Origin of the sequence: Micromonospora haikouensis, assembly GCF_000876225.1 — a bacterium.
GTDB lineage: Bacteria > Actinomycetota > Actinomycetes > Mycobacteriales > Micromonosporaceae > Micromonospora > Micromonospora haikouensis.
This window is the reverse complement of record NZ_JXSX01000001.1, coordinates 2761810-2819480: the sequence shown is the minus strand read 5'-3', so window position 1 is coordinate 2819480 and position 57671 is coordinate 2761810. Positions and strand designations below refer to the sequence as shown.

General features: G+C 75.3%; 47 protein-coding genes (2 of these 47 only partly in view). 28 read left to right on the top strand and 19 right to left on the bottom strand.

Annotated elements, in window-relative coordinates:
• The 10 genes from TK50_RS11675 to TK50_RS11630 all read left to right on the top strand — a co-directional run.
• Positions 1-484 carry the end of a polysaccharide pyruvyl transferase family protein gene (locus tag TK50_RS11675; RefSeq protein WP_043962759.1) on the top strand. The gene continues 839 nt to the left of window position 1, outside the view, so only the last 484 of its 1323 coding nucleotides appear in the window; its start codon lies beyond the left edge, outside the window; the stop codon is at positions 482-484.
• Between the two features lie 90 nt (positions 485-574).
• A complete protein-coding gene (locus tag TK50_RS11670) occupies positions 575-1714 on the top strand; it encodes a glycosyltransferase family 2 protein (RefSeq protein WP_063838597.1) in 1140 nt (379 codons plus the stop codon).
• Positions 1711-2253, top strand: a complete 543-nt coding sequence (locus TK50_RS11665) for a GNAT family N-acetyltransferase (protein ID WP_043962758.1) — start codon at positions 1711-1713, stop codon at positions 2251-2253. The genes TK50_RS11670 and TK50_RS11665 overlap by 4 nt, the downstream gene beginning before the upstream one ends.
• Positions 2250-3299 (top strand): pseudaminic acid synthase, encoded by a 1050-nt coding sequence (gene pseI, locus TK50_RS11660; protein ID WP_043962757.1) that lies wholly within the window; start codon positions 2250-2252, stop codon positions 3297-3299. Before TK50_RS11665 ends, pseI begins: the two co-directional genes overlap by 4 nt.
• Before the next feature lie 189 nt (positions 3300-3488).
• On the top strand, positions 3489-4472 hold the full coding sequence (gene pseB, locus TK50_RS11655; protein ID WP_082106258.1) for a UDP-N-acetylglucosamine 4,6-dehydratase (inverting): 984 nt from the start codon (positions 3489-3491) through the stop codon (positions 4470-4472).
• A gap of 5 nt (positions 4473-4477) precedes the next feature.
• Entirely contained in the window at positions 4478-5626 is a 1149-nt protein-coding gene (locus tag TK50_RS11650; RefSeq protein ID WP_052503833.1) for a DegT/DnrJ/EryC1/StrS family aminotransferase, read from the top strand.
• Positions 5627-5636: 10 nt separating this feature from the next.
• A complete protein-coding gene (locus tag TK50_RS11645; RefSeq protein ID WP_043962755.1) occupies positions 5637-6479 on the top strand; it encodes a hypothetical protein in 843 nt (280 codons plus the stop codon).
• Positions 6469-8379 (top strand): hypothetical protein, encoded by a 1911-nt coding sequence (locus TK50_RS11640; RefSeq protein ID WP_043962754.1) that lies wholly within the window; start codon positions 6469-6471, stop codon positions 8377-8379. The genes TK50_RS11645 and TK50_RS11640 overlap by 11 nt, the downstream gene beginning before the upstream one ends.
• Entirely contained in the window at positions 8376-9107 is a 732-nt protein-coding gene (locus TK50_RS11635) for a cytidylyltransferase domain-containing protein (RefSeq protein ID WP_043962753.1), read from the top strand. The genes TK50_RS11640 and TK50_RS11635 overlap by 4 nt, the downstream gene beginning before the upstream one ends.
• Positions 9104-10159: a PseG/SpsG family protein gene (locus TK50_RS11630; protein WP_043964312.1), complete on the top strand. Its 1056-nt coding sequence runs from the start codon at positions 9104-9106 to the stop codon at positions 10157-10159. The genes TK50_RS11635 and TK50_RS11630 overlap by 4 nt, the downstream gene beginning before the upstream one ends.
• A 42-nt stretch (positions 10160-10201) precedes the next feature.
• On the opposite strand, the gene TK50_RS11625 is transcribed toward TK50_RS11630, so the two are convergent.
• The gene (locus TK50_RS11625; RefSeq protein ID WP_043962752.1) at positions 10202-12181 is read right to left on the bottom strand and encodes a hypothetical protein; all 1980 of its coding nucleotides are present in this window, start codon (positions 12179-12181) and stop codon (positions 10202-10204) included.
• A 123-nt stretch (positions 12182-12304) separates the two neighbouring features.
• Here TK50_RS11625 and TK50_RS11620 point away from each other — a divergent pair, with 123 nt between their 5' ends.
• Together TK50_RS11620 and TK50_RS11615 are read left to right on the top strand one after the other, a co-directional pair.
• Positions 12305-12937, top strand: a complete 633-nt coding sequence (locus tag TK50_RS11620) for an alpha-ketoglutarate-dependent dioxygenase AlkB (RefSeq protein WP_043962751.1) — start codon at positions 12305-12307, stop codon at positions 12935-12937.
• Positions 12938-13017: 80 nt separating this feature from the next.
• On the top strand, positions 13018-14340 hold the full coding sequence (locus TK50_RS11615; RefSeq protein WP_043962750.1) for a uracil-xanthine permease family protein: 1323 nt from the start codon (positions 13018-13020) through the stop codon (positions 14338-14340).
• Positions 14341-14362: 22 nt separating this feature from the next.
• Here the strand turns inward: TK50_RS11615 and TK50_RS11610 are convergent, their stop codons facing one another.
• Both TK50_RS11610 and TK50_RS11605 read right to left on the bottom strand, forming a co-directional pair.
• Complete coding sequence (locus tag TK50_RS11610) at positions 14363-16852, bottom strand: DNA gyrase/topoisomerase IV subunit A (protein WP_043962749.1); 2490 nt, start codon at positions 16850-16852, stop codon at positions 14363-14365.
• Positions 16853-16935: 83 nt separating this feature from the next.
• A complete protein-coding gene (locus TK50_RS11605; RefSeq protein WP_199486003.1) occupies positions 16936-19035 on the bottom strand; it encodes a DNA gyrase/topoisomerase IV subunit B in 2100 nt (699 codons plus the stop codon).
• A gap of 318 nt (positions 19036-19353) precedes the next feature.
• On the opposite strand from TK50_RS11605, the gene TK50_RS11600 reads away from it, so the two are divergent.
• A complete protein-coding gene (locus TK50_RS11600) occupies positions 19354-20610 on the top strand; it encodes an SGNH/GDSL hydrolase family protein (protein ID WP_043962748.1) in 1257 nt (418 codons plus the stop codon).
• Between the two features lie 62 nt (positions 20611-20672).
• Here TK50_RS11600 and TK50_RS11595 read toward each other — a convergent pair whose 3' ends face one another.
• The gene (locus tag TK50_RS11595) at positions 20673-21311 is read right to left on the bottom strand and encodes a class I SAM-dependent methyltransferase (RefSeq protein ID WP_043962747.1); all 639 of its coding nucleotides are present in this window, start codon (positions 21309-21311) and stop codon (positions 20673-20675) included.
• 51 nt (positions 21312-21362) lie between these two features.
• On the bottom strand, positions 21363-21818 hold the full coding sequence (locus tag TK50_RS11590) for an RrF2 family transcriptional regulator (protein ID WP_043962746.1): 456 nt from the start codon (positions 21816-21818) through the stop codon (positions 21363-21365).
• Between the two features lie 176 nt (positions 21819-21994).
• On the opposite strand from TK50_RS11590, the gene TK50_RS11585 reads away from it, so the two are divergent.
• The 5 genes from TK50_RS11585 (at position 21995) to TK50_RS11565 (ending at position 26673) form a co-directional block, all read left to right on the top strand.
• Positions 21995-23218 carry a globin domain-containing protein gene (locus TK50_RS11585; protein WP_043962745.1) on the top strand — a complete coding sequence of 408 codons (1224 nt, stop codon included), beginning with the start codon at positions 21995-21997 and terminating at the stop codon, positions 23216-23218.
• Positions 23219-23276: 58 nt separating this feature from the next.
• Entirely contained in the window at positions 23277-24542 is a 1266-nt protein-coding gene (locus TK50_RS11580; RefSeq protein ID WP_043962744.1) for a glycosyltransferase, read from the top strand.
• A 59-nt stretch (positions 24543-24601) separates the two neighbouring features.
• Complete coding sequence (locus TK50_RS11575; RefSeq protein ID WP_043962743.1) at positions 24602-25465, top strand: alpha/beta hydrolase family protein; 864 nt, start codon at positions 24602-24604, stop codon at positions 25463-25465.
• 76 nt (positions 25466-25541) lie between these two features.
• Positions 25542-26171, top strand: a complete 630-nt coding sequence (locus tag TK50_RS11570; protein ID WP_043962742.1) for a hypothetical protein — start codon at positions 25542-25544, stop codon at positions 26169-26171.
• A 106-nt stretch (positions 26172-26277) separates the two neighbouring features.
• Positions 26278-26673, top strand: coding sequence for a hypothetical protein (locus TK50_RS11565; protein WP_043964310.1), 396 nt, complete (start codon positions 26278-26280; stop codon positions 26671-26673).
• Here TK50_RS11565 and TK50_RS11560 read toward each other — a convergent pair.
• Complete coding sequence (locus TK50_RS11560; protein WP_043962741.1) at positions 26657-27565, bottom strand: DUF72 domain-containing protein; 909 nt, start codon at positions 27563-27565, stop codon at positions 26657-26659. The genes TK50_RS11565 and TK50_RS11560 overlap by 17 nt on opposite strands.
• Positions 27566-27696: 131 nt before the next feature.
• Between TK50_RS11560 and TK50_RS11555 the strand changes: the two genes are divergently transcribed.
• A complete protein-coding gene (locus TK50_RS11555; RefSeq protein WP_043962739.1) occupies positions 27697-28200 on the top strand; it encodes a DinB family protein in 504 nt (167 codons plus the stop codon).
• A 60-nt stretch (positions 28201-28260) separates the two neighbouring features.
• Positions 28261-29175: a hypothetical protein gene (locus TK50_RS32145; protein ID WP_144420213.1), complete on the top strand. Its 915-nt coding sequence runs from the start codon at positions 28261-28263 to the stop codon at positions 29173-29175.
• A gap of 484 nt (positions 29176-29659) precedes the next feature.
• Here TK50_RS32145 and TK50_RS11545 read toward each other — a convergent pair whose 3' ends face one another.
• Together TK50_RS11545 and TK50_RS11540 are read right to left on the bottom strand one after the other, a co-directional pair.
• On the bottom strand, positions 29660-31726 hold the full coding sequence (locus tag TK50_RS11545) for an amylo-alpha-1,6-glucosidase (protein ID WP_043962738.1): 2067 nt from the start codon (positions 31724-31726) through the stop codon (positions 29660-29662).
• The gene (locus TK50_RS11540; RefSeq protein WP_043962736.1) at positions 31723-32133 is read right to left on the bottom strand and encodes an SCP2 sterol-binding domain-containing protein; all 411 of its coding nucleotides are present in this window, start codon (positions 32131-32133) and stop codon (positions 31723-31725) included. Before TK50_RS11540 ends, TK50_RS11545 begins: the two co-directional genes overlap by 4 nt.
• 187 nt (positions 32134-32320) lie before the next feature.
• Between TK50_RS11540 and TK50_RS11535 the strand changes: the two genes are divergently transcribed.
• Positions 32321-33370 carry an NAD(P)-dependent alcohol dehydrogenase gene (locus TK50_RS11535; protein ID WP_043962734.1) on the top strand — a complete coding sequence of 350 codons (1050 nt, stop codon included), beginning with the start codon at positions 32321-32323 and terminating at the stop codon, positions 33368-33370.
• Here TK50_RS11535 and TK50_RS11530 read toward each other — a convergent pair.
• Entirely contained in the window at positions 33357-33869 is a 513-nt protein-coding gene (locus TK50_RS11530; RefSeq protein ID WP_043962733.1) for a mycothiol transferase, read from the bottom strand. The two genes, TK50_RS11535 and TK50_RS11530, sit on opposite strands and share 14 nt — an antisense overlap.
• A gap of 105 nt (positions 33870-33974) precedes the next feature.
• On the opposite strand from TK50_RS11530, the gene TK50_RS11525 reads away from it, so the two are divergent.
• The 3 genes from TK50_RS11525 to recD2 all read left to right on the top strand — a co-directional run bounded on the left by TK50_RS11525 (position 33975) and on the right by recD2 (position 37923).
• Positions 33975-34490 carry a 2'-5' RNA ligase family protein gene (locus tag TK50_RS11525; RefSeq protein WP_043964308.1) on the top strand — a complete coding sequence of 172 codons (516 nt, stop codon included), beginning with the start codon at positions 33975-33977 and terminating at the stop codon, positions 34488-34490.
• Positions 34491-34717: 227 nt separating this feature from the next.
• Complete coding sequence (locus TK50_RS32140) at positions 34718-35551, top strand: glycosyltransferase family 8 protein (RefSeq protein WP_158229401.1); 834 nt, start codon at positions 34718-34720, stop codon at positions 35549-35551.
• Between the two features lie 83 nt (positions 35552-35634).
• On the top strand, positions 35635-37923 hold the full coding sequence (gene recD2, locus TK50_RS11515) for an SF1B family DNA helicase RecD2 (protein WP_043962732.1): 2289 nt from the start codon (positions 35635-35637) through the stop codon (positions 37921-37923).
• A gap of 60 nt (positions 37924-37983) precedes the next feature.
• On the opposite strand, the gene TK50_RS11510 is transcribed toward recD2, so the two are convergent.
• From TK50_RS11510 to TK50_RS11495, 4 genes are all read right to left on the bottom strand, one after another.
• The gene (locus TK50_RS11510; RefSeq protein ID WP_241773973.1) at positions 37984-38289 is read right to left on the bottom strand and encodes a DUF5988 family protein; all 306 of its coding nucleotides are present in this window, start codon (positions 38287-38289) and stop codon (positions 37984-37986) included.
• Between the two features lie 97 nt (positions 38290-38386).
• Positions 38387-39124: an ABC transporter permease gene (locus TK50_RS11505; RefSeq protein ID WP_043962731.1), complete on the bottom strand. Its 738-nt coding sequence runs from the start codon at positions 39122-39124 to the stop codon at positions 38387-38389.
• On the bottom strand, positions 39121-40062 hold the full coding sequence (locus tag TK50_RS11500; RefSeq protein ID WP_043962730.1) for an ABC transporter ATP-binding protein: 942 nt from the start codon (positions 40060-40062) through the stop codon (positions 39121-39123). The genes TK50_RS11505 and TK50_RS11500 overlap by 4 nt, the downstream gene beginning before the upstream one ends.
• A gap of 281 nt (positions 40063-40343) precedes the next feature.
• Positions 40344-41117 (bottom strand): HAD-IA family hydrolase, encoded by a 774-nt coding sequence (locus TK50_RS11495; RefSeq protein WP_199486002.1) that lies wholly within the window; start codon positions 41115-41117, stop codon positions 40344-40346.
• 173 nt (positions 41118-41290) lie between these two features.
• Here TK50_RS11495 and TK50_RS11490 point away from each other — a divergent pair, with 173 nt between their 5' ends.
• Positions 41291-42700, top strand: a complete 1410-nt coding sequence (locus TK50_RS11490; RefSeq protein ID WP_043962729.1) for an acyl-CoA synthetase — start codon at positions 41291-41293, stop codon at positions 42698-42700.
• Positions 42701-42740: 40 nt separating this feature from the next.
• Here the strand turns inward: TK50_RS11490 and TK50_RS11485 are convergent, their stop codons facing one another.
• On the bottom strand, positions 42741-43403 hold the full coding sequence (locus TK50_RS11485) for a 4'-phosphopantetheinyl transferase family protein (protein ID WP_043962728.1): 663 nt from the start codon (positions 43401-43403) through the stop codon (positions 42741-42743).
• A 175-nt stretch (positions 43404-43578) separates the two neighbouring features.
• Here TK50_RS11485 and TK50_RS11480 point away from each other — a divergent pair, with 175 nt between their 5' ends.
• The gene (locus tag TK50_RS11480; protein ID WP_043964304.1) at positions 43579-44031 is read left to right on the top strand and encodes a cold-shock protein; all 453 of its coding nucleotides are present in this window, start codon (positions 43579-43581) and stop codon (positions 44029-44031) included.
• Positions 44032-44161: 130 nt separating this feature from the next.
• Here the strand turns inward: TK50_RS11480 and TK50_RS11475 are convergent, their stop codons facing one another.
• Positions 44162-45565, bottom strand: coding sequence for an AMP-binding protein (locus tag TK50_RS11475; protein WP_043962727.1), 1404 nt, complete (start codon positions 45563-45565; stop codon positions 44162-44164).
• A 1497-nt stretch (positions 45566-47062) separates the two neighbouring features.
• Here TK50_RS11475 and TK50_RS11470 point away from each other — a divergent pair.
• Positions 47063-49903 carry an AAA family ATPase gene (locus TK50_RS11470; RefSeq protein WP_082106254.1) on the top strand — a complete coding sequence of 947 codons (2841 nt, stop codon included), beginning with the start codon at positions 47063-47065 and terminating at the stop codon, positions 49901-49903.
• A 505-nt stretch (positions 49904-50408) separates the two neighbouring features.
• Complete coding sequence (locus TK50_RS11465) at positions 50409-53255, top strand: helix-turn-helix transcriptional regulator (protein ID WP_241773972.1); 2847 nt, start codon at positions 50409-50411, stop codon at positions 53253-53255.
• Positions 53256-53324: 69 nt separating this feature from the next.
• Here TK50_RS11465 and TK50_RS11460 read toward each other — a convergent pair whose 3' ends face one another.
• From TK50_RS11460 to TK50_RS11445, 4 genes are all read right to left on the bottom strand, one after another.
• Complete coding sequence (locus tag TK50_RS11460) at positions 53325-54752, bottom strand: glycosyltransferase (RefSeq protein ID WP_082106253.1); 1428 nt, start codon at positions 54750-54752, stop codon at positions 53325-53327.
• A 13-nt stretch (positions 54753-54765) separates the two neighbouring features.
• Entirely contained in the window at positions 54766-55599 is an 834-nt protein-coding gene (locus TK50_RS11455; RefSeq protein WP_043962725.1) for an ABC transporter permease, read from the bottom strand.
• A complete protein-coding gene (locus TK50_RS11450; protein WP_043962724.1) occupies positions 55596-56633 on the bottom strand; it encodes an ABC transporter ATP-binding protein in 1038 nt (345 codons plus the stop codon). The genes TK50_RS11455 and TK50_RS11450 overlap by 4 nt, the downstream gene beginning before the upstream one ends.
• Before the next feature lie 84 nt (positions 56634-56717).
• Positions 56718-57671: the 3' portion of a type I polyketide synthase gene (locus tag TK50_RS11445; protein WP_043962723.1), read on the bottom strand. Its footprint extends 3030 nt past the window's final position; 954 of the gene's 3984 nt are visible here — the last part of the coding sequence; its start codon lies beyond the right edge, outside the window — the gene reads right to left on this strand; the stop codon is at positions 56718-56720.

Here is a 57671-nt window from a genome sequence, read left to right as displayed (position 1 = left end):
CACCCGCATCCACGGCACCATCACGGCGCTGGTGGCGGGGACGCCGGGCTACCTCTTCGCGCACGACTCGCGGACGCTGGAGCTGGCCCGGTACTTCGACATCCCGCACCGGCTGATGAAGGACGTCCCGCCGGACGTGGACGCCATAGAGCTCTACGACGAGGCCGACTACACCGCGCTCAACAACGGGCACAAGGCCCGGTACGCGACGATGACGGCGTTCCTGGCCAAGCACGACCTCGGGGTCTCCTTCGCCGACGGCGACAGCGCCGCCCGGTTCGACCGGCAGGTCGCCGAGACGACGTTCCCCCCGGCGGTACGCGCGCAGTCGGCCACCGACCCGGCCGAGCTGATCGCCCGCATCCAGTGGCTGCACGACCGCAACCAGGAGCTGAAGGAGACCGTCGCGGGGTTCGAGTCGCACCGGCTGCGGGCCCGGGTGCGGGCGGCCGGCGGCCGGGTGAAGCGGATGCTCAACCGTTAACCCTCCGTAGGGGGTCTGTTCAGCGAGCCCACCCCCGGCGGATACGTCAGGTTCCGGGGCCGTCCATCCGGGCGGTCGAAGGTGTCGGGCGTGGTCAATGAGCCGACGCGGAGCCCGCTGCTGAGCATCGTCGTCCCGGTGCACGGCGTCGAGGCGTACCTGTACCAGTGCCTGGAGTCGATCCTCGGCGGCCTGTCCGCCGCCGAGGCCGCCGAGGTCGAGCTGGTCGCCGTCGACGACGCCTCCCCGGACCGGTGCGGGGAGATGCTGCGCTCGTACGCGGCCGGGCGGCCCCAGGTGCGGGTGGTGTCCCTGACCCGCAACGTCGGGCTGGGGCTGGCCCGCAACGCGGGGCTGGCGGAGGCGACCGGCCGGTACGTGTGGTTCGTCGACAGCGACGACTGGCTGCCCCCGGGCGCCCTGGCCGTGGTGCTGGCGCGGCTGCGCCGCGACGAGCCGGACGTGCTGCTGGTGGACCACCTGCGGGTGCACGAGGGCGGCCGGCTGGAGGTCGACGCGAGCAGCCACCTGCTGCGCGGGGTCGACGGGTGCGTCCGGCTGGCCGACCGGCCCGAGCTGCTGCGGGTGCAGCACACCGCGTGGAACAAGGTGGTCCGGCGGGGCTTCCTCGACGAGTTGGAGCTGCGCTTCCACCCCGGCTGGTACGAGGACATCCCGTTCAGCCACCCGCTGCTCATCGCCGCGGACCGGATCGGGGTGCTGGACCACGTCTGCTACCACTACCGGCAGGGCCGGCTCGGCGCGATCACCTCGACCCGCAGCGGCCGGCACTTCGACGCGTTCGTGCAGTACGAGCGCCTCCAGCAGTGGGTGGCCGAGCACGTCACCGAGGACTGGATCCGCACGGACCTGTTCGGCCTGATGATCAACCACTATCTGGTGGTGGTGGGCAACGACGGCCGGGTGCACCCGAGGCTGCGGCGGGGGTTCTTCCGCCGGGTCGCCGAGCACTACCGCCGCTACCTGCCCTCCGGCGGGTACGCCCGGCCGGGCGGGGTGGCCGGGCTGAAGCACCGCCTCGTCGCCCGGGACAGCTACCTCGCGTACAAGACGTTGCGGCGGGCGCACCGGCTGGCCGGCTCGCTGCGGCCGGCGTCGCCCGCCGGGGCGGCGGCCCCCGACGCGGCGTCCGGCGGGAGCGGGCCGCTGGCCGCCGAGGGCACGCCGTCGGGGGCGGAACAGGGCAGCGCCATGGCGGGGCGGGGATGACCGGGACGGGGACGAGCGGGACGACCGCCACCCGGGCCGGCGGGGTGCTGCGGCCCGCCCGCGACGCCGACCTGGCGACGATCCTGCGCTGGCGCAACCACCCGCAGGTCCGCGAGGTCAGCCTCACCCGGCACGAGATCGGCGCGGCCGAGCACGCCGCCTGGTGGGCGGGCGTACGCGTCGACCCGGACCGGCGGGTGCTGGTGCACGAGCACCTCGGGCAGCCCTGCGGCGTGGTGACCTTCTCCGGCGTGACCAGCCCGGACAGGGCGCTGACCTGGGGCTTCTATCTCGACGTCGAGGGGCTGGACGCCCGGCGGGCGCTCATGCCGGCCTGGCTGTCGCTGGAGCAGGCGGCGATCGCGTACGCGTTCGACACCCTCGGCGCGCGCACGCTCGGCGGCGAGACGCTGGCCACCAACCGGCCGGTGCTGGCGCTGCACCGGCGCTTCGGTTTCACGATCGTCCGGCGCTACGAGCGGGACGTCGACGGCACGCCGCACCAGGTGGTGTGGACGCAACTGAGCAGGGGAACATGACGACAGTCAAGATCGGCCCGCACGCGGTGGGCACCGGCGAGCGGCCCTTCGTGGTCGCCGAGATGTCGGGCAACCACAACGGCAGCCTCGACCGGGCCCTGGCCATCGTGGACGCGGTGGCGGCCAGCGGCGCGCACGCGCTCAAGCTCCAGACGTACACCCCGGACACGTTGACCATCGACGTGGACGCGCCGGAGTTCCGCATCTCCGGCGGCCACGAGCTGTGGGGCGGCGAGCGGCTCTACCAGCTCTTCGAGCGGGCGCACACCCCGTACGAGTGGCACGGGCCGATCTTCGAGCGGGCCCGCCGGCACGGCCTGACGGTCTTCTCGTCGCCGTTCGACGCCACCGCCGTGGAGCTGCTGGAGGAGCTGGACGCCCCGGCGTACAAGATCGCCTCGTCGGAGCTGGTGGACCTGCCGCTGATCCGGCTGGTGGCCGCCACCGGCAAGCCGATGGTGATCTCCACCGGCATGGCCACGGTCGGCGAGATCGACGCCGCGGTGACCGCCGCCCGCGAGGGCGGGGCGGGCGGCATCGTGCTGCTGGCCTGCACCGCGTCCTACCCGGCCCCGCCGCAGGACAGCAACCTGCGCCGGCTGCCGGTGCTGGCCGACACGTTCGGCGTGCCGGTCGGGATCTCCGACCACACCCCCGGCATCGGGGTGCCGGTGGCGGCGGTGGCGCTGGGCGCCTGCCTGATCGAGAAGCACGTGACGCTGCGCCGCGCCGACGGCGGGGTGGACTCGGACTTCTCGCTGGAGCCGACGGAGCTGGCGGACCTGCGCGTCGAGTCCGAGCGGGCCTGGGCGGCGCTGGGCGTCACCACGATCGGCCCGACCCCCACCGAGCGGGAGGGGCTGCGGTTCCGCCGGTCGCTGTACGTGGTGGCCGACGTCCGCGCGGGCGAGCCGGTGACCCGGGACAACGTGCGCTCGATCCGCCCGGCCGGCGGGCTGCCCCCGGCCGACCTGGACCGGGTGCTCGGCCGCACGTTCCGCCGCGACGTGCCCCGGGGCACCGCGCTGGGCTGGGACCTGGTCTGACCGGCGGACACGTCCCGTTCACCTGGCGGCCCGCTGTCGACGCGGGGCGGGCATGACGCATTCACCGCCCGCGTCGCGCCCGTTCACCGTCCGGCGTGGGGCCGTTAACTCTGCCGGCTTAGCGTCACGAACCGTCCGCCGGCCGGCACCGTCCCCGGCCGAAAGATCAACCGACCTTGGGAGCACCAGTTGAGCGAGTTGAATGGGTCCTCCATTCTGATCACCGGGGGCACCGGGTCCTTCGGCCGCACCTTCCTGCGGCACGTCCTCGCCGAGGCCGACCCGGCCCGGGTGGTGGTGTTCTCCCGCGACGAGCTCAAGCAGTACGAGCTGCGCCAGCAGCTCGGCGACGACCCCCGGCTGCGCTGGTTCATCGGCGACATCCGGGACCGCCACCGGCTCACCCGGGCCATGCACGGCGTCGACCACGTCGTGCACGCCGCCGCGCTCAAGCAGGTGGACACCGCCGAGTACAACCCGTCGGAGTTCATCGCCACCAACATCACCGGCTCGCAGCACGTCGTCGACGCGGCCATCGAGGCCGGGGTGAAGAAGGTCATCGCGCTCTCCACCGACAAGGCGTCCAGCCCGATCAACCTGTACGGGGCGACGAAGCTGGTCGGCGACAAGCTGTTCGTCTCGGCGAACCACTACGCCGCCCACCACCCGACCCGGTTCGCCGTGGTGCGCTACGGCAACGTGGTGGGCAGCCGGGGCTCGGTGGTGCCGCTGTTCCGCCGGCTCGCCGCCGAGGGCAAGAGCCTGCCCGTCACCGACAAGCGGATGACCCGGTTCTGGATCACCCTGGACCAGGCCGTGCAGTTCGTCATGGACTCGTTCGACCAGATGCAGGGCGGGGAGCTGTTCGTGCCGCGCATCCCGAGCATGCGCATCCTCGACCTGGTGGAGGCCGTCGCCCCGGACGCCACCACCCACGAGATCGGCATCCGGCCCGGCGAGAAGCTGCACGAGGAGATGATCGCCCCGGACGACAGCCGGCGGACCCTGCGCACCCCGGACCGGTTCATCGTGCAGCCGACCATCGCCACCTGGGGCTACCAGCCGCCCGCGCACTGCGAGCCGGTGCCGGACGGCTTCGCCTACCAGTCGGACAGCAACGACGAGTGGCTCGGCGTGGAGCAGCTGCGCGACATGCTCGGCATCGCCGCGTGATGGCGATGCTCCCGTACGGGCGGCAGTCCGTCACCGAAGACGACGTCGCCGCCGTGGTCGCCGTGCTGCGCAGCGACTGGCTCACCACCGGCCCCCAGGTCGACGCGTTCGAGGCGGACCTGGCCGGCTGGACCGGCGGGGTCGGCTGCGCGGCCGTGTCCAACGGCACGGCCGCCCTGCACGTGGCGTACGCGGCGGCCGGCGTCGGCCCCGGCGACGAGGTGGTCGTGCCGCCGATGACGTTCGCGGCCACCGCCAGCACCGCCGTCGCGCTGGGCGCGCGGGTCGTCTTCGCCGACGTCGAGCCGGAGACGTACACCCTGGACCCGGCGGCGGTCGGCGCGGCGCTGACCGCCCGGACGAAGGTGGTGGCGGCGGTCGACTACGCCGGCCACCCCGCCGACTACGACGCGCTGCGCGCGGTGCTCGGCGGCGGCGGCCCGCTGCTGCTCGCCGACGCCGCCCACTCCATCGGCGCGGCCTACCACGGCCGGCCGGTCGGGTCGCTCGCCGACCTGACCACGTTCTCGTTCTTCCCGACGAAGAACCTCACCACCGCCGAGGGCGGCGCGGTCGCCGCCGTCAGCCCGGCCCTGCTGGAGCGGGCCCGCCGGTTCCGCAACCACGGCCTCGTGCGGGACCGCGCCGCGCAGCGCTGGCCGGACGAGGGCGGCTGGCACCAGGAGATCCACGAGTTCGGGCTCAACTACCGGCTGCCGGACGTGCTCTGCGCGCTGGGCCGCAGCCAGCTGCGCCGGCTGCCCCGGTTCCTGGCCCGCCGCGCCGAGCTGGTCGCCCGCTACGACGCGGCCCTGGCCGACCTGCCCGGTGTGTCGACGCCCGGCCGGCGGTCCTGGGCCGAGCCGGCCTGGCACCTGTACCCGATCCGGGTGCACGAGGGCCGCCGCCGCGCCGTCTACGACGCAATGCGGGCCGCCGGGATCGGCGTGCAGGTCAACTACGTCCCCGTGCACTGGCATCCGGCGTTCGCGGAGCTGGGCTACCGGCGCGGCTCCTGCCCGGTCGCCGAGGGGTTCTACGCCGAGCAGCTCTCCCTGCCGCTGTTCCCCGACCTCACCGACGCCGACCAGGACCGCGTCGTCGACGCCCTGGCCGCCGCCCTGCACGCCGCCCCGGCGCGCGCCGCCGCCTGAGGGGACCGGGATGCACCACGCGAACCACTTCTACGGCCACGCGCACGTGCTGGCCCGCTACTGCGGCCTCGGCGACGGGCACCCGCCCCGGATCAACGGGTACGTCCAGCACGGCTGGAACATCGGCGACGGCCTCGCCCCCGGCCACCCGTACGTCGAGGGCACGCCGAGCCTGCTGTGGTCGGAGCAGACCCGGCGGCGGGCCTGGTCGGTGGGGCGGCGCAACGTCGTGGTGACCGGCGCGCCGTTCGCGTACCTGCTGACGTTGCGCGCCGACGACCCGCCGGAGCCGCAGCGGGAGGGGACCATCTGGTATCCGTTCCACGGCTGGGAGGGCCAGCACGTGCGCGGCGACCACCGGGAGCTGATCGCCCGCATCCGCGCCACCGAGCCGGGCCCGGTCACCGTCTGCCTCTACTGGCACGAGTACGGCATGCGCCGGGTCCGCCGCCTCTACGAGCAGGCCGGGTTCCGGGTGATCTGCCACGGCTACCGGGGGCACTGGTGGAAGGACACGGACCCGCTCTTCCTCGACAAGCAGCTCACCGAGCTGCGCCGGCACCGCCGGGTGGCGTCCAACCGGCTGACCAGCGCCATCTTCTACGGCATCGCGGCCGGTTGCGAGCCCGCCGTCTACGGCGACCCGATGATCCTCGCCGACGAGGACCCGACGTTCGGCGGCACCGCCCGCATCCGCCGGCAGTGGCCGGACCTGCACGGCGAGTCGGTGCACCTGCCGACGGCGGTCGAGATCGCCCGCGCCGAGTTGGGCACCGACCACCGCTGCACGCCGGCCGAGCTGCGGGAGCTGCTGGGTTGGGCGACCCTCCAGGAGGAACACGTTGACCACTGACACCTCGACCCGGATCGCCCTGCCCGGCGGGGAGATGCTGGCCTGGTCGGACCTGACCGGCCGGCGGCTGCCCGGCGGCGGGCCCCTCGCGGCGCTCGCCGCCCGGGTCACCCCGGCCGGTGCGCGGGTGCTGCTGGCCGGGCCGCACGACCCCGAGCTGGTCGACCGGCTGGCCCACGCCGACGTCACCTGCCTGCTGCGCAGCTGGCCGGACGGGTCGGCGCTGGCCGAGGACCGGCCCGTGCGGGTGGTCGTCGGCGGCCCCGGCGGGCTGCCGGCCGACGAGACGTTCGACGTGGTGATCGCCGCCGCCGGCCTGGACGCGGTGGAGTCGGTGGAGGGGACCCCGGTCGGCTGGGACGGGCTGCTGCGCCGGCTCGCCGCCGTGCTCGCCCCCGGCGGGACGCTGCTGCTGCGGCTGGACAACCCGGTGGGGCTGACCCGGATGGTCGACACCGCGCCCTGGTACGCCGGCCGCGACGACGCCGACTGGGCGGTCGGCGGGGCGCTGGACGCCGGCCGTCCCGCCAACCTGGAGCAGGCGCGGGACCGGCTGGCCGGGGCGGGGCTGCGCCCCGGCGGCTGCTTCGCCGCGTACCCCGAGCCGGCCGCGCCGACCGCGCTGGTCGACGCCGGCGCGCTGGCCGCGCGCCCCGGCAGCGGGTTGTTGGACGCGGTGCTGCACGGCGCGTGCGCGCCGGGCCACGGCGACCGTCCCGTGCTCCAGGACCCGGCGAGGCTGGCGGTCGACGCGCTGCACGCGGGGCTGGGCACCGCGCTCGCCCCGGGCTGGCTGGTGCTGGCCCACCGCGCGGCCCCGGCCGTCCCCGCCGTGGGCGACCCGCCGAACCCGGCCGGCACCGAGGCGGGCGCGGCCCGGCCCGCGCCGGCCGAACCCGGCGGGCTGCCGGTGCTGTGGGTGCAGACCGGGCCGCCCGGGATCGGCGTGGTGGAGGTGACGGCGGCGGCGGACGGCTGGCGGTGGCGGGTGCCCGGCCCGGTCGCGGCGGCCACGGAGGCCCCGTTCGCCACCCGCGCGGCGGCCTGGCGGGACCCGGCCGTGCTCGCCGGAGCGGTGCCCGAGGGCCGGCTGCTGCGCACCGTGCTGCTCGACGCCTGCCTGCGCCGCGACCTGGCCGCCCTGCGCCGGCTGCTGCGCGGGTACGCGGCCTGGCTCGACGCGCACGCCGACGACGCCGGCCGGCTCACCGGCGCGACGGCCCTGGCCAGCCTCGACAACGTGGTGCTCGCCGACGGCGGGGCCTGCACGGCCCGCGACGCCACCGGTGCTCCCCCGGCGTTCGCGGTGCTCGACCCGAGCTGGCGGGCCAGCGACCCGTGGCCGGTGGACGTGACGCTGGCCCGGGGCCTGTGGCGGTTCGCCGCCGCCCTGGCCACCGGCGGTTACGCCCACCCCTGGTCGTCCACCCTCGACGTGGCGGGGCTGACCGTGGTGCTGGCCGGCACCGCCGGGCGCGACCTGGACCGGGCGACGGTGACGGCCGCCGTCGACGCGGAGGTCGCGGTCACCGCGGCGCTGCGCGGGTTGGACAACGCCGACCGCGTCGCCCTCGCCGACGAGCTGCGCGCGGTCGAGCCCACCGCGCCCCCGACCGGCCTGGACAGCCACCAGCAGCTCCGCGAGGCGTGGCTGCGGCAGAAGGCGGAGCTGACCCGGGTGACGGCCCTGCTGCGCTGGACGGAGGAGCTGCTCACCTCCCGGGAGCGGGCGCTGCGCCGGGCCGAGGCGACCATCAACCTGCTCAGCGGGTCGCTCAGCTACCGGGTCGGCCGGCTGGCGATCACCCCGGCCCGGCTGGCCAAGCGGGGCGCCCGCGCGGCGAAGCGGCGGGCCAAGGACGCCCTCGCGCCCCGGCGCGACGAACAGGAGCAGCAGTGACGCGGATCGTGGGGATCGTGCAGGCCCGGATGGGCTCGTCCCGGCTGCCCGGCAAGGTGCTGCGGCCACTGGCCGGGCGCTCGGTGCTCGGCCGGGTGGTCCGGGCCGCCGCCGACGGCGGGGTGCTCGCCGACCTGGTGGTCGCCACCAGCACCGAAGCCGCCGACGACGCGGTGGTCGCCGAGTGCGCCCGGCTCGGCGTGGCCTGCCACCGGGGCCCCGTCGACGACGTGCTCGACCGGTTCGTGGGCGCGCTCGACGCGCACCCCGGCGACGCGGTCATGCGGTTCACCGCCGACTGCCCGCTGCTCGACCCGGAGATCGTCCGGCTGGTCGCCGACGTGTACCGGGCCGTGCCGGGACTGGACTACGCGAGTACGTCGATCGCGCGTACGCTGCCGCGCGGGCTGGACGTGGAGATCATCCGGGCGGACACGCTGCGTACGCTGCACCGCATCGCCACCGACCACCACCGGGTGCACGTAACCTCCTACGCGTACACCCATCCGGAGTTGTTCCGGGTGCTCGGGGTGACGCTCACCCCCGACCGGTCGGCCCTGCGGCTCACCCTCGACACCGAGCAGGACTGGGCGCTGGTGCGGGCGGTGACCGACCACTTCGGCGACGTCAGCGTCCCGCTGGCCAAGCTCGCCGACTGGCTGGCGGGCCAGCCGGCCCTGCGCGCCCTGAACGCCTCGGTGCGGCAGAAGCGGCTGGAGGAGTCCTGAGCACCGTACGCGTCGGGGTCCGCTGCGACGCCGGGCCCACCCGGGGGGTGGGGCACCTGGTGCGCTGCCTCGCCCTGGCCGAGGAGTTCCTCGCCCGGGGCCACCGCGTCGAGTTCTTCGGCACCGTCGAGGGGGTCGGCTGGGCGGGCCGGCAGCTCGCCGCCCGGGGCATCCCGCTGCACCCCGGGCCGCAGCGCCCCGCCGACCTCGTGGCGGCGGCCCGCCGGCACGGCCTCGACGTGGTGGTGCTCGACTCGTACGAGCTGGACCCGGCCGGGGCGGGGGCGCTGCGCGCGGCGGGGGTGGTGACCCTCGCCGTCGTCGACGGCGACACCCGGGGGCAGGACGCCGACGTCTACCTGGACCAGAACCTGGGCGCGGCGCACGGGCCGCTGCCCGGCCGGCTGCTCGCCGGGACGGCGTACCCGCTGCTGCGCGACGCGGTGGTGGCCGCCCGGCCGGCGGCGCCCCGCCCCGCGACGCCGGCGGCCCGGCCCCGGGTGCTCGCCTTCTTCGGCGGCACCGACGCGTTCGGGGCCGCCCCCGTGCTGGCCCGGGTGCTGCTGGCCACCGGGCACCCGATGGACCTGACCGTGGTCGTCGGCCGCGCCGACGTCGAGGCGGAGCTGGCGGCGCTGGCCCCCGGCCGGGGGCAGGCCGTGCGGCCCGTGCCGCCCACCGACGACCTGCCCGCCCTGGTCACCGCCGCCGACCTGGTGGTCAGCGCCGCCGGCACGTCCACCTGGGAGCTGTGCTGCCTCGGCGCGCCGGCCGCGCTGGTGTGCGTGGTGGACAACCAGCGCGAGTCGTACGGCCGGGTGGTGGATGCGGGGCTCGTGGCCGGCCTCGGCGAGCTGCCCGCGCTGGCCGCCGCCGGGCTGCCCGGCCGGACGGCCCGCGCCGGGGCCGCGCGGACGCTGCGCGCCCTGCTCGACTCCCCCGAGCGCCGGGCCGCCCTGGCCGCCCGCGCCTGGGCCACGGTCGACGGGCGGGGCCGGGCCCGGGTCGCCGACGCGGTGCTCGCCCTCGTCGGCGCGCCCAGCCGCGGCTAGGGGAACGCCCCGCGCCGCCGCCTGCCGGGCAGCCGCTCCGGCTCAGGGCAGCCGCTCCACGCTGACCCGGGCGCGCAGCTCGGGGCGGGCGGCGAGCAGGTCCTCGACGACCCGGGCCGCCGCCGCGTCGGCGGCCAGGAAGCGGATCGGCCCCGGCACCGCCGCCACCACGGCGGCGCTGCGGGCCGGCTCGGCCAGCGGCAGCCGGTACACCGCCGGCCCCGACGCACCGGCGGTGCCCTGGAGGGTGGAGACGAACAGCGTGACCAGGTAGCCCTCGCGGCGGCGGTCGCTCACCACCACCGTGACAGTGCCCGGCGCGGCCGGCGGCCGGGCCAGCGCGCGGACCGTCAGCGCCGCCGGGCCCGGGCGGGCCAGCGACCCCGACCACCAGGCCGCCGCCCAGGTGGTGACCCGGTCGCCGAACGGCTGGGCGAAGAGCCCGGTGCCGCGCGGCAGCCCGGCCGCCCCGACGCAGGCCAGCACCACCGCGACCGCCACCGCCCACCGCGCGCCGGCCCGCCGGCCTTCGGCCCGCCGGCCCGCTCCACCGCCGGCCCGGGTGCCGGGCACGGTCCGCCCCGGTGGCGGCAGCAGCAGGGCCAGCGCGCCCGCGCCCACGAGCAGCACCGCCAGCAGCAGGTGCAGCGTCTTGCCGTAGTAGTAGCGCGGGTCGGTGCCCAGCGCCCGGAAATAGAGCAGGAACCCGGCCGCGAACACGCCCGCCGCGGCGAGCGCTCCCGCGTAGCGCCGCCACACCGGCAGCCGCCGGCCGACGACCAGGCCCGCGCCGACCAGGGCCGCGAGGGCCAGGAACGCGTCGTAGCGGGGGAACACGCCGCCGCCGGTGGCCACGTTGTCGACCTGGTCGGTGCGCAGCAGGCCGGCGACGGCCGGCAGCGGCGTCAGCACCGCCGCCACCAGCGCCACCACCGCCAACAGCCGCGGCCGGCGACGCAGCCGCCGACGGTCACGGACCAGCCACGCCGCCGCCAGCGCCGCGACCACCGGCAGGAACATCAGGTACGCGAAGCCGACCGTCACGCACAGCCCGCCGACCACGGCCACCTGGGTGCCGGTGCGGGCCACCGGACGGCAGGTCACCGCCACCAGCAGCACCGTCGCCGCCAGCCCGAGGCTCTCGCCCGGGTAGCCGTAGACGACGAAGCGGGCCAGCTCGGAGCCGAGGCAGGCGGCCGTGACCGCGCCGGTCAGGGCCAGCGCGCGGGGCGGGTCGAGCTGCGGGCCGGCGAGCCGGCGCGCCGCCCACGTCACGGCGAGCACCAGCAGCCCCCACGCCCCGACCGACCAGCCGAGGTAGTGGTCGAGGGCGTCGGCCGGCCCGGCGGGGGCCGTCGAGGAGCGCAGGAACGTGTCCAGCAGCGCCGCGGTGAGGTGGAAGCCCTGCGGATACCAGACCATCGGCTCCGGGGCGATCCGCGCCGCCGCCTGCGGGTCGGTGAACAGGTAGCCGCCGACGGCCCGGATGCCCTCCACCGTGGCCAGGTGCCGGCTGTTGTCCTCGCCGGTCATCGCGTACGCGAGGCGGCCGGCGAGGTCACCGGCGCGCAGGTACGGCCACGCCATGGCGACGGCGGCCAGCGACGCCGCCCCCACCGGCAGCAGATCGGCGGCGACCGGACGGGGCAGCCTCGGCCGGCGACCGGTGGCCGCCGCGATCCCGAGCAGGACCGTCAGCGCGGTCCCCGCCACCGGCACCGGGTGCAGCCCCCACGGCCAGGCCGAGAAGAGCAGCCCGGCGGCGCACGTCGCGCCGGCCAGCAGCGCGCCGGCCAGCACCAGCCGGTCCAGCAGGCTCCGGCCGCCCCGCAGCAGCCCTGCCGTCAGCCCGAGCAGCACCAGCGGCAGCAGCCCGGCCAGCCCCGCCGCGTACGCCAGCAGGGGCCCGACCCACGCGGCGGCGAGCCAGCCGACCAGCCGGCGGGCGTGGCGGGCCGGGTGGCCCGGCGGCGGCTGCGGCGGACCGGCCGGCGCGACGACGGTGGCGGACTGGCTCTGCACCCGGTCACGCTAGGCCCGGCCCGGCGACGGGCGGCGACGTCCACGTGTGCGGCAGGTGACCGGCGGGTGACGGACCGGACCACGGTCGCACACGCGTACGAAAGGCCAGGTAGGCTGCGCGGCATGTCCGGTGCCGCCTACCAGCCGTCGATGCTCGACCTCGCCGCCGACGGGCCGTCGCTGGGCCCGCTCGCCGGGCTGCGCCGGCACCCGCTGACCCGGGGCGCCTGGGTCGACCACCTGCCCGGCTGGGTGCGCGGCTCCGACGCGGTCCTCGACGTGCTGCTCGCCGACGTGCCCTGGCGGGCCGAGCGCCGCACGATGTACGACGCGCGGGTCGACGTCCCCCGGCTGCTCTGCTGGTATTCCGGCCACCGGGAGCTGCCCCACCCGGTGCTCACCCGGGCGCGAGCGGCCCTGACCGCGCACTACGCCCCCGAGCTGGGCGAGCCGTTCGTCACCGCCGGCATGTGCCTCTACCGCGACGGGCGCGACAGCGTCGCCTGGCACGGCGACACCCTGGGCCGCTCCGCGCACACCGACACCATGGTCGCCATCGTCTCGTTCGGCGCGCCCCGGCCGCTGCTGCTGCGCCCACGCGGCGGCGGCCCCGGCCTGCGCTTCCCCCTCGGCCACGGCGACCTGGTGGTGATGGGAGGCTCCTGCCAGCGCACCTGGGAGCACGCGATCCCGAAGACCGCGCGCCCGGTCGGCCCCCGGGTCAGCGTCCAGTTCCGCCCCGCCGGGGTCGCCTGAGCGCTGGACACGGCTCCTCTGCTAGAAACGACTTCCAGGGTCTCCGCCCCGCACCGCCGTCGACGCGAAAGGGCACCGCGATGACCGAGACCCCCACCGAACCGCGCTCCCGCTGGTCGCCCTGGTCCCTGCACGGCGACGGCCGCTCCGTCACCCCCGGCGACGTCGTCCACCCCGGCGAACGGCTCTCCTGGCCGCGCACCCTCGGCATCGGCGTACAGCACGTCGTGGCGATGTTCGGCGCCACCTTCACCGTGCCGCTGATCACCGGCTTCCCGCCGGCCACCACGCTGTTCTTCTCCGGCGTCGGCACCCTGCTCTTCCTGGTGATCACCGGCAACCGGCTGCCGTCGTACCTCGGGTCGTCGTTCGCGTTCATCGCCCCCGTGCTGGCCGCGAAGGCCGGCGGCGACATCGGCCCCGCGCTCGGCGGCATCGTCGTGGCCGGCGCCGCCCTGGCCGCCGTCGGCCTCGTCGTCCAGCTCGCCGGGGCACGCTGGATCGACGCGCTGATGCCACCCGTGGTCACCGGCGCCATCGTGGCGCTGATCGGGCTCAACCTCGCCCCCGTCGCCTGGGACGGCGGCGGCAGCGGCACCGGCGTCAAGGCCCAACCGCTGATCGCCGTGTTCACCCTGGTCGCGATCCTGCTCGCCACCGTCGCGTTCCGGGGCTTCGCGGCCCGGCTGTCCATCCTGCTCGGCGTCGTCGCCGGCTGGCTGTTCGCCGCCGCCCTCGGCGGCCTCGACCCGAAGGCCGTCGACGGGCTGCGCAAGGCGGCGTGGGTCGGCCTGCCCGAGTTCCACGCGCCCAGCTTCAGCCTGCGCGCGACCGTGCTGGTGATCCCCGTGATCCTCGTGCTGATCGCCGAGAACGCCGGGCACGTCAAGGCCGTCGCCGCGATGACCGGCCGCAACCTCGACCGGGACATGGGCCGGGCGTTCCTCGGCGACGGCCTGGCCACGATGCTCGCCGGCTCCGGCGGCGGCTCCGGCACCACCACCTACGCGGAGAACATCGGCGTGATGGCGGCGACCCGCGTCTATTCCACCGCCGCGTACTGGATGGCCGGGCTGGCCGCCGTGCTGCTCGGGCTCAGCCCCAAGTTCGGCGCGCTGATCCTCACCGTGCCGGCCGGGGTGCTCGGCGGCGCGACCACCGCCCTGTACGGCCTCATCGCCGTCCTCGGCGCCCGGATCTGGATCGAGAACCGGGTCGACTTCCACGACCCGGTCAACCTGATGACCGCCGCCGTCGCCCTGATCGTCGGCGCGGCCAACTACACCCTGACCACCGGCGACCTCTCGTTCAACGGCATCGCCCTCGGCACCGCCGCCGCCCTGGCCACCTACCACGGCATGCGCCTCGTCGCCCGCCTGCGCACCCCCACCCCGGCACGCTGACCGGGGCGGGGGCGCGGACGGCTCAGTCGCGTTCGATCTGGTGGCCGACCACCGTGGGGCCCAGCATCACGGCGAAGCCGCTGCCGTCGCGGCGCGGATCCGCCGGAGGCAGCTCCACGGGGTCGCCGGTCGCCGTCGCGCCGACCGGCCGGGGGCCGACCCACGCCACCACCAGATCCGTCTCGCCCTTGAGGAACCGCTGCGCGCGCACCCCGCCGGTCGCCCGCCCCTTCGCCGGGTACGCCCCGAACGGCGTCACCTTCACCGTCGCCCCGGTGGACGTCACCACCATCGGCTCGCCGTGGGCCGGATCGTCCTCCCGGACCGCGCCGAAGAAGACCACCCGCGCCCCCGCCGGCAGGTTGATGCCGGCCATGCCGCCGCCCTTCGTCCCCTGCGGACGCACCGCCGACGCCGGGAAACGCAGCAGCGACGCCTCGGAGGAGACGAACGCCAACGTCTCCGCCCCGTCGGCCAGCCAGGTCGCCCCGACCACCTCGTCGCCCTCGCGCAGCCCGATCACCTCGAACTCGTCGGAGCGGACCGGCCAGTCCGGGGCGCACACCTTCACCACGCCCTGCCGCGTGCCCAGCGCCAGCCCCGGCGAGCCCTCCCCGGTCGCGCCCAACGGCGCCAGCCCCACCACCGACTCCCCCGGCTCCAGCGGCACCAGCTCGGCGGCGGACATGCCGCCGCGCAGCGACACCGTGCCGGCCTGCTCCGGCAGCACCGGCAGCGGCAGAACGTCGATCTTGAACGCCCGGCCGGCGCTGGTCACCAGCAGCACCCGGCCCCGGGCCGTGGAGTGCACCAGCGCGCGTACGGCGTCGTGCTTGACCCGACCGCTGCGCCGACGCCCCTCGGATGCCTCCTCCGACTCGGCCGCGGTGCGGGCCACGAGCCCGGTGGCCGAGAGGATCACCTGGCACGGGTCGTCGGCCACCTCGAGGGGACCGGCCGGCGCGGACGCGGCCAGCACCTCCTTCAGGTCCCCGTCGACCAGGGTGGTGCGCCGCTCGGTGCCGAACTTCTTCACCACGGCGGCCAGCTCGTCGGAGACGACCTTCCGCAGCACCTTCTCGTCGTCGAGGATCGTGGAGAGCTGCGCGATCTCCTTGCGCAGCTGCTCCTGCTCGGCCTCCAGCTCGATCCGGTCGAACTTCGTCAGCCGGCGCAGCGGGGTGTCCAGGATGTAACTGGCCTGGATGTCCGAGAGCTTGAACTGGCGCATCAGGCCGTCCTTGGCGGCCTGGGCGTCGTCGCTGCCCCGGATCAGCCGGACCACCTTGTCGATGTCGAGCAGGGCGATCAGCAGGCCGTCGACCAGGTGCAGCCGCTCCTGCCGCTTGCGCCGCCGGTAGGCGCTGCGCCGGGTCACCACGTCGTAGCGGTGCCGCAGGAAGACCTCCAGCAGCGCCTTCAGCCCCAGCGTCTGCGGCTGCCCGTCGACCAGGACCAGGTTGTTGACGCCGAACGACTGCTCCAGCGGGGTCAGCCGGTAGAGGTCGGCCAGCAACGCCTGCGGGTTGACCCCCACCTTGCACTCGATGACCAGGCGGGTGCCGTTCTCGCGGTCGGTGAGGTCCTTGACGTCGGCGATGCCCGTGAGCCGCTTGGTCTTGTTGACCTCGTTGGTGATCGCGGCGATGACCTTCTCGGCGCCCACGCCGTAGGGCAGCTCGACCACGGTGATCGCCTGCCGGCCCCGGCTGCCCTCCAGCGGGCCGATCTCCACCCGCCCGCGCATCCGCACCACGCCGCGCCCCGTCTCGTACGCCCGGCGCACCTCGTCGAGGCCGAGCAGCACGCCGCCGGTGGGCAGGTCGGGGCCGGGGACGAACTCCATCAGCTTGTCCAGGTCGGCGTCCGGGTGGTTGATCAGCCACCGGGCGGCGGAGACGACCTCGGCCAGGTTGTGCGGGATCATGTTGGTGGCCATCCCGACCGCGATCCCGGACGCGCCGTTGACCAGCAGGTTGGGGAACGCCGCCGGCAGCACCGTCGGCTGCGTGAGCGAGCCGTCGTAGTTGGGCTCGACGTCGACCGTGTCCTCGCCCAGCTCGCCGACCAGCAGCATCGCCTCGTGCGACATCCGCGCTTCCGTGTAGCGCGCCGCTGCCGGGCCGTCGTCTGGGCTCCCAAAATTTCCATGCCCGTCGATGAGCGGGACGTTCAGCGAGAAGTCCTGGGCGAGCCGGACCATCGCGTCGTAGATCGCGGTGTCGCCGTGCGGGTGGTAGCGGCCCATCACGTCGCCGACCACCCGGGCCGACTTCACGTGCGCCCGGTCGGGCCGGTGCCCCGCCTCGTGCATCGAGTAGAGGATGCGCCGGTGCACCGGCTTGAGGCCGTCGCGGGCGTCCGGCAGGGCGCGGGAGTGGATGACCGAGAACGCGTACTCCAGGTAGGAGTCGGAGACCTCGGTGACCAGCGGGTTGTCGAAGACCCGCGCGCCGGCCTGGTCGAAGGCGGCCAGGTCCGCCCGGGGACCGGTGTTCTTACGGCGTGCCATGGTTCAGCTCTCTCCTCGGCGGGCCCCGGTCGGGCGGCGGTCGTCCCGGCGGGCCGGGCCGGGGCGGGGGCGGGTGGTGGTCGTCATGCGTCGATCGCGTCCCGGTCGACCCGGTCGGCGGACTCGATCAGCCAGTTGCGGCGCGGCTCGACCTTCTCCCCCATCAGCAGCTCCAGGATCCGCTCGGCGGCGTCGACGTCGTCGAGGGTGATCCGGCGCACCGCCCGGGTCGCCGGGTTCATCGTGGTGTCCCACAGCTCGTCGGCGTCCATCTCGCCGAGGCCCTTGAACCGGGGGATCGGGGTGACGATCTGCTTGCCGGCCTTCTCCAGCTTGCGGACCGTCGCCTCCATCTCCGCCTGGGTGTACGTGTAGATCGTCTGCGGGTTGCGCCCCTTGGTGGTGATCTTGTGCAGGGGCGGCATCGCGGCGTAGAGCCGGCCGGCCTCGATCAGCGGGCGCATGTACCTGGCGAACAGGGTGATCAGCAGGGTGCGGATGTGCGCACCGTCCACGTCGGCGTCGGCCATAATCAGCACCCGGCCGTACCGCATGGACGACAGGTCGAAGGTGCGGCCGGAGCCGGCGCCGAGCACCTGGACGATCGCGGCGCACTCGGCGTTGTCCAGCACCTGCTGGAGGTTGGCCTTCTGCACGTTGAGGATCTTGCCGCGGATCGGGAGAAGCGCCTGGTATTCGGCAGATCGGGCAAGTCGCCCCGTCCCCAAGGCGCTGTCGCCCTCCACGATGAACAACTCACTCCTGTCGATGCCTGCGGCGCGGCAGTCGACCAGTTTCGGCGGCATCGACGCGCCCTCCAGGGCGGTCTTGCGGCGGGCCGCGTCCTTCTGCTGCTTCTGGGTGAGCCGGACCCGGGCCGCGTCGACGATCTTCTGGAGCACCGTGCGGGCCTCGGCCTTGGTGCGGCGGTCCTCCAGCCACGCCTTGACGTGCGCCTCCACCAGGCCCTGGAGCACCTTCGTGATGCCGGCGGTGGACAGCTCGTCCTTGGTCTGCGAGGTGAACTGCGGCTCGGGGATGCGCACGTGCACCACGGCCGTCATGCCCTCCAGGACGTCGTCCAGGGTGGGCGCGTCCTCCTTGGGCCGCAGCAGACCCCGGGCGGAGCGGGCCGCCTCGGCGAGGGTGCGGGCCAGGGCCCGCTCGAAGCCCTTGCGGTGGGTGCCGCCGTGGGCGTTGCGGATGGTGTTGGTGAAGCACTCGACGGTGCGGTCGTAGCCGGTGCCCCAGCGGAACGCGATCTCGACCTCGGCCCGGCGCTGCACGTTGGACTGCATGACGCCGTTGGCGTCGGCGGCGTTCTCCCGGTAGGTGCCCTCACCGGCGACCAGCAGCGTGCCGGAGACCGGCCGGTCGCCCGCCGGGGCGAGGAACTCGACCATGTCGGTGAGGCCGTTGGGGAAGTGGAAGGTCTCCTCGGCCGGCTCCTCGCCGGTCTCGTCGCGCAGCAGGTAACTCACGCCGGGGACCAGGAACGCGGTGTTGCGCACCTTGAGCCGGACGGCCTCGACGTCGAGCGTGGCGCCGGTCTCGAAGTAGCGGGCGTCGTGCCAGTAGCGGATCGAGGTGCCGGTGCGCTGGCCGCGCTTCATCGCGCCGAGGACCTGGAGGCCGGGGCCGGGGGTGAAGGCGGCGTCGGGGCCGGGGCCGGCGAAGACGCCGGGCACGCCGTGCCGGAACGACATGGCGTGCACCTTGCCGCCGCGGCGCACGGTGACGTCGAAGCGCCGGGAGAGGGCGTTGACGGCGGACGCGCCGACGCCGTGCAGGCCGCCGGAGGTCTTGTAGCCGGAGCCGCCGAACTTGCCGCCGGCGTGCAGCCGGGTGAGCACCAGCTCGACGCCGGAGATGCCGGACTTGGCGTGCACGTCGGTGGGGATGCCCCGGCCGTCGTCGTCGACCTGCACCGAGCCGTCGGCGTGCAGGATCACCTCGACGCGCGTGGCGTGACCGGCGACACCCTCGTCGGTGGAGTTGTCGAGGATCTCGTTGACGAGGTGACCCACGCCACGGCTGTCGGTCGAGCCGATGTACATGCCGGGGCGCTTGCGGACGGCGTCCAGCCCCTCGAGGTGCGTCAGGTCGTCGGCCCCGTAGAGCGTCTCAGGCTGTGCGGTCAACTGGTCGTACTCCCAGGTCTCGGCGGTGGTGGTGCCGCTCACCGGCTCGATCACCTCGCGCGGCGCGCCGCAGCGAGCCTAACGGGCAGGTGGGACAGGACGCCGGCACCCCGCACCTCGGGCCGCGCCGCCTGCGGCGCGGACGCTCGGGCGGCGGGCCCGTGAGCGCCCCGACACCGGGGGTCAACGCCGTCGGGTCCGCGGTTCATCCCGCTCCCCGACGGTACGCCGGCCGCCCGTCGGCCCTCGGCCGGCGAACCCCTGATCCGGTCACCGGTCGTTGACGCCCGTCACGCGCCCGTGATGTGATCACCGTCTCGTAGAAACTTTCATATTTCCATGGATGGATGGAGGACGCGCATGTCCGTGTTCCGTCGTACCGCGCTCGCGGCGGTGCTGACCGTCGCGGCGGCGGCGCTGTCGACCGCCGTCGCGCCAGCCGCACCGGCGGCGGCCGGCCTCCCCACCGCGGCCGTGGCGCTCGGCGACAGCTTCATCAGCGGCGAGGGGGCCGGGTCGTACTCCCCGGTCGTGGACGTCAACGGCGTCAGCCAGGGCTTCCCCGGCTGGGACGCGCCGAACAGCAACGCGTACTTCTGCCACCGCTCGCCCAACGCGTCGCTGTTCCAGGCCGACCTGCCGGGCATCACCGACCGGTTCAACCTGGCCTGCTCGGGCGGCCAGCCGTACGACATCGCCGGGGCCTCGGTCAACCGGGCCAAGGGCCGGTCGGTCGCCTCGCAGCTCGACCAGCTCCGCGCGGTCGCCCGGACCCACGACATCGACCTGGTGCTGGTCGGCCTCGGCTCGAACAACAGCTCGTTCACCTTCGGCAGCGTGGCGGAGAAGTGCGCCAACCGGTTCATCGCCGACGCGTGGACGGGCTGGTGGGAGTTCTGGGCGTACCTGGGCGGGCCGGTGCCGCAGGAGCCGTGCAGCGACGCCGACCTGGCCACCTCGGCGCAGTTCAGCGCGGCCACGGCGGAGACCACGGCCGCCGTACGGCAGCTGCTGGCCACCCTCGACCAGGTCGACGCCGACGGCCAGCACCGGGTCGTGTTCCAGGACTACACCAACCCGCTGCCGTTCGACCTGGCCTCGAACTACTGGGAGGAGGACGGCCGGGAAGACGACCGGGACAAGTTCCGTGACCTGGGCGCGGAGCGGTACGCGGCCGGCTGCCCGATCCACCGCGCGAGCCTGGCGCCCGGGCACCGCTTCTCCACCGGCCTGGGCACGCTGGTCCGGTCGGTGCGCGACAGCCTGGCCGCCGAGTTCCCGGCCGACGACCTGGTCTACCTGAACGTGCAGCGGGCGTTCGACGGCGCCCGGCTGTGCGAGCAGCCGACCAGCCCGTCGGGTGCGCTCGCCACGCCGATCCGGCTGATGGACGGCCCGAGCGGCAGCTTCGTGACCAGCCTCTCGGGCAAGGACAAGATCGACATTCAGCGGATCGCCAACACCTGCGTTTCGTACTTCCAGACCTGCCAGGAGTCGTGGCACCCGAACGTGGCCGGGCACAAGGCGCTGGGGCGCTGCCTGACCGGCGCGGCCGTCGCCGCCAACCGGGCGGTCGCCTGCGTCCGCGCGGCCGACGGCACGATCACCGTCAGCTGAGGCGTTAGGAAGGGCCCCTTGTTGACGCTTTCTGGTGCACAGGGGGCCCTTCCTAGCCGTCGCTAACCACGGCGGGCGGCGCCGAGGACGTGCGGGGAGGCCGGCATCGGCACCGGCGTGTCGGGGAAGTGGAACCGGTGCAGGTCGGTCAGCGTGAAGCCGGCCGCCTCGATCGCGGCGACGGTGTCCCGCCCCGTGTGGCAGCCGCCGCAGACCAGCGGCCAGCAGGTGGCATCGACGAGGCGCTGCGCCCGCCGCAGCGGGCCGGGCCGTTCGGCGCGTACGTGCTCGAAGAAGCGCAGCTGCCCACCGGGGCGCAGCACCCGGTGGGCCTCGCGCAGCGCGGCGGCCTGGTCCGGCACCGAGCAGAGCACCAGGGAGAACACGACGGCGTCGGCGTGGCCGTCGGCGACGGGCAGCGCATCGGCCAGCCCGGCCGCCACGGTGACCGGCACCGGCGCGGTGGTGGCGGCGTCCCGCGCGGCCCGGCGCAGCCGGGGTTCCGGCTCGACGGCGAGCACGGCGGCGACCGTCGGCGGGTAGTGCGCGAAGGCGCGCCCGTTGCCGGCGCCCACCTCGACCACCCGGCCGTGCAGGCCGGCCGCGGTCCGGCTGCGGTGCGCGCCGACCCCGGCCCGGTCCATCACGTCGGTGGCCCGGCGGTAGAGCCGGGCGAAGACCGGACGGGAGACCCCGGACATCGCATCCCCCTCTCGCTCGTTCGAGCCTAGCCCGGGTCGCGGGCGGGCCGCTCAGAGCGGCACGGCGGCCGGCGGCGGGGTCGGCCGGGGGCCGAGGGTGAGCAGCAGCGGGCCCGCCGGTCCGTCGACCAGGTCGGCCAGCCGCGTCTCGTCGAGTACGGCGAGGAACGCGGCCTGCGCGCGGCGCAACTGCCCGCGCAGCCGGCAGTCCACCGCCAGCGGGCAGGCCGGCTGCTCGCAGGAGACCACCTCGTCGTCGCCCTCGAACGCGCGGACGACGGCGCCCACGGTGAGCTGACCGGCCGCCTCGGCGATGGCCACCCCACCCGAGCGGCCCCGGATGGTCACCAGCACCCCGAGGCGTTGCAACCGCTGGACGACCTTGGCGACGTGGCTGCGGGGCAGCTCGAGCCGCTCGGCGAGCTCGTCCACCGTCGTGCGCGCCGGCGTGACGGCGGCCAGCATGGCGATGCGCAGCGCCATGTCGGTGGACCGGTTGAGCTTCACGCACCGACCCTAGCCAGCGGATCCGTCTTGCGGCACGGGCCGGAAGGCCGGTGCCCGCTGTGATCCGGACGACCCCCGACCCGGGACCTTCGACCCTGAAGAGGAATCTCCGATTCCTGTTTATTGGGCACATCGGGAGCCCGGCGGACGAGGCCGGCCCAACCGCAGGAGGAAGCGTGCTCACGGAATCTTCGGCAGCAGTGGTACGGGCGACCCTGCCCGCGGTGCAGGCGCACGGCGCGGCGATCACCGGCCGGTTCTACCAGCGGATGTTCGCCGCCCATCCGGAGCTGCTGGACCTGTTCAACCGGGGCAACCAGGCCACCGGGGCGCAGCAGGCCGCGCTGGCCGCCGCCGTCGTCGCGTACGCGGAGCACCTGGTCGGCCTCAGCGACGTGCCGTGGGGGCCGATCCTGGACCGGATCGCGCACAAGCACGCCTCGCTCGGCATCACCCCGGCCCAGTACACCATCGTGGGGCGGCACCTGCTCGCCGCCGTCGGCGAGGTGCTCGGGGACGCGGTCACCCCGGAGGTCGTCGCGGCGTGGGACGAGACGTACTGGCTGCTGGCCTGCGAGCTGGTGGCCCGGGAGGCGCGGCTCTACCAGGGCGCGGGGGTCGCCGAGGGCGGGTCGGTCTGGCGGGCCTGGCGGGTGGTCGAACGGATCCGGGAGACCGCGGACGTGGTCTCCTTCGGCCTGGCGCCGGCCGACGGCGGCGACGTGCCCGGCTTCGTCCCCGGCCAGTACGTCTCCGTCGCGGTCGACCTCGACGGCGGCCGGGGTCAGCAGATCCGGCAGTACAGCCTCTCCGGCCGCCCGGGGGCGGCGCGCTGGCGGATCACCGTCAAGCGGGTACGCGGCGTGGCCGGCGCGCCCGACGGGATGGTCTCCACCTTCCTGCACGACCGGGTCGCCGTGGGCGACACACTGCGGCTGAGCCCACCGTTCGGTGAGGTCAGCGCGGTGGCCGGGGACGGGCCGCTGGTGCTGGTCAGCGCCGGCATCGGGCTCACCCCGGCGATGTCCGCGCTGGAGCACCTGGCGGTCACCGCGCCGCAGCGGCCGGTGACGCTGGTGCACGCCGACCGGGCCGGCACCGCGCACGCGCTGCGCGACGAGCTGCCCCGGCTGCACCACGCCCTGCCCAACCTGCGGACCGCGCTCTGGTACGAGGACCCGGACGGGGCCGACGGCTTGCTCACCGAGCTGCCCGTGCGGGTCACCCCGGGGCGGGTCGACCCGGAGCTGATCCCGCTCGCCGCCGACGCCCACGTGCACCTGTGCGGGCCGCTGCCGTTCATGAACCAGGTCCGGGGCGGCCTGCTGCGCCGGGGCTTCCCGAGCGACCGGATCGCCTACGAGGTGTTCGGCCCCGGCATGCTCCGCGACGCGGAGTAGGGCGGAGAAGTCGGCGGTCCGCCGGTTAGGCGCCGGGGGCGAGGGTAGGGACTCTGCCATGCGCATCGCGATGATCTCGGAGCACGCCAGCCCGCTCGCCGTGCTCGGGGAGCAGGGCGCCGGAGGGCAGGGCGCCGGAGACGGGGCCACCGGCGGGGAGGGCGCCGGCGGGCAGCACGTCCACGTGGCGGAGCTGGCCGCCGAGCTGGTCGGCCAGGGCCACGACGTGCGCGTCTACACCCGCCGCGACTCCCCCGCCCTGCCCGACGCGGTGCCCACCGGCGACGGCTACCAGGTGTGGCACGTGCCGGCGGGCCCGGCCCGCCGGCTGCCCTCGGCCGAGCTGCTGCCGCACCTGGGCGAGTTCGGCCGGTGGCTGGCCGGCCAGTGGCGCGACGGCGGCTGGCTGCCCGACGTCGCGCACGCCCACTTCTGGACGAGCGGGCTGGCCACCGTGCACGCGGGACGTCGCGCCGGGGTTCCGGTGGTGCTGACGTACCACGCGCTGGGCGCGGCGGCGGCCCGGCGGCAGCGGGACCCCCGGCACGCCGGCCCACCGGGGCGGCTCGGCTACGAGCGCGCCCTCGGCCGGGCGGTGGACCGGGTGGTCGTGCAGTCCCAGGAGGAGGTCGGCGAGCTGGTCCGCCTCGGCGTTCCCCGGTCCCGGATGGCGCTGGTCCCGGCCGGGGTCAACGAGCGGATCTTCCGCCCGGACGGCCCGGTCGCCCCGCGCGACCCGGCCCGCCCGCGCGTGCTCACCGTCGGGCGGCTGGCGGAGCGCATGGGCCTCCAGGAGGTCGTCCGGGCGATGCCGGCCGTGCCGGACGCCGAGTGCGTGATCGTCGGCGGCCCGCCGGTGGGGCTGCTGCCCGCCGACGGCTTCGCCCGCCGGCTGACCGCGCTCGCCGAGTCGTGCGGGGTGGCCGACCGGGTCCGGCTGGTCGGTGCGGTCCCCCGCGCGGAGCTGGCCGCCTGGTACCGCTCGGCGGACGTGCTGGTCGCCGCACCCTGGCACGAGCCGTTCGGGCTGACCCCGCTGGAGGGCATGGCCTGCGGGGTGCCGGTGGTCGGCACCGACGTGGGCGGCATCGCCGACACCGTCGTCGACGGGCTCACCGGCGACCTGGTGCCGCCGCGCGACCCGCGCGCGCTGGGCGTGGCGATCCGCCGGCTGCTCGCCGACAACGTGCGCCGCTTCGCGTACGCGACGGCGGCGCTGGACCGGATCCGCAGCCGGTACTCCTGGCGGCGCTGCGCCGAGCAGCTCAGCGCCGTGTACGCGTCGGTGGGCGCCGCCGCCCGGCCGGCACCGGCGATGGCCTGACGGGACCGCACCACCCACCCTGGCTACCCGCCGGTAGCTTACGGCCGTAGGCTGGGCCGGTGAGCGCGCCCGGGGAGTACACGCAGGAGTACGTCGACGTCGACGGGGCCCGGCTCGGGGTGCAGGTGTACCCCGAGCCCGACGGGGCCCCCGGCGCCCCGGTCGTGGTGATCTGGCCCGCCATGGGGGTGCGCGCCCGCTACTACCGCCCCTTCGCCGCGCACCTGCGGGCCGCCGGCCTCGCCGTGGTCGTCGCCGACCTGCGCGGGAGCGGGGAGAGCACGCCCGCGCCGAGCCGCGCCTGCCGGTACGGCTACGCCGAGCTGGCCGCCGACGTGGGCGCGGTGCTGGCGGCGCTGAAGCCGCGGCTGGACGGCCGGCCCACGATCCTGCTCGGGCACTCCCTCGGCGGCCAGGCCGCCCTGCTGCACCTGGCCCTGCACGGCACCGGCGCGGTGGACGGGCTGGCCCTGGTCGCCGTCGGCGTCCCCTACTGGCGCACCTATCCGGGCCCACGCCGGTTCGGGGTCCTGCCGTACACCCAGGGGATCGCCGCCACCGCCCGGCTGCTCGGCGTCTGGCCCGGCTGGGGGTTCGGCGGCCGGCAGGCGCGCGGGGTGATCCGGGACTGGGCGCACACCGCGCGCACCGGCCGCTTCCCCGCCCTGGACGGGGTGGACGTCGAGGCGGCGCTGCGCACGCTGGACGTCCCGGTCCTCGCGGTGAGCGTCGACGACGACCAGTACACCCCGCACGGCACGGTGGACCACCTCTGCGGCAAGCTCACCGCGGCCACCGTCGTGCGCGAGCGCCTCACGGCGGCGCGGGCGGGCGCCCCGCTGGACCACTTCACCTGGGTACGCGCCAGCGGGCCGGTCGCCGTCCGGGTGGCGGCGTGGGCGGCCGACCTGCCGGGGGCGTGACATCGGGTTCCGCCCCGGTGCGTACTCGCGCGATCGGCGGGTATGCCGCTGCGCCCGTACGGTGGAAGGGGATCAGATGTCCGAACGACACACCGCCCTGCGCTCGATGCACGACCTCGGCCTCGCCGCCTGGTTCGGCGGCTCGCTGATGGGGGCGCTCGGCGTCAACGGCGCGGCGGCACAGATCGACGACTCGACCCAGCGGCTCCCGGTGGCCTCCGCCGGATGGTCCCGGTGGACGCCGGTCAACGCGGCGGCGATCGGGGCCCACCTGGCCGGCGCGGTCGGCGAACTGGCGACCGAGAGCCCCCGCATGCTCGCCCAGTCCGGGGTGGGCCGGATGAGCGCCGTGAAGACGGCCCTCACGGTCGGCGCGCTGGCGGTCACCGGCTACAGCCGGCTGCTCGGCATGCGGCTGCAACGGGCCGGCGGCCCCTCGGTCGAGGGGATCACCGAACCGAACCCGCAGACGCCGGCCGACGTGGCCTCCTACCAGCGGCAGATGCGGCTGCTCCAGTGGACCATTCCCGCGCTCACCGGCGCGCTGGTGGTGGTCACCGCCTACATGAGCGAGCAGCAGAAGCCCGGCCAGGTGTTCCGCGGGATGATCGGCCGGGTCGGCGGGCTGGCGAGCGCGCCGAAGACGATCGGCAAGGTGGCCGCGATGGGCGCGGCCAAGCGCCAGATGGCCATGTCCGGCCGCTGACCGTCCGCCGCGCGCCGCTCCTGCCCCGCCGCAGCACGGGCGAGGCATGGGCGGCGCGCGGGCGGGCAACCGGTGCCCGTACCGCACACAGACCAGCGAGGTGGCCATGGCCAGCAGGGACGCATCGACGCCCGGCGGGGACCGGGGCGGACCCGGGTCCGCCGGCCCGTGGGGCAGCACCGACGGCTTCGACGCCGACCCGCCCTGGGGCGCCGGGGAGGACTCCCCGACGAACGAGGGCAGCGAGGAGACCGCCGTGCCGCGCGGAGGGCTCGGCGAGCGGCGGGCCGGCGAGCCGGCCGCACCCACGCCACCGGCGGGCCGGCACGGGTTCGGCCCGGTCGAGGAGCGGCCGGCGGTCCCGGCGGGCCCGGGCGCACCGCCCGACCCCGCGCCGTCGGGGCGCACCTTCCCCGACGACAGCGCCGACGGTGACCTCCCGGACAACGCCCTGGAGGAGACGACCGGCATGCACCCGGAGGGGATCAGCCGCCGCGGCTGACCCCGGTGGGCGCGAGGGCCGCCCGGCCGAGGAGTTCGGCCAGCCGGGCGGCGTCGCGCTGGGCCTGGTCGCCGCAGCAGTTGTTGAACAACACGTGCAGCTCGTCGACGCCGTCGGCCAGCCCGGTCAGCAGCTCCGCCCAGGTGCGCAGCTCCCGCTCGCCGTAGGCGTACCGGAACTTGTCCTGCTTGTCGCCGCTCTCCCACGCCGCGCTGTGGCCGTGGAACCGGACCACGGCCGGGTTCGCGGTGGCGACCAGGATCGGCGGCACCGACGAGGCGAACCCCTGCGGCATGTCCACGCAGACGAAGGAGAGGTCGTGCTCGCGCAGGAGGGTCAACGTGCGCAGCGCGGTGGCCTCGTCGGCGAACCAGGAGCCGTGCCGCAGCTCGACGCTCACCCGCCAGGGGCGCAGCCGCCCGGCGGTCTCGACGATGCGCCGCTCGGCGGCGGCGCTGCGCGCCAGCCACGGTGGAAACTGCAACAGCACCGCGCCGAGCCGGTCGGCCGCCGCGATCGGCTCCAGCGCCGCGCGGAACCGGCTCCACAGCTCGTCGTACGCCCCGGCGGGCAGGTCCCGGCGGCGCACGCGCGACGGGCCGCCGGCCGGGCGCAGGTCCCGGGGCAGCACCGAGACCGGCGTCGGGTGGCCGGTGAAGAGGCTGAACGCCTTGACGTCGAAGGTGAAGCCGGGCGGGGTGGCGGCCACCCAGCCGGCGGTGGTCTCCGGCACGGGCACCGCGTAGTACGAGGTGTCCACCTCGACCAGCCCGAACCGTTCGGCATAGAAGCCGAGGCGGCCGGCGGGGGTGTTGACGGCACGCGGATACCACCCGGAGCGCAGCAGCATCTGGTCGGCCCACGAGGACGTGCCCACCCTGATCTCACCCATGTGGATCAGTGGACCGCGCCCCGGGCGGATCGGCAACCGGAGCGGCGGCCGCCGCCCGGAGGGCCGGGCGCGGCGGAAGTGTCGGTGGGTCTGCATAGGTTGGTCGGGACGTGACCAGGAAGGACGGTGGCATGACCAGTCCCGAGCAGCTCCGCACCGGCGAGCGGGCCGACCTGTTGCAGGCCCTGCGCCAGCAGCGCGCGTTCCTGCGCAGGACCGTGGACGGCCTCACCGACGAGCAGGCCGCGCTGCGCAGCACCGTCAGCGAGCTCTGCCTCGGCGGCCTGATCAAACACGTCGCCCTCACCGAGCAGACGTGGCTGCGGTTCGCCGTGCACGGCGCCGAGGCGATGCGGGCCGGCCAGGATGACTGGGCCGACGGCTTCCGGATGGGCGACGACAGCCTGGCCACCCTGCTCGACCGCTACGCCCGGGTGGCCTCGGCGACCGACGAGCTGGTCGCCACGCTCGACCTGGACGCGGCCCACCCGTTGCCCGCCGCCCCCTGGTTCGAGCCCGGGGCGAGCTGGTCGGTGCGCCGGGTGCTGCTGCACGTGATCGCCGAGACGTCCCAGCACGCCGGGCACGCCGACATCCTCCGTGAGGCCATCGACGGCGCGAAGACGATGGGCTGAGCTGGTCCGTTCCGGTGGCGATGTGACACCCGCGCGCCCGATGGCGCTGAGGGACACGAGATGAACGCACACCGGATGGACCAGGAGACCGTCGAGCGTCTGCTCGCCAGCTCCGTCGGCGGCCCCGTCGCCGGCTCCGTCGGCAGCCCCCGGGGCGGCCCGGAGCCGCTGGTCCGGCTCCTGGCGGCGGTCCGCACCGCCCCCCGCCCCGACGAGCTACGCGGCGAGGGAGCGGCCCTGCACGCCTACCGCCTGGCCCGCGCCGGTGCGACCGCGCCGGTCCCCGCGGCCCGCACCCGGCCCTCGCTCCTCGCCGGCCTGTTGAGCGCGAAGGCCGCGCTCGCGGCCCTGGCCATCGCCGCGACCGGCGGGGTCGCGCTCGCCGCCACCCACGGCGCGCTGCCCCAGCCGCTGGGTGGGGCGGGCGAGCCGGCAGGGGCACCGGCGAACGGGCAGGCCGCGCCGAGCGGGTCGGCGGGGCGGACGGCCGGCTCGCCCGGGGGGATCCGCGATCCCCGGGTCCCGCCGGCCCCACTGGTCGTGCTCTGCCACCGGCTGCGCGCCGAGGCCACGGCGGACCACGCCCTGGCCGAGCCCCGCTACGCGGACCTGGTCTCCGCCGCCGGCGGCCGGGACCGCGTGCTGAGCTGGTGCGCCGAGGCGCTCGCGGCGTCCGGCCCGGCCGCCCCGACGCCGACCCCGATGCCCACGCCCACGCCCACGCCGACGGGCCGGTCGGGCGGCGACGGCGGGCCGGACAGGCGGCCCGGCCGGTCCCCGGCCACCCCCTCGCTGCCGGTGGGGCCGCCGCCGGGGATCCCGGCGTCGCCGGGGAACCCGTCACTGCCGACAGCCCCGTCGGTCCCGGTGACCCCGTCGGGTCCGGCGATCCCGCCGGCACCGGGAGCCCCGTCGGCACCGGCAGGCCGACCGGTCCCGGCCGACCCGTCCGCGTCCTTGCCCACCGCCCGCTGACCGCGGCTGGGCTAGGGCCGGGGGCGGGCCAGGGATGGGCCAGGGCCGGGGGCGGGCCGGGGCGAGGCCGGGGATGGGCCAGGGCCGGACAGCTGCCTCCCAGGTGATCGCTGACACGGTCGGCCGTGCTGCCTCCGCGCCCGGCACCCGTCATTCACCCGTTACGTAGAGCGACGCGCCAGCCAGGCAAGCCCACCATCGCAGCCGACCCCTTTGCTCTGCACCCACATACGCATCGGTCACACAGCGCAAAGATCGAGCAGACCCCCAAACATCCATTCACCTTAATTTGAGCAGCTTATTGCAGGTGTCGCGTATATGGGTGCAGAGCAAAGGGAGCGTCAGGTTGTCAGGCGGGCCGGAGCGGCGTGACGGAGGGTCAGGCGGCCGGCAACGTCGCAGCCAACTCGGGGATATCACCGAGAGTGGTCGACGCGGGTGGGCGGCTCTCGGCACGGCACGGCACAACGCGGCGCGGCGCGGCTCAGCGGAGGCGGGGGCGGGGGCCCCGGTCTCCCGGCGCGCGGTCCCGGCCGTACGCGTCGGCGTGCCCCCAGCGGCCCGGGATGTCGAGCAGCTCGATCCGCCCGAAGCCCTTCGGCAGCGCCGGGTCGACCAGCAGGTTCTCCCCGCAGGGCGACAGCCCGAGGATGGTGCCGAGCAGCATCAGCAGCGCCCCCGACGACCACGACTGGGGCCGCCCGGCGTGCGGGAGCTGGACCGGGTACCGGGTGAGGTCGCGGTGGTAGCCGGCGATGACCTCCGGCACCGGGCTGCCCAGCGTGAACACCACGTCGAAGATGCCGGCGGCGATCCGGGCCGCCTCCTCGTCGTAGCCGTACCGGCGCAGCCCGGCCGCGATGATCGCGTTGTCCGACGGCCACACCGAGCCGAGGTGCGCGCCGACCGGGTTGTACACCCGTTGCCCGTCGGCCAGGGTGCGCACCCCCCAGCCGGAGAACATCCGTGGCCCGAGGAGGTGCTGGGCCACCGCCTCGGCGCGCTTCTCGTCGACGATGCCGCTCCACAGCAGGTGCCCCATGTTGGAGGCGAGCGCGTCGACCGGCTCGCCGTCCGGCCCCAGGGCCAGCGCGTAGTAGTCCCGGTGGGACAGCCAGAAGTCCCGGTTGAACCGCTCCTTCAGCTCCGCCGCCTCCCGTTCCAGCCGGTCGGCGTACGCCGGGTCGTCCCAGAACTCGCGGGCCAGGCGGGCGGCGCGCCGCTTCGCGTCGTACGCGTACCCCTGCACCTCGCAGGTGGCGCGGGGCAGACCCGGCTCCCGGCCGTCGGCGTCGACGATCGCGTCGGGCGAGTTCTTCCAGCACTGGTTGATCAGCCCGGTGCGGGTGTTGCGCCGCTGGTAGCGCACGTAACCGTCACCGAGGATGTCGCCGTACTCGTCGATCCAGTCCAGCGCCATCCGGGCGGGATGACGCAGCTCGCGGACCAGGTCGGCGTCGCCGGACCAGCGCTCGTACTCGTCGAGCAGGATCACGAACAGCGGCGTGGTGTCGGCCGCGCTGTAGTGCAGGTAGGTGGGTGACTCGCCGAAGACCGCGTTCTCGCCGTAGCGGTACTCGGCCACGATCTTGCCGGGCTCCTCCTCGCGGTGGTCGTCGAGCCGGCCGCCCTGACCGAGGGCGAGCAGCCGCAACGTGGGCGGGGCCAACTCCGGGGTGAACGGCAGCGTCTCCAGGCAGGTGATCAGGGCGTCGCGGCCGTACAGCGCCATCGCCCACGGGAGGCCGCCCACCGGCAGCCTGCCCCGGATCGACAGCGGCGTGTAGCGCAGCGCGGCGAGGTCGGCGAGGCTACCGTCGTACGCCTCGCGGAGCCCGTCGCGCTCGGCGACCAGCTCCGGGGCGCGCTCCCGCCAGCGGCGCAGGTCCTCCCGCATGTCCCGGCGGATCTGCTCGCGGTGGGCCTCCAGGCTGGCCCGCAGGTCCCGGGCTGCCGCCCCCCGCATGATCATGCCGATGTGCAGGTCGGTCGTCCACGAGCCGTTCGGGGGGACCCGGATCCGGAAGGTCATCCCGCCGGGGTCCACCTCCACGGGCGCGGTGGACGACACGACGGTCTCGCGGGCGAACCGCTCCCGCTGGTAGGACAGCCGCAGCTCCCCTTCGGCCGGCATCGGGGTGGCGGCGATCCGCCGCGCCCTCGGCTCCTTGATCTCGGCGGTGTCGGCGAAGTCCGAGGCGATCTCCATCCGCACCGTGAACTCGGCCGGCTCCGCCGAGTGGTTGAGCACGACGAGCCGCTCGTTGAAGCTGTCGTCGAGCGACCGGTGCCGGATCACCGAGACGTCGGCGTCGACGTAGTGGCTCGCCGCGCCGGGAACCAGCACGAACCTGGTCTCGAAGTACGTCATCTCGTCGCGGGACAGCGCCTTCAGCCGCTTTCCGTCGATGGTGAGCACCCAGCGGGACAGGAACCGGGTGTCGAACGAGAAGAGGCCGATGGGCGCGCGCGGGTCGGGCGTCATGTCGCCCTGCGCGTCGCTGACCGCGAAGGAGTTGCCGGTCAGCACGTTGACCAGTTCCTGCTTCACTGCCGCTCACCCCGCTGCGGCAGCGACGTACGGTGCGCGGCGGCCGCCCTGACCGCCACCTCCCGGGGGTGGCGGGCGTCGGGCGGGCCGGGGAACAGCCGGCGCAGCAACATCAGCAACCGCAGGTCCCCCTGGGCGGTGACGTCGTTGCGGACCAGTGCCGCCCCGATGTGGGTGCCCTCGGCGACGATCCGGTCGAACACCTCCCGGTCCCCCGCGACGACAAGGTCCGCCTCCTCCGCCGACCGGCTCACCCCGACCTGCTGGTCACCGATCGTGAGGAACCAATGGTCGGTGCTGCCGTCGTCGCGGATGTCGAGGCGCACCGTGCCGCTGACGTTCTCCGGCAGGTCCTCGTGGCGACCCCCGACCCAGCAGGCCAGGTAGTCCGCGGCGGACGCGGTCATCAGCCCTCCCCTCCCGGACGACACAGGTCGTTTCCGGAGCATCCCCGCCGACCGGGTGACCCCGGCTCACCCGGTCCGGGTGAATCCCGGCCGGGGCGGTCCGGGCCGGGCGCGGCGGCGACCGTTTGTCCGGACGCCGAACGGGCACGCCGGCAACAAGAGCCGAGCGACGGAACAGGAGAGAACCATGCGCGCGCTGCGGTTGCCAGGCTGGAAGTCCGAACCCGAGCTGGTCGAGGTGGCCGAACCCACCGCCGGCCCCGGTCAGGTGGTGGTGCGGATCGGCGGGGCGGGGGCCTGCCACTCCGATCTGCACCTGATGCACGACTTCGAGGCCGGGGCGGTGCCCTGGAACCCGCCGTTCACCCTCGGCCACGAGAACGCCGGCTGGGTGCACGACCTCGGTGCGGGGGTGACCGGCCTGGAGGTCGGCCAGCCCGTGGCGGTCTACGGCGCGTGGGGCTGCGGCACCTGCGACCGCTGCCGGGTGGGCGTCGACCCGTACTGCGAGAATCCCGCCGCCGCGCCGGTGCCCGGCGGGGGCGGCGGCCTCGGCCTGGACGGCGGCATGGCCGAGTACGAGCTGGTTCCCGACGCCCGGCACATCGTGCCGCTGCCCGAGGGGCTCGACCCGGTGCAGGCCGCGCCGCTGACCGACGCGGGCCTCACCCCGTACCACGCGATCCGCCGGTCGTGGCACAAGCTCGCGCCAGGCAGCACCGCGGTGGTGATCGGCGTCGGCGGCCTCGGTCACGTCGGGGTGCAGATCCTCAAGGCCACGACGGCGGCCCGGGTCATCGCCGTGGACACCCGCCCCGAGGCGCTGAAGCTGGCCGAGGAGTGCGGGGCCGACCTGACGCTGCGTTCCGGCGAGGGGACCGCGCAGGAGATCCGTGCGGCCACCCCCGGCGGGCGGGGTGCGGACGTGGTCCTCGACTTCGTCGGCGCCGACGCCACGCTGCGGCTCGGCGCGGCGGCCGCCCGTACGCTCGGGGACCTCACCATCGTCGGCATCGCCGGCGGCACGCTGCCGGTGTCGTTCTTCTCCGTGCCGTACGAGGTGAGCATCCAGACCACCTACTGGGGCAGCCGGCCGGAGCTGATCGAGGTGCTCGACCTGGGCGCCCGGGGTCTGGTGCGGCCGAAGACGACCACGTTCCCGCTGGACCGGGCGGTCGACGCCTACCGGAGGCTGCAGGACGGCTCGGTGGAGGGCCGCGCGGTCATCGTCCCGTGAGCAGCAGCCCGCGCACGTAGGCGGCCTGGCCGACGTGCTGGAGGTCGTCCTCGGCGATGCTGACCAGCCGGACCCCGAGGGTCACCGGCGGGTCCCACGCCTCGTCGACCACCCGGTCCAGGTCCGCCGGCCGCAGCCCGGCCAGGAATCCCCGGGTCCGTTCCGCGACCGCGTCGTGGTAGTCGACGAGGACCCGGGGGCTCTCCGGCGCGACGGCGGCGACCTGGTCCGGGGTGTGCGCGTAGCCGGTGTCGTCCGGGTCGGCGGACAGCCCGAACCGGGCCGCCCAGTCGCCGGTGGCCCAGAGCTGCCCGGTGTCGAGCAGGTCGGCGACGTGGTGGTCCTGCACCCGGGTCAGGTGCCACACCAGCCAGCCCACCGGGTTCGCGCCGGGCGCGGGCGCGCGCCGCAGCTGCTCCGGGGACAGGCCGTCGACCGCGGCGCGGACCAGCGCGGGCAGTCGGCCGTAGGTCTCGGTCAGTACGTCGCTGATCTCCACGCGCTCCTCCTCGGCCGGGGCCTGCGGTCTCCTCGCCAGTACCGCACGGGCGGGCGACCAAACCTGGTCGCGGCAACGGCGCGGCCCCACCCTAGGGTGGGGCGGGTGGTCGCCGCGCTGGAGCTGTATCTCGACACCGACGCCACCCGGCGGATCCGGGTGCTGTGGGACGCGTTGGAGTCCGAGGGCGTGCAGAGCATGCGCAGCCTGCTGGAGCGGCGGCACCGGCCGCACGTGTCGCTCGCGGTGGCCCCGCGACTGGACCCGGACCAGGTGGCCGGCGCCCTGGCCGGGACGACGGTGGCGGTGCCGCTGCGGCTGTCGTTCCAGCACGCCGGGCAGTTCGTCGGCCGGGTGCTCTGGCTGGGGCCGTCGCCCACGGCCGATTTGCTGGCCCACCAGGCGCTCGTGCACGACCGGCTCGCCGCCGCCGGGGTCGGGTTGGCCGAGCACTACCGTCCGGGGCGCTGGGTGCCGCACTGCACGCTGTCGATGCGCGTGCCCAACGCCCTGATGGCCGCCGCGGTGCGGCGCTGCCTGGAGGTGCTGCCGCTGGAGGCGACGGTGGTCGGCGCGGCGGTCACCGACCACGCCCGGGGCATCTGCCGGCCGCTGCCCTGACCCGTGGCGCAACGACGCCGGGCTATGCGAGGAATCCTCACGGACCGTGCGCGGCCGACCAAGTCCAGCACTTAAGGATGATTCAGGGGTCAATTCTGGGGTCGATTGATCCCACCTCGCACGGAACCCAAATTACGGGTTATCTAATGTGTAGTTTCCTTGCCTAAAGCGCAATTCGCTACTTACATTTCACGGAGTTTACGCTCAGCCTGTGCGGAGGAGAGCACGTGGAACTCACATTGACCTTCGACGCCGCGTACGCGGCCCACGCGGCGGTCGTCATGGCGTCCGTCGCCGAATCGAACCCGGGCCAGGCGGTCCGCTACTGGCTCATCGCGGCCGACGACGTCAGCCCCTCGGCGCGCGCCGCCCTGACCCGGGCGGCCGGGCCGGACGCCACCGTGGAGTACCTGCGGGTGGACACCTCCGTGGTGAACCTGCCGAAGGGCAGCGACCCGGTGATGGCGTACCTGTCCCCGGCGATGTACCTGCGACTGCTGGTCCCCGCCGCGCTTCCCGACGAGGTGCGGCGGGTGCTCTACCTGGACTGCGACACGATGTGCACGAACAGCCTCGCACCGCTGTTCGACGTGGACATGGGCGGCGCCCCGCTGGGCGCGGTCCGGGACCCGTTCAACCGGCGGCTGCTCGACATGGGCGGCATCCCCGGCCTGGCCGAATACCGCGACCTGGACCCGTACGCCCTCTACTTCAACTCCGGGGTGCTGCTCATCGACGTGGCCCGGTGGAAGGAGTGCGAGGTGACCGAGAAATCGCTGGCGTACCTCGCCCGGCACGCCCACGAGTCGCGGTACCCGGACCAGGACGCCCTCAACTACGCCGTGTACGGCAACTGGCTGCGGCTGCCCCGGCAGTGGAACGACCTGATGGCCTGGCGGCTGGAGCCCGAGTTCGGCGGAAAGCTCTCCGACTCGGCGGTCATCCACCCGGCCGGGCCGATCAAGCCGTGGCAGCCCGGCTTCCCGAAGGGGGCCCGCCGGGACCTGTACTGGCGGCACCGCCGCCGCAACGGCGGGCTGGTCGCCACCACGCGCCGCTGACCCCGGGAACCGGGCCGCCGGACCGGACCGCAACCCGGCCCGGCGGGGCGGGGCACGGCGGGCGTTCTGCCATCATCGTCACGATGTCCGCCACCCCACCCGCGCCGACCGCCACCCCGGTCGCCGCCCGCGCAGCCGCACCCACGGCCGGCCCCGGCGCCCCCGCGCGCGGCGCCGTGCTCGAAGCGGTGCTGGAACGCGTCACGTACGTCAACGAGGAGACCGGGTACACCATCGCCCGCGTCGCCACCGACCGCTCCGGCGACGACCTGCTCACCGTCGTCGGCACGCTGCCCGGCGCGCAGCCCGGCGAGCGGCTGCGGCTGGTCGGCCGGTGGGGTTCGCACCCGAAGTACGGGCGGCAGTTCGAGGTGCACCAGTGCACCACCGTCCTGCCGGCGACCGTGCAGGGCATCGAGCGCTACCTGGGGTCGGGCCTGATCAAGGGCATCGGTCCGAAGATGGCGGCCCGCATCGTGGCCGCCTTCGGCGTGGACACGCTGCGGATCATCGAGGAGGAGCCGGGCCGGCTGGTCGAGGTGCACGGCCTCGGCCGCAAGCGCACCGCCGCGATCGGCGCGGCCTGGCAGGAGCAGAAGGCCATCAAGGAGGTCATGGTCTTCCTCCAGGGTGTCGGCGTCTCCACCTCGCACGCCGTGCGCATCTTCAAGCAGTACGGCGACGAGTCCATCGCCGTCGTGCGCGACGACCCGTACCGGCTCGCCGCCGACGTGTGGGGCATCGGTTTCCGCACCGCCGACAGCATCGCCAAGGCGGTGGGCATCCCGCACGACAGCCCGCAGCGGGTGCGCGCCGGCATCCGGTACACCCTTTCCGAGGCCGCCGACGGCGGGCACTGCTACCTGCCCGAGCCGAACCTGGTCGCCGACGCCGCGACGATCCTGGAGGTCCCGGCGGACCTGGTCGCCGCCTGCCTGGCCGACCTCGTGGCGACCGAGGACGGTGTGGTCGGCGAGGCGGTGCCGAACCCGAGCAACGAGGGGGCGGTCATCCCGGCCGTCTACCTGGTGCCGTTCCACCGGGCCGAGTCGGCCCTCGCGGCGAGCCTGGTCCGGCTGCTGACCGACCGGGTGGACCGGATGCCGGCCTTCGCGGACGTGGACTGGGGCCGGGCGCTGTCCTGGCTGAAGGCCCGCACCGGGGCGGAGCTGGCCCCCGAGCAGGAGCAGGCCGTACGGCTGGCGCTGACCTCGAAGGTCGCCGTGCTGACCGGCGGCCCCGGCTGCGGCAAGTCGTTCACCGTCCGGTCGATCATCGAGCTGGCGGCGGCGAAGAAGGCGAAGATCGTGCTGGCCGCGCCGACCGGCCGCGCGGCGAAGCGGCTCACCGAGCTGACCGGCCACCCGGCGACCACCGTGCACCGGCTGCTCCAGCTGCGCCCCGGCGGGGACGCCACCTTCGACCGGGACAACCCGGTCGACGCCGACCTGATGGTGGTCGACGAGGCGTCCATGCTGGACCTGATCCTCGCCAACAAGCTGGTCAAGGCGGTACCGCCCGGCGCGCACCTGCTGCTGGTCGGCGACGTCGACCAGTTGCCCTCGGTCGGCGCGGGCGAGGTGCTGCGCGACGTGCTCGCCGCCGAGACGGTGCCCCGGGTCCGGCTGACCCGCATCTTCCGGCAGGCGCAGGAGTCGGGCGTGGTGGTCAACGCGCACCGGATCAACGCCGGCCAGGCCCCGGTGTTCGGCGAGCACCCCGACTTCTTCCTCTTTCCCAGCGACGAACCGGAGGTCACCGCCGAGCAGGTGGTCGACATCGTGACCCGGCGGATCCCGCGCCGGTTCGGGCTGCGCCCCCGCGACGTGCAGGTGCTCACCCCGATGCTGCGCGGGCCGGCCGGCGCCGGCAACCTGAACACCCTGCTCCAGCAGGCGATCGCCCCGCACCGCGAGAACGCGCCGGAGCGGCGGCACGGCGGGCGGGTCTTCCGGGTCGGCGACAAGGTCATCCAGGTCCGCAACAACTACGACAAGGGCGCGGCCGGGGTGTTCAACGGCACCGTCGGCGTGGTCACGGCCCTGGACCCCGACGAGCAGACCCTGACCGTGCGCACCGACGAGGACGAGGACATCGGGTACGAGTTCCACGAGCTCGACGAGCTGCAGCACGCGTACGCCATCACGGTGCACCGGTCGCAGGGCAGCGAGTATCCGGCGGTGGTGATGCCGGTGACCATGGGCGCGTACACGATGTTGCAGCGCAACCTGCTCTACACCGCCGTCACCCGGGCCCGGAAGCTGGTCGTGCTGGCCGGTTCGCGCAAGGCGCTGGCCATCGCGGTGCGTACGGCCGGCACGGGTCGCCGGCACACGGCGCTGACCCACCGGCTCTCCCCCGACCGGCCCTGACTCGCCGGTGGTCGGCGCGGTCCCCGGCGGACCGCGCCGACCGCCGCGCCGCTGCCTGGCCTACTCGGCGATCCGGGTCCGGCCGGTCCAGCGGAAGACGACCGGCGCCTCGCCGCCGCCGGAGTCCCGCTCGAAGTGCTCGTAGCCCCCGTAGTGGCGTACCTTGATCTTGTGTTCCACGGGGGAGACCCGGTGGCTGCGCAGCTCGGTCGGCAGGTTGGCGGGCCCGCCCTCCAGCACGACGTCGATGATGCCGGCGGCCTCGCCGCTGATGGTCATGGCCGGCACCGACCAGGCGATCCGGTCGTCGTCGTTGACGATGGGGCTCGCCGTCCGGGCGGTGGGGGCGGATTCGGAAACTGTCATCGCACGACCTCCGTCGTTCGTCGCTCCGCCACGAACGTAATCCAGGTCACACTCGGCGGGCACCCCTTAGCGACCCCCTAACGGCCTGCCCCTCGGCTCACTCCCAGCGGAAGAAGCGGGTGGCCAGGACGCTGCCGACGACGGCGGTGACGGCCAGGGCGAGCAGCTGCGGCCACGCCGGGCTGTCGCCGGCCCAGGCCGCCGCGAGGGTGTCCACGGTGGCCCCGAGCGGCGAGTAGTCGCCGATGCGGGCCAGCACGGTCGGCATCTGGTCGCGCGGCAGCCAGGCGCCGGCGAGGAAGAGCAGCGGGAAGAACAGCGCCGGCCCGATGGACTGGGCCGCCCGCGCCGACGGGGCGAGCGCGGCGATGAGCAGGCCGACGGCGAAGAGGCAGGCCACGCCGAGCAGGAACGCCAGCACGAAGGCGGGCACGTTGGCCGGGGCCGGCTGGTCCAGCAGGAACCGTACGCCGATCGCGGTGACCACCGCGCCGGCCACGCCCATCACCAGGTTGACCACCACCTGCGCCACGAGCAGCAGGGCCGGGTTGACCGGGGTGGTGGCCAGGCGGCGCAGCACCCGCCGCTCCCGGTAGATGCCCAGCGCCATCGGCAGGGTGAACAGCGCGAGCATGCCGATGGTGAGGGCCAGCGCGAGGGCCGGCAGGAAGGTCAGCTCGCCGTGCTGCCCGGCGTCCGCGCCGGAGGCGCCGCGCTGCGGCAGCCCGAAGACCAGCATGAGGCCGAGCGGCAGGGCGAAGACGAAGAACAGCGACACCGGCTCGCGCAGGAACAGCTTCGCCTCGACGGCGATCAGCTTGGACAGGGCGTTCACGAGGACCTCTCGTCGGTCGACGGCGGGGTGGTGGCCCGGGCGGCGCGGCCGGTCAGCGAGACGAAGGCGTCGTCCAGGGTGGGCTGCTCGACGCGCAGGCCGGCGTAGCGGACCTTCTGCTCGGCCAGGGCCGACAGCACCGTCTGCAGGACCTGCTCCGGGCCGGTGACGGTGACCTCGTCGCCGGAGCGGCGCACCCCGGTCACCTCGGGCAGCGCGGCGAGCAGCGCGTCGTCCACCGGGTCGAGCGGCCGGAAGTGCACACGGTGCTCGGTGCCGACCCGGGAGAGCAGGCCGGACGGGGTGTCGATGGCCACGACCCGGCCGGTGTCGATGATGGCCAGCCGGTCGCAGAGCCGCTCGGCCTCCTCCATGAAGTGGGTGACCAGCACGACCGTCACCCCCCGGTCGCGGATGCGCTCGACCAGGTCCCAGGTGTCCCGCCGGCCCTGCGGGTCCAGCCCGGTGGTCAGCTCGTCGAGGATGGCGATCTCGGGGCGGCCGACCAGGGCGAGGGCCACCGAGAGCCGCTGCTTCTGCCCGCCGGACAGCTTGTGGAAGGCGGTGTCGCGCTGCGCGGTCAGGCCGAGGTCGTCGAGCAACTCGTCGATGTCGGCCCGGTTGCGGTAGAAGGACCGGTAGAGGTCCAGCGCCTCACGCACGCGCAGCTTGTCGGGCAGCTGGCTCTCCTGCAACTGGGCGCCGACGCGCTGCCGCACCTCGGTGCGGTCGCGGACCGGGTCGAGCCCGAGGACGCGGACGGTGCCCCCGTCGGCGCGGCGCAGCCCCTGCACGCACTCGACCGTGGTGGTCTTGCCCGCCCCGTTGGGGCCGAGCACGCCGAAGATCTCGCCCTGCTCGACGGTGAAGGAGACGTCGTCGACGGCGATCTTGTCGCCGTACCGCTTGTGCAGGTGCTCGACCTCGATGACCGGCATGGGCGTGGTCCTCCGTCAGGTGCGGACTGCCGCCGGCGAGGGCGGGCCCTCGGGGGAATCGCGGCGTCTGGGTGCTGGGTGGTGTCGCGGTGCTGGGGATGGGAGTGCGGTGCTGGGGTATGTGGTGCTGCGGGTGCGTCGTGGCCACGGTCGGACGACGACCGGCGCACGGGCGGTCGACGCCGGATATCATCCGGCCAACCGAGGCACGAATCAACTCATCGGCTGACGAACCGGGGTGCCGACCGGGATCGGGGCCGGCCGGCAGGGGTGCGGGGCGGTCACCCGGCGTGTCCGTCCACCCCGTCCGGTCCCCGGCCGGGGGCCGCAGGCCCGTCGCCGCCGGCCGGGGGCCGGTCACCGGGCGGCGTGGCGCCGGGGGCGGGGCACGGGTCGCAGAGCGGCAGCAGCTCCCCCAGCCCGGTCAGGGCGACGTCCGGGCCGGCGGCGAGCAGGGTCGCCGGGTCGGACTCCCCCCACAGCGCCGCGACCGCGAGGACCCCGGCCGCGCGGGCGCTGGCCAGGTCGCTGGGCGCGTCGCCGACCATCAGCGCGTCGGCGGGCGCGACGTCGAGCAGCTCCAGCGCGCGGCGCACGATGTCCGGGGCCGGCTTCGGGCGGGCCACCTCGTCGGAGCCCACCACGTGGTCGACCAGGCGTAGCAGATCCAGCCGGCGCAGCAGGTCGCGGGCGCGCACCCCGCTGCGGCCGGTCGCCACGGCCAGCCCGATCCCCCGCCCGCGCAGCACGCCGAGCAGGTCGGCCGCCCCGGGCACCGGCGTGACCAGGTGGGCCAGCCGGTAGCTCTCCCGCACGAAGGGGTCGGCCATGGCCGCCGGGAGGCCCATCAGCCGCAGCACGTCGGGCAGGTAGCGGCCCGGGTGGCGGCAGTATTCGTCGACGGGCGCGACGCCGCCGCCGACCACCTCGGCGTACGCGAGGGCGAACGCCTCGCGGGCCACGGCCAGGCTGTCGACCAGCACACCGTCGAGGTCCAGGACGACCGCCCGGACTCCCCCGGGCGCCCCGGACCGGCGCACCGCCGCACCGGCCACCGGCGTCACCTCCCCACCCACGCGCACGACACGCCGACGCCGGGCCGTAGGGGTGGCCCGCCCCGGGCACCCCGACTAGCGTCGGGTCGCCGGGACCCGCCGGGCCGGGTCGACCGCGACGACCCGACCGGCCGGCGTCCCCGCGAACCCTACCGGTGGAGAGGTGCGTCCACATGCCGCTGCTGAGCTGGCTGTCCGAGTCCGCCGACGACCGCCCGGACGCGGTCCGGGTCGACGACCGGGCCGTGTCCTGGGTGGAGCTGCGCCGGCTCGCCACGGCGGTCGCCGACGACCTGGGCGGCGTGGACCGGGTCGCCGTCGAGGCGACGCCCACCCTGGAGACGGTGGTCGGGGTGGTCGGGGCGCTGCTGGCCGGCGCGGCGGTCGTGCCGGTGCCGCCGGACGCCGGGCCGATGGAGCGGGAGCACATCCTGCGCGACTCCGGCGCGACGGCGCTGCTGGCCCCGGCGGGCGGCACCGGTCCGGCCGGCGACGGGGGCCCGCCGGTGATCCCGGTCGACCTGGCGCGGCGGTCGGACACCGTCCACCCCGAGCCGGACCCGGCCGCCACCGCGCTGATCCTCTACACCAGCGGCACGACCGGGGCGCCGAAGGGCGCGGTGATCGGCCGGCGGGCGGTCGCCGCCTGCCTCGACGGGCTCGCCGACGCCTGGGCGTGGACGCCCGAGGACCTGCTGGTGCACGGGCTGCCGCTGTTCCACGTGCACGGCCTCGTGCTGGGGGTGCTGGGGCCGCTGCGGCTGGGCAGCCGGCTGCACCACGTGGGCCGGCCGCGCCCCGAGCGGTACGCGGCGGCCGGCGGCACGGTCTACTTCGGCGTACCCACGGTGTGGTCCCGGATCGCGGCGGACCCGGACTCGGCACGGGCGCTGCGCCCGGCGCGGCTGCTCGTCTCGGGCAGCGCGGCCCTGCCGGCGGCAGTCTTCGCGGACCTGGCCGCCCTCACCGGCCACGAGGTCGTCGAGCGGTACGGGATGACGGAGACCCTGATCACGGTGAGCGCGCGGGCGGACGGGCCGCGCCGGCCGGGGACGGTCGGCGTGCCGCTGCCCGGGGTGCGGACCCGGCTGGTCGACGAGCACGGCGCGGCGCTGCCCGCCGACGGGGAGGCGATGGGCGAGCTCCAGGTCGCCGGCCCGACCCTCTTCGAGGGCTACCTCGGCCGACCGGACGCCGACGCGGCCACCCGCGCCCCGGACGGCTGGTTCCGCACCGGCGACGTCGCCACGATCGGCCCGGACGGGTGGCACCGGATCGTCGGCCGCGCCGCCACGGATCTGATCAAGAGCGGCGGGTACCGGATCGGGGCCGGCGAGGTGGAGGACGCCCTGCTGGCCCACCCGGGGGTCCGGGAGGCCGCCGTGGTCGGCACCCCGCACCCGGACCTCGGCCAGCAGGTCACCGCGTACGTGGTGGGCGACGGGGTGGACGGCCCGGAGCTGATCGACTTCGTGGCCCGCCAACTGTCGGCGCACAAGCGGCCCCGCGAGGTGCGGCTGGTCGAGGCGCTGCCCCGCAACGCCCTCGGCAAGGTGCAGAAGACCAGGCTGGCGGCGGACTGAGCCGGGGCCGCGCCGGGGGTGGACGCCAGGCCCGCCCCGGTCAGCCGGTGACCGCCGGGATGCCGATGGCGGTGAGCACCAGGCCCCGCTCGACCAGGAACCGGCCGCGGAAGGCGGTCACCGGGGCGCCGCCGAGGACCGGGCCGGGCACCAGCAGGTGCGCGACGAACGTCCCGCCGGCGTCGACGACGATGTCCGCCTCGGCGAAGTCCAGCCACCGGCCGGTCAGCGGGAACCACGCCTTGTAGACCGACTCCTTGGCGCAGAACAGCAGGCGGTCCCAGCAGACCGTGGGGTGGGCGGCGGCCAGCGCGGCGGTGCGGGTCCGCTCGGCCGGCAGCGCGATCGCGTCGAGCACCCCCTCGGGCAGCGGCGCGTGCGGCTCGGCGTCGATGCCGAGGGTGGCCAGCGCGGTGGCGCGGCCGAGGACGGCCGCCCGGTAGCCCTCGCAGTGCGTCATGCTGCCGACCACCCCGGCGGGCCAGACGGGGGCGCCGCGCGCGCCGGAGACGATCGGCGTCTCGGCGATGCCCAGCTCGCGCAGCGCGCGGCGGGCGCAGTGCCGCACGGTGGTGAACTCCCGGCGGCGTTTGTCGACGGCGTTGGCGACGAGCCGCTCCTCCTCGGGGAACAGGGTCAGGCCGGCGGGGTCGGTGAACGCTTCGGCCACCACCGCGGCCGCAGGGAGGATCTGCTCGATCACAGCCGCCGATGCTAGGCCGCCCCGGCGGCCCGCGCCGTCCCTCGATCGGGCGCGACGCGCCGATAGGGGTGGGTACGGGTGGAGGGCGGCGGGGGCGGATGTCACCCTGAGGGGTGCCCCGGCCTGGTCGGTCGGGGGTGTGTAGTGGTCTTTGGTCTGAGGAATGCGGGTGGCGATGCTGACTGGCAGGGTGGTCCGGTTCGACGAGGTGCGGGGTTACGGCTTCATCGCTCCGGACGGCGGCGGGGACGACGTGTTCGTGCACGCCAACACGGTCGACGGCGACAAGTGGGCGCTGGGGCCGGGCGTCCCGGTGGAGTACGAGGCGGTGGAGAACGAGCGCGGCCCGAAGGCGCTGACCGTACGCGTGCTCGGGCCCGCCGTGGCGGGCGAGCGCACCGCCCCGGTCCGGACGGTCGCGCCGTCGACGGGGCGCGGCCACGAGTCGGGCCAGGGCGGGCTCGAGGACGAGGAGGGGCTCTGCGACGTGCTGTCCGAGCGGTCCTTCGTCACCGAGACCACCGAGGCGCTGCTGATCTCCGTGCCGGACCTGACCGGGGCGCAGATCGTGGCGGTGCGCGCCCGGATGCTGGCGCTGGCGCGGCGGCACGGCTGGGTGGAGGGCTGAGGCTGCCGCCTCCCCCGCTATATGCGGGGTCGGGCCGGCCGGCGCGGCCCCGTCGCGCGGCGGGTTCGGCACGGTCGGCCGGTGCGGCGGGTGCTGCTCGGCGACGCCCACCTGGTCGACCGGTTCGCGGTCAGCCGGCCGCGATGAGCAACGACTTCCTGATCCGGCCCTGCGCGCTGCGGGGCAGTTCGTCGACGAAGTGCACCCGGCGGGGCCGCTGGCCGGCCGACAGGTGGCGGCCCACGTGGTCGATGAGCACCTGGGCGGTGAGCCCCTCGGCGGCGACGACGTATGCGGTGACCTGCTCGCCCTGCCCGGCGTGCGGGGTGCCGACCACGGCGGCGTCGCGGACCCCGGGATAGCTGAGAAGCACCTCCTCGACCTGCCCGGCGTGGACCCGGCGGGTGCGGCCGTGCACCACGTCGGTCCGTCGCCGCCCGATGATCCGGTGCGAGCCGTCGGCCGCCACGGTGGCGAGGTCGCCGGTGGCGTGCCAGCCGGCGGCGTCGGCGCACCGCCCGCGCCCGTCGACGTAGCCGCTGGACAGCGTGGGGCCCCGGATGCTCAGCTCCCCGACGGACTCGCCGTCGGCCGGCACCGGCCGGTCGTCGCGGTCGAGGATCCGGGTCTGCACGCCGGGCAGGGGCGTCCCGGCGGTGCCGGCGGCGCAGGGCGCGTCGACCCGCCCGGTCACCGCGATCAGGGTCTCGGTGGTGCCGTAACCCTGGATGAGGGAGTGCGAGGTGAGCAGGCGAAGCCGTTCGGTCACGGCGGGGGCCAGCGGGGCGTCGGCGGAGACCAGGATCCGGGCCCCGGACAGCGACCGGGCCCAGGGGTGGTCCCGCGAGATGCGCGCCCATTGGCCGGGGACGGCCAGGTACATGGTGCCGACCGGGCCGGCAGCCGCGTCCCGGTCGAGGTGGACGAAGCGGCTGCCCGTGCGCAGTGCGCCGAGCAGGCCCACCACCAGGCCGTACGCCCGGAACAGCGGGGCGCCCTGGACGACGACGTCCTCGCCGTTCCACCGCCACGCGTCGGCCAGCAGGTCCAGGTCGGCGGCGATGGCCCGGCGGGAGACACGGACGCCCCTCGGTGGCCCGCTCGCGCCGCCGGTGTAGAGGATCACCGCGTCGGCGTCGGGGTGCGGCTCGGGTTGGTGGGCCGAGGAGCGTCGGCTCAGGTCGACGGGGACGGTGGCCAGCCCGGCGGCGACGGCCGGGGCGGGGGCGGCGGAGGGGGCGCGGCCGAGGAGCACGGTCGCGCCGGACTCCCGCAGGATGCGGCCGCGCTCCCGCGCGTCGGCCCGGGGCGGCAGGGGCACCAGCGGCACGCCGGCCTGGACGGCCCCGACCATGGCGACGACGGTCTCCAGGCTGGGGGTGGCGTCGACGGCGACCGCGGCGGCGCCCCGGATCCGGTCGGCGACCGCGTTCACGCAGCCGAGCAGGGCTTCGCTGGAGAGCATCCGCCCGGCCACCCGGACGGCGTCGGGGCGGTCCGCGCCGGAGGCGCGTAACGCCGGCAGCAGTGTCATCCGCCCTAACCTCTGTCGAGGGCGCCGACGAGGCTCGGCAGTGGCAGGGACATCGCGGCCACAGAACCCTTCGCGTCATGGGTGCGGTAGCCCCATATCCGGCCATCCCCGCGTGCTGCGGGTGCCCCGAAATTAGGCTGCGCTATCGCCGGACACAACCCCTAGCCGTGGCGCGCGAGGCCCGCCGCGACGCGGGGTCGCGCCGCCGCCGGCGGGCAGGCGGGCCAGGCAGGACCCCCGCCGGGGCGGGGACTGGTCGCCGTGGGCGGGGCGATGCTGTTCCGCGAACCGGCGGCCCGTCGTCGGCACTCCGCGACCGGGGCGGAATTGGAATCGCGGCGCGGGCCGTACGGATTGCGCAACCCGCCCGAAACGGAATTCCGATACATTGATTCCGACCACGCGTTCTAATTTGTCCTCGATTGACTTCAGCCACTGCGGGGGCCGCACTCCGTCGACAAACAATCGCGTATAACCCGCATTTAACGGCAAAGACGTCTTTTGTTTTTGAAGCGACCCTAATCGGGCAAGCGGGCGTCGATGCCATGAAGGGGACGCGACCTTCCCGCACTCCCGCCGGACGCCGCCGGCCGAGCCCACCTCGGCGGGCAGCCCGCCCGGCCGAAATGCCGCAGGCATCGATCCCCGCCGCTCGCGCGCGTACCCCCGCCGGGTCGACCGCCGCCCGCTGGCACCGCCGGTCCGTCACGCAGCGACATCGTCCCGCCCCTCGGGACGGGGTCGAACGTCCCGGCTCCGCGCCGCCCGACGCGGCCGCCCCGCCGCCGACACCCCCGCCCACCATCCCGCTCCCAGGACGAACGGCCCGCTCCGGCTGGGGTCGCGCCACGAGGGGCCCGGCCGCCGGGGCGGCAGATCCGCCGGACGCCGACGCGGCGCCGCCCGCGCGGATGCCACGCAGCGCCACCGTCGCCGGAGGCCGGGCGCGGGCCGGCTCCGGCAGGACCGGCGCCCCTCCGCACCGCGGCACGGGGAGCGCCCCCTTGGGGTCAACGGGGCCGCACAGCCCTTTCCACCCAATTGTCGGCAAGCCCCGAAAACGGCATCAACCGACCGGAGAAACGCTCACGTATCACTTTGTGAATTCACCCGGCGACGGTCCGCTGTCAGTTCCGCCGACGCGCCCGGCGTCGCCCGAAGGCACCAAACCGATGTTTGCCTATCCTTTACAACCTTCGGCTTGCCGCCCAATTGCCGGACTGCCATACTCCCAGCATGCACGGCGGTCGATAGCGGGGGGATGCGTCCGGACGGGCCCTAGAATTGTCGAAGGTGCTGGTAGAGCCCTGGTCCGGGAGCATCAGCCAGTCAAGCTAATCGATGGCCCGCCGCGAACGCGTGACGGCCGTCTATATTCGCCAATACGGGAATGGGTCGAAAATTGCCGGTCTCCGATTTCGTCAGGCTCGATGGCAGACCAGGGAAGGTGGCGGGCCCCGTGACGGCTGGCCCCGCGCGCCTTCCGAGGCCACGCCCATGGAGCTGAGCGAACGGTCCCACCAGCTCGACCTCCTGGCCCGCCGGCTCGGCGACCTGGGCACCCCCGCCGGTCCGCCCGCCGACGCCCGGCCGGTGATCGCGCTGACCGGCCCCGTCGGCGCCGGCAAGACCACCCTGTTGCAGGCCTTCGCCCGGCGGGCCGCCGACGCCGACGCCCGCTTCCTCGGGGCGAGCGCCTCCCGGGCCGAACGTGCCGTCCCGCTGGAGGTCGTCCGCCAACTCGTCCGGGCGGCTCCGCCGGACGACGCCCGCGCCCGCCTCGAACGGCTGCTCGACCGGGGCGCCCTCAGCTGGCCCGACCTCGACGACGACCAGGAGGGGGCGGCCCGCACCATCGCGGCGATCGGCGGCGCCCTGCTGGAGCTGGCCGCCCGGGGTCCCCTGGTGATCGGGGTCGACGACGTCCACCACGCCGACGTGCCGTCGCTGCGCTGCCTGGACTACGTGGCCCGGCGCATCCCCGGCCTGCCCGTGCTGATCGTGCTGACCGAGGCGCCCCGCACCCGGCCGTGGCACCCCGAGGTCTACGCCGAGCTGCTGCAACCCGCCCGGCTGCACCGGATCCGGATCCCCCTGCTCACCCCGGACGGGACCTACCAGACCCTGGCCGACCGGCTCGGCGTGCCGACGGCGCGCAGCGTCGCCGAGGAGGTGCACCGGATCAGCGGCGGGAACCCCCTGCTGGTGCAGGCGCTCGCCGACGACCACCTGACCGCCGCGCCGCGCGGCGCCGCCCGGCCGGAGGCCGGCGAGGCGTTCCGGGAGGCCGTGCTGAGCTGCCTCTACCGGTGCGAGCACCTGGTGCTCAAGGCCGCCCGGGCGCTCGCGGTGACCGACGAGCCGCTGCACGGCGCCCTGCTGCCGCAGCTCGTCGACGTACGCGCGGAGTCCGCCCTGCTCGCGATCGACGAGTCCACCAGCGCCGGCCTGATCACCGAGGGCGGCCTGCGGCACCCCGCCGTCGGACGGGCCGTGCTCGACGGGACCACCGCCGAGGAACGCGCCCGGCTGCACCGGCTCGCCGCCTGCCTGCTGCACGAGGACGGCGCGTCGCCGGTCCTGGTCGCCGGGCACCTGCTGCGCACCGACGAGCTGGCCGAGCCGTGGATGGCCCGGACCCTGCTCGACGCCGGTGAGCAGGCGCTGCTGGACGGCGAGGTGGACGCGGCCCTGCGGTTCCTGCGCCGCGCCAACCGGGACTGCGCCGACGAGTGCCTGCGGGCGCGCGCCCGCTCCGCCCTCGCCCGCGCCGAGTGGCGCCTCGACCCGCAGGCCGCGATGCCCCACCTCCAGGGGGTGGCCAGCGCCGTCCGGGCCGGGCACCTGGGCAGCACGCAGGCCGCCGGGCCGATCCAGTACCTGCTCTGGCACGGCCAGATCGACAAGGCCGTCGAGCTGGTCCAGCACCTGGGCGAGCGCGCCGACAGCAGCGACCCGCGCTCCGCCGCCGAGCTGCTGGTCACCAAGGGCTGGATGGCCACCCTCTACCCCGGGGTGACGATCGACCACACGGCCCCCGCCCCGGCCCGGCGGGACCCGCTGACCGTCGCGAAGGTGAAGCAGCGGCTCCAGGGCGTGACCATGCTGGCCTCCGTGCTGGAGCGGGGCGACGGCGGTGCCGTCGAGGAGGCCGACCGGGTGCTGTCCACCATCGGGCTGGACGACGAGCGGGACATGTGGACCGCCATCTGCGCCCTGATCACCATGATCTACGCCGACCGGCTGGACCTCGCCGGCGACTGGTGCGGCCGGCTGGGCCGCAGCGCCACCGTCAGCCGGCATCCCACCCCGGCGGCGATGCTGACCGCCCTCGACGCCGCGATCGCCGGCCGGCGCGGCGACCTGCCCCGGGCGCAGAAGCTGGCCGACACCGCGCTGACCCAGCTCTCCCCGAAGGGCTGGGGCGTGGTGATCGGCATACCGCTGGCCATCCGGCTGCGGGCCCTGACGTTCCTGGGTGAACTCGACGCGGCGGCGGCCTGCCTCCAGGTTCCCGTGCCCCAGGTGCTCTTCGAGACCCCGTTCGGGCTGCACTACCTGCACGCCCGGGGGCTGCACGCGCTGGCCGCCGGCAGCCCGGAAAGCGCCCTGGCCGACTTCCAGCTCTGCGGGCAGCTGATGACGGCCTGGCGGCTGGACCTGCCGGCACTCATCCCGTGGCGCACCGAGTCGGCCCGGGCCCTGCTGCAGATCGGCCGCCGGCAGCAGGCCGAGAAGCTGGTCCGGGAGGAACTGGGCCGGCTGCGGCCCGGCCACGTGCGGTACCGGGCCGCCGCGCTGCGGGTGCTGGCGGCGGCGCAGGACGGGCCGGACCCGATCCCGCACCTGCGCGGCTCCGTGCGGCTGCTGCGCCAGTGCGGCGACCGGATGGAGCTCGCGCACAGCCTCACCGACCTGGGCCACGCCTACCAGCAGGCGGGCGACCTGCGGCAGGCCCGCAAGGCGGCACGGGCCGCCCGGACGCTGGCCCAGGAGTGCGGCCTGCCGCTGCTGCGGCCGGCCGCCGGCACCGCCCGGGGCGGACCGGTCGGCGCCGACCCCGACGTGGCGGTGCTGGTGGAGGGGCTCAGCGACACCGAGTCGCGGGTGGCCACCCTGGCCGCGCAGGGCCACACCAACCGGGAGATCGCCGAGAAGCTGTTCCTGACGGTCAGCGCGATCGAGCAGCGGCTGACGCGCATCTACCGCAAGCTCGACGTCGACTCGCGCCGGCAGTTGGCCGTACGGCTGCGGTTGGACCGGCCCGGCGCGCTGCCGGCGGAACGCCTGGGCGCGCCCCGCACGCCCCCCGGCCGCGACGACGACGCCCGGCGCTGACCCCCGCCGCACCCACCGTCCCGCCGACCCGCCGACCGCCCGAACGCAGACGTCCGGCCGCCGGACGTCCCGCCGTCGTGCCCTGGTGGAGGTGCGCCGGGACCCGAGCGTGTGACACCATCACCCCGCCGTGTCGACACCCGCCGTACGTCCCGTCGACACGTGCCGCCGCCCGGCCGTCGCCGACCCCCCTTACGGCGTCGCTGGCAACCCCTAACGGCCACCCGGATCCGCAGGTTTGCGCGCCAAACGATGGGGTCTCGCGCCCGTTGTCGCACACCCGACCCGGTGCCAAACTCGCCTGGACATCCGGATCGCTCGCTGGGGAGCGCGGTCCGGTCAGGGGACAGTTCAGGTCCACCCGGCATGGCGGCCCGGTGCGCTCCACCCCTACCCGGTGCGACGGGTGGGTGTGGTGGAGGGGCGGCTGTCCGGCTTGGGGGGGCGGTGTCGGTCAGCGCCGGTGTTCCCGGCCCGGCACCGCGTACGAGAAGGGCTGACACGAGTGGTGCTGGTGCAGCGGGAGGAACAACTGGACCGGCTCCGGAGGGCGTTCGACGCCTGCGCGGAGCACCAACGCGGACACGTCGCGCTCGTGACGGGCGCGGTGGGCAGCGGCAAGACGAGTCTGTTGGAGACGTTCAGCGAGTGGGCCGCGGCCGCCGGGGGGCGGGTGCTCGGCGCGGCCGGGTCGCGGGCGGAACGCGGGCTCCATCTCGGAGTCCTGGGGCAGCTGTTCCACAGTGCAAGGCTGGAGCAGCAGGCGGCCACCCGGATCGAGAACCTGATGCGGGACGCCGCCTTCGCCGTGCCCCTGCCGGAGCCCGGCGGGGACGCGGCCGACGGGGCGGCCGCCGGCGACCGGGTCTGGGCGCCCCTGCTGCACGGCCTGTTCACGGCCCTGCTCGACCTCGCCGACGCCGGGCCGCTGGTCCTCGCCGTCGACGACGTGCACCACGCCGACCCGGCGTCGCTGCACTGCCTGCTCTACGTCACCCGCCGACTGCGGCACGCCCGGATCATGGTGGTGCTCGCCGAGGCGTCGACGCTGCGCCCGCCGCACCCGCTGTTCCGCGCCGAGCTGCTCAGCCAGCCGTACTTCTCGCGGATCAACCTGCCGCCGTTGACCGTCGATGGGATCGCCCGGCTGGTCGACGCCGACGGCGGGACCGCCGCCGCCCGGGAGACGGCCGAACGGTGCCTCAGCATGACCGGCGGCAACCCGCTGCTCACCCGCGCCCTCATCGACGAGCGGGCCCCCGGCGGGGCGGCCGACGAGCGGGGGGCCGACCCGACCGGCGGCGACCCGTTCGACCAGGCCGTCCTCGGCTGCCTCTACCGGCACGAGCCCGGGGTACGGCGCGTCGCGCAGGCCCTCGCCGTGCTGAACCGCCCCGTCCCGGCCGAGCTGCTCGGCCACGTCCTCGACGTGGTGCCCGAGTCGGCCGCCCCGGCGGTGCGGGTGCTGCGCACCTCCGGGCTGATGGACTCCGACCAGCTGCGCCACCCCCGCATCCTGCGGTCCATCCTGACCGACATGTCCCCCGAGGAGCGTCGCGGCCTGCACCAGCGGGTCGCCGAGGTGCTGCACGAGCACGGCGCGGAGCCGGGCGCGGTGGCCGAGCACCTGGTCGCCGCCGCGTGGGCGGACGCCCCCTGGGTGGTGCCCGTGCTCTCCGACGCCGCCGCGCAGGCCCTGGCGTCGGGCCGGCCCGACGTGGCCGCGGCGTGCCTGCGCCTGGTCGCCCGCGCCGACGTCGACGAGCGCCAGCGCACCGCCGCCACCGCGATGCTGGTCAACGCCCGCTGGCAGGTCAACCCGCTCGCCGTCAACGGGCACCTGACCGAGCTGGTGGAGACCGCGCGGGCCACCGGCTGGTCCACCGGGGCCGCCCTGTCCACCGTGCCGTTCCTGCTCTGGCAGGGGCGGGCGGAGGAGGCCACCGAGGCCGTCAGCGGCATCTCCGGAGACGACGACCCCGGCTCCGCCGCCGGCCACGCCGGCCGGCTGCGGGCCATGCAGCTGCTGGTCTCCCTCTCCCACCCCGACCAGCTGGCCTCCGTGCGGGAGACGCCGAGCACGTGGAGCCGGGCGGCGACCGCGCCGACGTCGATCAGCCCCCAGTTGCAGGCCGTCACGGTGCTCGGCACGGCGCTGCTGCCGAACGCCGACAACGACACCGTGGCCACCGCCGAGCAGCTGCTGCAACGGCACCACACCGACGACGGGGCGTTGGGGCTGCTCACCGCCCCGCTGCTCGCGCTGCTCTGGTCGGGCCGCTGCGACCGGGTCGTGGCCTGGGCCGAGATCCTGCTCAACCGGCCGGCGGTCCGGCACGCCCCGGTGTGGCGGGCCGTCGTGCGGGCGGTCCGCGCCGAGGCCGCGCTGCGGCTGGGCGACCTGCCGGGCGCGGAGCACCACGCCCGCGCGGCGCTGGAGGACATCCCCGCCCCTGCGTGGGGGGTGGCCATCGCCGGGCCGCTGGCCACGCTGATCGCCTGCGCGACCGAGGCGGGCCGGTTCGCCGAGGCCGACCGGTGGCTGGCCCACCCCGTCCCGGCCGGCATGTTCCGCACCCCGCTGGGCGTGCACTACCTGGCCGCCCGGGGCCGGCACCACCTGGCCATGGGCCGGCCGCACGCGGCGACCGCCGACCTGCGCCGCTGCGGGGAGCTGATGCGCGGCTGGGGCATCGACGTGGCCGGGCTGGTGCCGTGGCGGCTGGAGCTGGCCCGGGTGCAGCTCAGCGTCGGCAACAAGACCCACGCCACCCAGCTCCTGCAGGAGCAGCTGCGCGTCGCACACGGGGTCGACGACCGGACCCGGGGGCGGTCGCTGCGACTGCTCGCCACCACCGCCGCCCCGGACCACCGGCGCAAGCTGCTCGGCGAGGCGGTCAACCTGCTCCAGGGCTGCGGCGACCGGCTGGAGCTGGTGCGGGCCCTCGGCGACACCGGCCAGAGCCTGCAGCGGGCCGGCGACTCGGCGCGCGCCCGGCTGCTGGTGCGCCGGGCCTACCAGCTGGCCCAGGACTGCGGGGCGTCGGTGCTGGCCCAGCGGCTGATCCGGCGCGACGCGGGCGGCGGGCTGCCGGCGTACCCGGCCGGGGCCGAGGCGCACGAGCCGGACGACGGGCTCAGCGAGGCCGAGCGCCGGGTCGCCGCGCTGGCCGCCCAGGGGCACACCAACCGGCAGATCTCCAGCAAGCTGTTCATCACCGTCAGCACCGTGGAGCAGCACCTCACCCGGGTCTACCGGAAGCTGGACGTCAAGCGGCGCACCGACCTGCCGGCCCGGCTCGTCGCCTACGCGGAGCCGCTGGCCGAGGAGCCGCAGGGCGCGGCGTCCTGACCGACGACGCAGGGGGCGGCGCGGTGGGTGACCACCGCGCCGCCCCCTTTCGCGTACGGGGGAAGGGCCTCAGCCGGCGGCGGGCGCGACGGCGCGACGCGACGCCGCCGCCTCGTCGCGGTGACGCAGCACCAGGTCGGCGGCGGCGCTGACCCCGCCGGCCTGGCGCAGCCGGCGGCTCCACAGCGCCGCTCGGTCCCGGAAGGTCCGCTCGGTCAGCAGCCGGCGCAGCTTCGCCACGATGTCGTCGACGTCGAGGGTGTCGTCGTGCTCGACGGCCAGGGCGACGCCCGCGTCGACGACCCGGACCGCGCCGTCGTGGCAGTCGAACCAGAACGGCAGCACGAGTTGCGGCACGCCGAACCAGGCCGCCTCGTGGATCGCGTTGGCGGCGGCGTGGTTGAAGAAGACCCGCACGTGCGGGTGGGCCAGCACCTCCACCTGCGACGGCAGCCACGACTCGACGCGCAGGTTCGCCGGCAGCTCGGCGGCCGGCGGCAGGTGCCGCTGCCGGTCGGCGGGGAGCTTCCACAGCACGTGGTGGTCGGGGCCGAGCCGGGCGGCGACGTCGACGAGCGCGGCCACCTGGGCGGCGGTCGGGCGCATGATGGTGCCGAACCCGACGTAGACCACCGACTCGTGGGCGTCGAGCCAGCCGCGCAGCTCCGCGCCGTCGGCGCTCGGCACGATCTCGGTGGGCACCATCGAGCCGACCGTGCGCAGCGTCGCCGGCGCGGTGGCGAAGGGATATTCCAACCCGAAGACCGTGTACGCCAGCAGCGCCCGCGCCGCCTGCGCGTACAGCGAGGGCCGCAGCTCCACGTTGGGGATCCCGGCGGCCCTGCGGCGCTGGGCGGCGGCGGTGTTGCGGGCCAGCCGCTGCGGCTCCATCAGGGTCTTCAGCAGCGCCTCACGGTGGCGGCCGTTGGCGGCCTGCTGGCTCGGGCTCATGTGCAGCGGCAGCCCCGACAGCGGCATCGGGTACGTCGGCGGCAGGCTGTCCTGGAGGAAGTTCGACGGCGGCACCGACACGCTGATCACGAACGGCACGCCCCGGACGGTCATCGCGTCCATCCCGAACGAGGCGAACGAGTCGACCACGGCCAGCGCCGGGGCCACCTCGTCGACCAGGGTCAGGCAGCGCTCGTACAGCTCGTGCAGGTAGTCGTAGTCGACGGAGGTGTCGACGTACGTCGCGAAGTTCTCCACCCGGCTGCCGGCGGACATCCGCCGGTGGGTCTCGTCGTCCCAGTGCTCGGGGCGCACCGCCAGGCGGGCCGGCCCGAGCGACAGGAAGGTCAGCTCCCCGCCGCCGGGCAGGCCCTCGACGTCGGCCCGCCGCTCGTCGGTGCAGGCGAAGAACACCCGGCGCGTCCCCCGGCGCCTCAGCTCGCCGGCCAGGGTGAGCAGCGGGTTGAACAGCCCGGAGCTGCCCGAGGTGACGATCAGCAGCGGGCTCTCGTCGGCCGTCATCGCGCCGGCCGCCTGAGTCGTCATCGCGCCGGCCGCCTCAGTCCATCGCCCGGCGCATGAAGCCGCGGATGCCGATGGCGCTGAACAGCACGAACACCCCGGCCAGCACGATCAGGTCCAGCCATAGCGGCACCGACTGCACCCCGGGCGGGGCGACCAGCGACCGGGTGGCCTCGCTGACGTAGGTGAGCGGGTTGAGGGCGCAGATCACCTGGAACCAGGGCAGCTGGTCCAGGGCGCGCAGCGGGAACTGAGTGGCGCCGGTGAACATCAGCGGGGTCATCGTCACGGTGAACATGATCTGGATGCGGTGCGGCGGAACGAGCGTGCCGAACGTCAGGCCCATGGCCGCGCCGACCATCGCCCCGGCGGTGAGCACCCCGAGCACCGGCAGCAGCGTCGACAGCGGCCACGTGACGCCGAGCATCAGCATGCCGATGGGGATCAGCACCACGCCGGCGATGACGCCCCGGATCGCCCCGAAGACGATCTTCTCGAACGCGACCAGCGGGATCGCCATCGGCGACAGCAGCCGGTCCTCGATCTCGCGGGTGAAGGAGAAGTCCATCACCATCGGCAGGGCGGTGTTCTCCAGGCCGATGAGGAACGCGTTGAGCGCGATGACGCCGGGCAGCAGCACGTTGGCGAAGTCGTTGCTGGCGTAGCCGAGGCTGGTGAGGACCTTGCCGAAGATCAGCAGCATGAACAGCGGCTGGAGGAACACCTGGGCGAAGAATGCGCCCAGTTCCCGGCTGGTGACGAACATGTCGCGCCAGAGCACCGCCCGGAAGGTGGCGAGCTGGTCCAGCCCGCGCACCGGCGCGGCCGGCGCCACGGCGGTCGACGGGGTGGCGGGTGCGGTGACGCTCACCGAAGTTCCCTTCCGGTCAGGTGGATGAAGACGTCTTCGAGGCTCGGCTGGCCGATGCTGAGGTCGCGGACCTCGCAGCGCAGGTCGGTGAGGATCTTCAGCGCCATCGGCACGGCGTTGGCCGGCGCGGTGCCGGTGTAGAGGCGGAACGACAACGTGGCGTCCGGGTCGGCGGGGGCGTCCGGCACCGGCATCGGCGGCATCCCGGGGAACATCGGCATCCCGCCGGGCGGGCCGCCGGCGCGCAGCCGCTCGACGCGCTCCACGTCGGCGACGTTGCCCAGCGCCGCCTGCACGTCCTCGGCGGGGGCGCCGGCGGCCACCACCAGGGTCAGCGTGCTGCTGCCCGGCAGGGTGCGGGTGAGCGCCGCCGGGGTGTCCAGGGTGAGCAGCTTGCCGTGGTCGACGATGCCGACCCGGTCGCAGAGCTTCTCCGCCTCGTCCATGTCGTGGGTGGTCACCACGACGGTCACGCCGGCCTGCTTCAGCTCGGCGATCCGGTCGTGCACGAACAGCCGCGACTGCGGGTCGAGGCCGCCGGACGGCTCGTCGAGGAAGAGCACCTTCGGCGCGTGCATCAGCGCCCGCGCGATCATCGTGCGCTGCGCCAGGCCGCCGGAGAGGAAGTCCGTGCGGGCGTTCGCGAAGTCCTTCAGGCCCATCTGCTCCAGCAGCTCGTCGGCCCGCTTCGTGCGCACCGACCGGGACACCCGGTGGTACGCCGAGTGGAACAGCAGGTTCTGCCGGACGGTCAGCGCCCGGTCCAGGTTGACCCGCTGCGGCACCACCGCCAGCAGTTGCCGGGCCGCGGCCGGCGAGCGGACGACGTCCGCCCCGCACACGACCGCCCGCCCCGAGGTGGCCCGCACCCGGGTCGTCAGCACCCCGATCGTCGTGGTCTTGCCCGCGCCGTTCGGCCCGAGCAGACCGAAGACCTCACCGGCGGCGACGGAGAAGCTCAGCCCGTCCACCGCCGGCGGCATGTTGGGCTGGTAGCGCTTGACCAGCTCCTCGACCACCACTGCCTCGTCCACGTCGCCATGCTCCCGTCCTGGTCCCTGCTGGGACAGATGTCAATCGCTTCGTTAGGGGGTGCTAGGGGCAGGCCAGGGGCGGTGTCACAGGCCCCGGTCGGCCAGCCACCGCTGCACGGTGGCGGCCAGGTCGGGGCCCCGCTCGCCGACCATGGTGAAGTGGTCACCGTCGGCGTCCACCGCCTCGTGCGGGTACGGCCACCGCGACCGCCACCCGTCGGGTTCGCCGTGCCACTGCCCCAGCGGCCGGGTGGCCCGCACCAGCAGCGTCGCCGAGTCCATCGGGGCGGGCTGCCAGGTGAGGAACAGCGGCAGGTAGCCGGCCCAGGCGGTGGTGCGGTAGTCGTCCATCGGCGTGTACGCGCTGTCCCGCTCGACCATCCCGTCGAGCAGTTGCCCCGTCCAGCCGCCGAGCACCTCGCTGTCGGCCGGGTAGGTGTCCATCAGCACCACCGCGGCGGGCGGCCGGCCCTGCCGTTCCAGCTCCCGGGCGAGCACGTTGGCGACCATCGCGCCGCCGGAGTGTCCGGCGAGGACGAACGGGCCGCCGCCGACCGTCCGCAGCACCGTGTCGGCGTGCACCCGCAGCAGCGCGTCCAGGTCGGCGGGGAGTTCCTCGCCGACGGCGAAGCCGGGGTTGGGCAGCGCCCACACGTCGCGGTGGCCCCGGAAGCCGGCGGCGACGCGGGCGTACTCGTGCGGGCCGGAGAGCAGCGACATGGTGCAACAGAACACGATCGGGGCCGCGCCGGTGCCGCCCTCGGCGAGCCGCAGGATCGCCGCCGGGCGGCTGAGCTGGCCGGGCTCGGTGAAGCTGGGGCGGAACTGGGCGAGCTTGACCAGCAGCTCGGCGTATCCGGCGGCGTCCTCGCGGGCCTTGGGCTCGCGGAACAGTCCGCCGAGGATGCCGCCGGCCCCCTCCGGCGTGCCGTCGCCGGCCGCCGCGTCGCCGGCCGCGCCGAGCAGCTGGCCGAGCAGGTGCCGGGCCAGCGCCGTCGGGGTGGGGTGGTCGAACAGCAGGGTGGCCGACAGCTCCGC

Coding starts and splice junctions, on each gene's coding strand:
- TK50_RS11615 (WP_043962750.1), top strand. CDS start 13,018: ATGACCGAGACCCCCACCGAACCGCGCTCCCGCTGGTCGCCCTGGTCC.
- recD2 (WP_043962732.1), top strand. CDS start 35,635: ATGTCCGCCACCCCACCCGCGCCGACCGCCACCCCGGTCGCCGCCCGC.
- TK50_RS11665 (WP_043962758.1), top strand. CDS start 1,711: ATGACCGGGACGGGGACGAGCGGGACGACCGCCACCCGGGCCGGCGGG.
- TK50_RS11645 (WP_043962755.1), top strand. CDS start 5,637: ATGCACCACGCGAACCACTTCTACGGCCACGCGCACGTGCTGGCCCGC.
- TK50_RS11460 (WP_082106253.1), bottom strand. CDS start 54,752: ATGACGACTCAGGCGGCCGGCGCGATGACGGCCGACGAGAGCCCGCTG.
- TK50_RS11650 (WP_052503833.1), top strand. CDS start 4,478: ATGCTCCCGTACGGGCGGCAGTCCGTCACCGAAGACGACGTCGCCGCC.
- TK50_RS11490 (WP_043962729.1), top strand. CDS start 41,291: ATGCCGCTGCTGAGCTGGCTGTCCGAGTCCGCCGACGACCGCCCGGAC.
- TK50_RS11560 (WP_043962741.1), bottom strand. CDS start 27,565: ATGGGTGAGATCAGGGTGGGCACGTCCTCGTGGGCCGACCAGATGCTG.
- TK50_RS11535 (WP_043962734.1), top strand. CDS start 32,321: ATGCGCGCGCTGCGGTTGCCAGGCTGGAAGTCCGAACCCGAGCTGGTC.
- TK50_RS11580 (WP_043962744.1), top strand. CDS start 23,277: ATGCGCATCGCGATGATCTCGGAGCACGCCAGCCCGCTCGCCGTGCTC.
- TK50_RS11540 (WP_043962736.1), bottom strand. CDS start 32,133: ATGACCGCGTCCGCCGCGGACTACCTGGCCTGCTGGGTCGGGGGTCGC.
- TK50_RS11570 (WP_043962742.1), top strand. CDS start 25,542: ATGTCCGAACGACACACCGCCCTGCGCTCGATGCACGACCTCGGCCTC.
- TK50_RS11555 (WP_043962739.1), top strand. CDS start 27,697: ATGACCAGTCCCGAGCAGCTCCGCACCGGCGAGCGGGCCGACCTGTTG.
- TK50_RS11620 (WP_043962751.1), top strand. CDS start 12,305: ATGTCCGGTGCCGCCTACCAGCCGTCGATGCTCGACCTCGCCGCCGAC.
- pseI (WP_043962757.1), top strand. CDS start 2,250: ATGACGACAGTCAAGATCGGCCCGCACGCGGTGGGCACCGGCGAGCGG.
- TK50_RS11565 (WP_043964310.1), top strand. CDS start 26,278: ATGGCCAGCAGGGACGCATCGACGCCCGGCGGGGACCGGGGCGGACCC.
- TK50_RS11475 (WP_043962727.1), bottom strand. CDS start 45,565: ATGACACTGCTGCCGGCGTTACGCGCCTCCGGCGCGGACCGCCCCGAC.
- TK50_RS11510 (WP_241773973.1), bottom strand. CDS start 38,289: ATGACAGTTTCCGAATCCGCCCCCACCGCCCGGACGGCGAGCCCCATC.
- TK50_RS11610 (WP_043962749.1), bottom strand. CDS start 16,852: ATGGCACGCCGTAAGAACACCGGTCCCCGGGCGGACCTGGCCGCCTTC.
- TK50_RS11500 (WP_043962730.1), bottom strand. CDS start 40,062: ATGCCGGTCATCGAGGTCGAGCACCTGCACAAGCGGTACGGCGACAAG.
- TK50_RS11470 (WP_082106254.1), top strand. CDS start 47,063: ATGGAGCTGAGCGAACGGTCCCACCAGCTCGACCTCCTGGCCCGCCGG.
- TK50_RS32145 (WP_144420213.1), top strand. CDS start 28,261: ATGAACGCACACCGGATGGACCAGGAGACCGTCGAGCGTCTGCTCGCC.
- TK50_RS11595 (WP_043962747.1), bottom strand. CDS start 21,311: ATGTCCGGGGTCTCCCGTCCGGTCTTCGCCCGGCTCTACCGCCGGGCC.
- TK50_RS11600 (WP_043962748.1), top strand. CDS start 19,354: ATGTCCGTGTTCCGTCGTACCGCGCTCGCGGCGGTGCTGACCGTCGCG.
- TK50_RS11480 (WP_043964304.1), top strand. CDS start 43,579: ATGCTGACTGGCAGGGTGGTCCGGTTCGACGAGGTGCGGGGTTACGGC.